The following is a 57,671-nucleotide window of genomic DNA, read 5'->3' as shown; positions in this document are numbered from 1 at the left end:
GATTCGGGAAATCATTCACATAGCTGGAGCCGAGATTGGCCGAAATCGTCTGGTTGATATCGCCAAAGGCCACCCCGAAAGTCTGGGCCTTGTCCCGGTCGATATTGATCGCGACCTGCGCCGCGGCGGGCATCCCCTCGACCCGCAGGCCGGTGACGATGCCGCCCGCTTGCGCTTCATCCATAAGCTGCTGGGCGGCGGCGTTAAGCGCCTCTTGCCCGGCCCCGCCCCGGTCCTGAAGACGGAAGGTGAAGCCGCCAGAGGTGCCGAACCCCGGAATCGCCGGTGGCGATAGCGAATAGATCTGCGCGTCCTTGGTCTGAAACAGCGCCATATTGGCCGCATCCGCTATCTGACCGGCAGACTGGTCACGCTCGGCCCAGTCGGTAAAGGTGATGAAGGCAAGACCCGCATTCGGTCCCTGCCCCGAGAACGAGAAGCCGCGAATACCCACGACATTTTCGACCGCCGGATTCTGACCGTAATATTCCTCGATCGTGCGGATCGCAGCGTCGGTTCGCTGCGAACTGGCGGTTGGCGGCGTCTGGATATCCGCAATGACGAAGCCCTGATCTTCATTCGGCAGGAATGCCGTGGGCAGCGAAGTGAAGCCCAGACCCGTCAACGCCACGACGCCAAGATAGATCAGCATCACCAGCCCGGTGCGCCGCGTCAGAACCGATACGCCACGCCCATAACGCTGGGTCACGGCATCGAATTTGCGATTGAACCAGCCGAAAAAGCCCTTCTTCTCGTGATGCCCTTTGATCGGCTTAAGGAACGTCGCGCATAGGGCAGGCGTCAGCGTCAATGCAAGAAAGGCCGAGAACAGAATCGAAACCACCATCGTCAGGGCGAACTGACGATAGATGATCCCGGTAGAGCCCGGAAAGAATGCCATCGGGATAAAGACCGCCGCCAGAACCAGCGTAATGCCGACGATCGCGCCCGAAATCTCGCCCATCGCTTTTTGCGTGGCCTCTTTGGGCGGAAGCCCCTCACGCGCCATGATACGCTCGACATTTTCGATCACCACGATGGCGTCATCCACAAGAATGCCGATTGCCAGAACCATGGCGAACATGGTCAGCACATTGATCGAAAAACCGGCAACCAGCATCACCCCAAGCGTACCCGCCAGCGCAATCGGCACGACAATGGTCGGAATCACGGTGTAACGGAAGTTTTGCAGGAACAGGAACATCACGACGAAAACAAGGGCCACGGCCTCGACCAGCGTGTGGATGACTTTCTCGATGGATTTCTCGACAAAGGGCGCCGTATCGTAAGGGACCGCATATTCGATCCCCTCGGGGAAGAACTGCGACAGCTCTTCCATCGCGGTTTGCACCGAATGCGAGGTGGCCAATGCGTTACCCGTGCTGGAAAGCTGGATGCCGATCGCCGCCGTGGGCTGACCGTTCAGTCGTGACGCGAAATTATAGGTATCCGCGCCGATCTCGATCCGCGCGACATCACGCAGCCGTACCGTAGAGCCGTCGGTATTGGCGCGCAGCACGATATTTCCGAATTCCTCGGCCTCGGTCAGCTGTCCCTTGACCAGAACCGTCGCGGTCAGTTCCTGATTGACGGGGTTCGGATCGGCACCGATCTGACCGGCGGCCACCTGTGCGTTTTGCGCGCGGATGGCGGTCTGCACATCGGCGGGCGACATATTCAGACCAGTCAGCTTGTCGGGATCAAGCCAGATCCGCATCGCCTCTTGTGACGCGAAGACCTGTGCACGGCCCACACCGTCGATCCGGCGAATCTCGCCCACGACATTGCGGTTGATATAATCGCCAAGCGCGACCGCATCCATCGTTCCATCGGTCGAGGTCAGTGACACCATCATCAGGAACCCGGCCCCGGCTTCTTCGACGGTAACACCCTGATCCACGACCGTTTGCGGCAGGACAGGCTCGACCCTGCTTACCGCGTTCTGGATATCGACCTGCGCAGTCCCGACATCGGTTCCCGGCGCAAAGGTCGCAGTGATCGAAATCGCGCCGGAGACATCCGATGTCGATTCGAAATACTGGATGCCCTGAATGCCGTTAAGTTCCTCTTCGATGGGCTGAGCCACGGACTGATACATCTCGGTCGGCGTCGCGCCGGTATAGACCGTCGAGATCTGGATCTGCGGCGGCGCCACCTGCGGATATTGCGCTATCGGCATCTGCGGAAGCGCGATCAACCCGGCGATAACGATGAAGATTGCGATCACCCAGGCGAGAACCGGGCGAAGGATGAAGAACTGTGCCATCCGGTACTATTCCCTGGTCGGAGCCGAAGAGGCGGCGGCACGATCCGCGACCTCGATCGCTGGCTGTGCGCCCGTGGCGGCATCATCCGCCTTGGCGGATTGGGCAAGTTCCACCGGCTCGGGAACGACCTTGGCGTCGGGGTAAAGCTTCTGCGCGCCTTCCACCACGACCTTGTCGCCCGCAGTCAATCCGTTCTCGACCAGCCAGCGATTATCGAGGGTCTGGCCAAGCCGGATATCACGGCGTTCGACGGTGTCGGCATCCTTCAGCACATAGACATAGGATTGCCCCGACTGATCACGCTGCACGGCCATCTGCGGCACGGCCAATGCGTTTTCGCGCACGGCCTGTTCGATCCGGGCACGGACGTAAAGCCCCGGCAGCAGATCCCCGTCCGGGTTGGGAAATTCCGCCCGCAATGTGATCTGCCCCGTTGTGCTGTCAACATTCGCCTCGGAAAACAGCAACTTGCCCGGATGAGCGTATTCCGTGCCATCATCGAAGATCAACTGAACCTGCGCCTCTTCCGAGGTCTCCATCATCAAGGTCCCCGCATCGCGCGCGCGGCGCAGCGCGAACAGATCCGCAGATGACTGCGTCACATCCACATAAACGGGATCAAGCTGTTGAATCGTCGCCATGACGTCGGTTTCCGCATTCACCAGCGCGCCTTCTGTCACAAGGGCGCGGCCGACCACGCCATCGATCGGCGCGGTAACATCGGTATAGCCGAAATTCAGCTCCGCCTCCTGCAGCGAGGCCCGGGCGATTGCCACATCCGCCTCGGCCTGCGCCAGAACCGTCGTGGCATTGTCCAGTTCGACCCCGGCAGTCACACGACGTTCGCGCAATTGTTCGGTACGGCGAAGCTGATCCTCGGCGTTCTTGCGGCTGGCTTCCGCGCGGGCCAATGTCGCCTCGGCGCTGGCAACGCGAACGGCATAGGGCGCCGGGTCGATCTTATACAGGACATCGCCCGCTTTTACTGCGCTACCCTGCTCGAAAACCCGGCTCACGACGATACCGCCAATACGCGGGCGCACCTCGGCCGTGCGCGTCGCGGCAACCCGGCCGGGCAATTCATTGATGACGGGCAACGGCTCGGGTCGCAGGGTCAGGACGCTGACCTCGGGCGGAGGCAATTGCTGTGAGAGGACGGGGCCGGCAAGCAATACGAAGCCGGCCATCAGGCAGACAAACCTGCCAGGCGTTCGGGAGTAATGCAATGGTCTTACTTTCGGATCGGTCTTCGTGGAGGAAGATGATTATGTGGAGGAGGAAAAGACTATTTGTCGGCTGGCGCACCTTTGTCGCTGTCCGCGATGGCCATCAGGTCATCGAGAATTTCATTCCGGATCACATCATCGAAACGATGGAAGCCAAAATATTCCATGAAAGCCATCCCATGCAGTGTCAAAAGCGCCCGCAGCATCTTGCACGGCTCGGCCGCATCGGCTGCGACACGCTCTGCATCGCCGCGCAGTTCCTGACGCATGATCTCGTGGCATTCGGCGCTCTCGCCCATGCCCGCGCTGATCAGAAGCGCCATCGCGATATCTTCATCGGTCGGCGCGGTGCGGAATTCATCGATCAATGCGCGCAGCCAGGCATTGGGTTTACCCTCGTGCCGGGCATAAGCCTCTTCGAATTTGTCGCGATGCTGTTCAAGCTGATGGCGCGTGAAAGCGGCCAAAAGCCCAGCCTTGCTTTCACAATCATAGACGACACTGGACTTGCTGATGCCAGCCTCTTTTGCAACAGCATCAATGCTGAGACCGCTTACGCCATGACGACGCGCAACACATTCGACGGCCTGCATCAGGCATTCACGATCAATACTACGCTTGCGGCCCACGGTCTCTCCTTTTTCAACACGATCGTTCGTAAATAAATAGTTGCGGCACGTCAAGCCCATCCGCGGCCCTTTTGCTGGGTAAAAAAAATTACGCTTCTTCCGGGGCATTCCTTGACCTGCCCCGGAATTTTCATTCAGCGACAACTGGCGCCCGGTCAAACATTCATCCGAGGACTTCCAGAGGCCAATCTGACCTGCGGCCAGTGAGATTGCGGCGAAGCACTACATGGCCGGGCTTTTCGATCAACTCATGGGCGCAGATCGTGCCCCGAAACAAGGATGCCATGGGTATCCCTGAAAGAACCCACAAATATTTTGGATAACAGCTAACGTTAACAGTGCTGCTAACAAGTGACGCAGGGGAATGGCAGAGAATGTGATACATAGGGATGAAATTGATCCGCCAGATCGGTAAAACCAACAGATACATTGTGAATCACAACAGGGGAATACGATGAAAAAACTGCTTATATTCGCATCGGCGCTCGCCATGTCGACCGCCGTGGCAGAGGCAAAGACCTTTGTTTATTGCTCGGAAGCATCGCCCGAGGGATTTGACCCCGCGCCCTATACCGCAGGCAGCACCTTCGACGCGGGCGCGCATCCGGTCTATAACCGCCTGACGGAATTCGTGAAAGGCACGACCGAGGTAGAGCCATCACTGGCAGAAAGCTGGGATATATCAGAGGACGGCAAGGAATATACCTTTCATCTGCGTCAGGGCGTGAAATGGCATTCCAACGACAGCTTCACCCCCACGCGTGATTTCAACGCCGATGACGTGATCTTCTCGTTCGAGCGTCAGGCCAATGCTGATCACCCATGGCACCAGTATATTCCGGGGCTCACCTACGAATATTATTCATCGATGAGCATGTCCGAACTGATCGAGAAGATCGAGAAAGTGGACGATTACACGGTGAAATTCACACTTACCGAGCCGATGGCGCCATTCCTGGCGAATATCGCCATGCCTTTCGTCTCGATCGTGTCCAAGGAATATGCCGACTCGCTGGAGGAATCCGGCAATATGGCTGCGTTGAACAACGCGCCGATTGGAACCGGCCCGTTCCAGTTCGTCAATTATCAGCAAGATGCGGTGATCCGCTACAAGAAGAATCCCGATTACTGGGGCACTGCTCCGCTGATCGATGATCTGGTTTTCGCCATCACTCCCGACGCAGCAGTACGTTTACAGAAACTGAAGGCGGGCGAGTGCCATCTGATGTCTTATCCCGCCCCTGCGGATCTGGAGGCGATCAAGGCCGATCCAAATCTTCAGCTGGATGAGCAGGCCGGGCTGAATGTCGGCTATCTGGCCTATAACACGACGGTCGAGCCATTCGACAATCCCAAGGTCCGCAAAGCACTGAACATGGCGATCAACAAGGAAGCCATCATCGGTGCGGTGTTCCAGGGCGCGGCCGAACCTGCCAAGAACCCGCTGCCGCCCACCATGTGGTCCTATAACGACGCGATCGAGGATGATCCCTATGATCCCGAGGCCGCGAAGAAAATGCTGGAAGACGAGGGTGTCACCGATCTGAAGATGCAGATCTGGGCAATGCCGGTTCAGCGTCCCTATATGCCCAATGCCCGCCGCACGGCGGAACTGATGCAGGAAGATCTGTCCAAGGTCGGTGTGGATGTTGAAATCGTGTCCTATGAATGGGGCGAATATCTGTCCAAATCGATGGAATCCGGCCGGGAGGGTGCGGTTATTCTGGGTTGGACCGGAGATAATGGCGACCCTGACAACTTCCTGTCGGTGCTACTGTCCTGCGCGTCGGCCGATGAAGGTGGCGCAAACCGCGCATTCTGGTGCAATGAGGAATTCTCGGGCTTGCTGAGCGAGGCCACCCGGACCACCGATCAGGAAGAGCGGACCAAACTCTATGAAGAGGCCCAGGTGGTCTTCAAAGAGGAAGCCCCGTGGTTCACCATTGCGCACTCGACCACTTATGTGCCGATGGCGAAAGGTGTCACTGGTTTCGTCATCAGCCCGCTGGGCGATTACGTCTTCGACACCGTCGATATCGCCGAGTAATCGGGCGAAAGTCCCTCAACCGGAACCGAGCGCGCGGGGGCGTCAATCCCCGCGCGTTCTGCAAGGAAAAGGCGCATGGTTCGTTTCATTTTAACCAAGCTTCTCTATCTGATCCCGACGTTTCTGGGCATCACCATCATCGCTTTCGGGCTGGTGCGCATCCTGCCCGGGGACCCGGTGCTGCTGATGGCGGGCGAGCGCGGGGTATCCCCCGAACGGCATGCCCAACTGACGGCGATGCTGGGCTATGACAAGCCGCTGGTCATGCAGTATTTCAGCTTTCTCGGCCGGCTATTTCAAGGCGATTTCGGTAATTCGCTTTCCACTAACAAGCCCGTACTGAATGAATTTCTGACGCTGTTTCCGGCGACAGTGGAACTTGGCCTCTGCGCAATCTTTCTCGCCGTCATCATCGGGGTTCCGGTCGGCGTTCTTGCAGCCATCAAGCGCGGAAGCTGGTTCGACCAGATCTCGATGACCTCGGCGCTGGTCGGATTTTCGATGCCGATTTTCTGGTGGGGCCTGCTGCTGATCATCTTCTTCTCCGGCTATCTGGGCTGGACGCCGGTATCCGGCAGGATCAGCTATATGTTTTATTTTCCCAATGTGACGGGCTTCATGCTCATCGACTCTTTGCTGTCAGATCAGGAGGGGGCCTTCAAATCGGCGGTGCTTCATCTGATCCTGCCCGCTATCGTGCTGTCGACGATCCCGCTGGCGGTGATCGCGCGTCAAACCCGGTCCGCGATGCTGGAGGTGATGGGCGAAGATTATGTCCGCACCGCGCGGGCCAAGGGCATGCCGAGGCGCCGGGTGATCGGTGTCCACGCGCTGCGCAACGCGATGATCCCGGTTATCACGACCATCGGCTTGCAGATCGGCGTTCTGATGGCGGGCGCAATCCTGACCGAGACGATCTTCTCATGGCCGGGCATCGGCAAATGGATGGTCGATGCGATTTCAAGCCGCGACTATCCGGTCGTGCAATCGGGCCTGCTGCTGATCGCCATATTGGTGATGGTGGTCAATCTTCTGGTCGATCTGACTTATGGCCTCATTAATCCGAGGATACGCGTCAAATGAGCGATATTTCTGAAACGAACGTGCCCGTAAAGCTTTCAGACGCCGCAATTCGCCGCCGTATGATCGCCGAGTTCTGGTTCTATTTCCGACAGAACCGGGGAGCGGTCGCGGGCCTTGTGGTGTTTATCCTGCTGGTGCTGATCGCGATCTTTGCACCGCTTCTGGCACCGCACAGCCCGACAGCCCAGTATCGCGACCTGCTGCTGGTGCCGCCGATCTGGCAGGAAGGCGGGCGCGAAGGTTATATCCTTGGCACCGATGCCGTTGGCCGGGACATCCTGTCCCGCCTGATCTTTGGGGCGCAATATTCGCTGTTCATCGGCATCGTCGTCGTTTCGGTCGCATTGATCGGCGGAACCATTATCGGGCTGATTGCCGGCTTTTTCGGTGGCTGGATCGACAATTTCATCATGCGGGTGATGGATATCATCCTTGCCTTCCCGTCGCTGTTGCTGGCGCTTGTGCTGGTGGCGGTTCTGGGGCCGGGACTGACCAATGCGATGATCGCCATCGCCATTGTCTATCAGCCGCATTTTGCCCGCCTGACCCGCGCCGCCGTCATGTCCGAACAGAAGCGCGAATATGTCACCGCCGCGCGCGTCTCTGGCGCGGGGAACCTCAGGCTGATGTTCAGGACGATCCTGCCGAACTGCCTTGCGCCGCTGATCGTGCAGGCGACGCTGTCCTTTTCCTCGGCCGTGCTGGATTCCGCTGCACTCGGCTTTCTGGGCATGGGTGCAAGGCCGCCCGCGCCCGAATGGGGGACAATGCTGGCCGAGGCGCGGGAGTTCATCTCCAGCGCGTGGTGGGTGGTGACCTTCCCCGGCCTTGCCATCCTGATTTCGGTGCTGGCGATCAATCTTATGGGCGACGGGCTGCGCGACGCGCTTGACCCCAAGCTGAAGCGGAGCTGACGTCATGGCACAGTTGAACATCCGTAACCTCACGGTCAAATTCGCCACGGCGACGGGCAGCTTTACCGTGGTCGACGGCATCGATCTGCATGTTGATCCCGGCGAGGTTCTGGCCATCGTCGGCGAGTCCGGCTCGGGCAAATCGGTGTCGATGCTGGCGGTGATGGGGCTTTTGCCCGACACCGCCACCGTCACCGCCGATGAAATGACCTATGATGGCCGCGATCTGCTGCGCATGTCCCGGTCCGAGCGGCGCAAACTGATCGGGCGCGAGATCACGATGATCTTTCAGGAGCCCATTGCCTCGCTGAACCCGTCTTTCACAGCTGGATTCCAGATCGAAGAGGTCCTGCGCCTGAATATGGGCATGTCGCGCAAACAGGCCCGTGTCCGCGCATTGGAACTGTTCACCGCCGTAGGCATTCCGCAGCCAGAGGAAAAGCTGAAATCCTATCCGCATCAGATGTCGGGCGGTCAAAGCCAGCGGGTGATGATCGCGATGGCCATCGCCTCTAACCCGCGCCTGCTGATCGCGGATGAACCGACCACGGCGCTTGATGTGACGATCCAGAAGCAGATCCTCGATCTGCTGATGAAATTGCAGGAGGATTACGGCATGGCCCTGATCCTGATCACGCATGACATGGGCGTGGTCGCCGAAACCGCCGACCGTGTGGTGGTGCAGTACAAGGGCAGGAAAATGGAAGAGGCCGATGTGCTGAGCCTGTTTGAATCGCCGAAAAGCGCCTATACGCGCGCGCTTCTCTCGGCTTTGCCCGAGCATGCGACCGGGGAAAGATTGCCGACCGTGTCAGAGATTTTTCTGCGGGAGGATGCGGAATGAGTGATGCAAAAGATATCGCCGTCGTCGAGGGGCGCGCCCTTGTGCAGGATTACCAGATGCCCGGCAGCCTGTTCACCGGCAGCAAGCAGGTCCGTGCACTGAAGGGCGTCGATTTCAGGGTCGCGCAGGGCAAAACGCTGGCGATCGTCGGGGAAAGCGGCTCGGGTAAATCGACATTGGCGCGGATCATCGCACTGATCGACCCGCCCTCCGAAGGAGAATTGCTGATTGACGGCCAACCGGTCGATATTAGCCGCCACAGGCCGGGACCGGAAATGCGATCCAAGGTGCAAATGGTGTTCCAAAACCCTTATGGCAGTCTGAACCCGCGCCAGAAGATCGGCGACGTGCTGATGGAACCGCTGGTCATCAATACCAGGACTCCCGCAGCCGAGCGCCGTGACCGCGCCGAAGCGATGTTGCAGAAAGTCGGTCTGCAGCCCGAGCATTTCAACCGCTATCCGCATATGTTCTCGGGCGGTCAGCGGCAGAGGATCGCGATTGCCCGCGCGTTAATGCTGAATCCCCGGCTTCTGGTACTGGATGAGCCGGTCTCGGCGCTTGACCTGTCAGTGCAGGCGCAGGTGCTGAACCTGCTGGCCGATCTGCAGGATGAGTTTGACCTGACCTATATCTTCGTCAGTCATGATCTGTCGGTCGTGCGCTATATCGCCGACGACGTGATGGTGCTGTCGAAGGGCGAGGCGGTCGAACAGGGCAGCCGCGAAGCAGTGTTCGCCGATCCCCAACATCCCTACACGCAAGCATTGTTCGCCGCTACGCCTGTCACCGATCTTGACGCGATCCGCGCCCGTGTTCAGCGCCGTAAAGAAGCGCGAGAACGCCAGACGGTTTGAGACATTGGCGAGAGCGTTATTGTCAAGCGATGAATGCGGCTGGGCGGCACTTTGCCTGTACCGGGGGGCACCGCCTGCCCGGCGCGGCGTTGACATGTTTCCCCATATCGTCGCGGATGGACACGATACGAATACATTTGCCAGTTCTGGAATTCACAGCCAGACAGATAGATCGTTAACCTGATCCAGCAGATGCGGGGACCGGATCCCTAGCAATTCGGGCGCACCCACGGACACACACGGAAATAGTTTCCCTCGAATTTCTCAATTGTCGCCACATGCTCAAGCGTTTCCGCAAGCTCGTCCAGACCAAGAAGCAGGCGCCGTTTCACGCCAGGGTCTATATCAAAATGGATGGCGTCCAGCCCTTCGGCCCTGATCGATTGCGCGTCAAGATTAATAGTAATCGCGCAGCCCGGCCTGGCTTCAACATGGGCAATAAGCGCGCGATGATCCGTCTCGCTACAGATCACGGTCAGCAATCCGTTACGCTGTGCGTTACTGCGAAAGATATCCGCGAAGCTGCGGGCGATAACACATCGGATGCCGTGATCGACAAGTGCATACACCGCTGCCTCGCGCGAAGAGCCGCATCCGAAATTCGCCCCGGCGATAAGAACTTTCGGAGCGGTGCGTATCTGGTTCAGCGGAAAATCGGGGCTTTCGTTCCCATCCGCGTCAAACCGCATATCATACAGCAGCTGCCTGCCATAACCGTCTGCCCGACTTCGTTTCATGAAGCGTGCCGGGATCAGTTGATCGGTATCGATATTGTCGGCCGCCAATGCGATTCCGGGGCCGGTTTCAATGGTAAATGGGGTCATGTCCCGGTTTTCCCGCTGTCAGCAAATTCGGAAATATCCGCAAGCGGCAATTTTCGGATATCGGTCACGCGCCCGGTGACGGCGGCGGCAGCGACCATCGCCGGACTCATCAGATGGGTGCGCGCGCCGGGACCCTGCCTGCCACGAAAATTCCGGTTGGATGTCGATGCACAGCGTTCCCCGGGCGCAACGCGATCTCCGTTCATGCCGACACAGAGCGAGCAGCCGGAAGATCCCCATTCCGCGCCCGCGGCTCTGAACAAATCTGCGATGCCGGTCTTTTCGGCCTGCGCCGCGATGGCCTCGGAGCCCGGCGAAACCAAAAGCGGAACCCGGACTGTCCGGCCCTTCAGCACGGTCGCCGCCGCCAGAAGATCGGACCAGCGTCCATTGGTGCAGGAACCGATGAAACCGCGCTGGATTTCGATTCCCTCAACCGGTGAACCGGCGATAAGCCCCATATACTCAAGCGCCTCGGGCTGCCCCTTGGGCAAGTTACCTGTCACCGGGGCCACATGTTCGGGGCTTGTCCCCCAGGTCACCATGGGCGCCACTTCGGACGCATCCATAACCACCTCACGCGCATAGATCGCGCCGGGATCCGAGCGCAGTTGCCGCCAGCCGGCAAGCGCATCCTGCCAACAAGCACCTTGTGGGACCATCGGACGGCCTGCAAGCCATGCAAAGGTAACGTCGTCGGGGGGAACGATACCCGAGCGTGCGCCCATTTCAATTGTCATGTTGCACAGCGTCATCCGGCTTTCCATCGTCATGGCCGAAATCGCTGAACCGTCATATTCCACCGCATGACCGGTTGCGCCTCCGGTGCCGATGCGGCCAATGATATGTAATGCGAGATCCTTTGCAGTGGTTCCCGGGGGCAAGCTGCCCGATACCGTTATCCGCATCATCGGCGGAGGCTTTTGCCAAAGCGTCTGGGTTGCAAGCACATGAGCCACCTCGGACGCCCCGATCCCGAAGGCGAAAGCCCCGAATGCGCCATGAGTCGCGGTATGACTGTCGCCGCAGACGATAATCGTGCCGGGCAAGGTCAAGCCCTGCTCGGGTATTGCGACGTGAACGATCCCGCGTTTCCGGTCTCCGATGCCGAAGCTGCGGACACCGTGCCGCGCCGTGTTGACCGCAAGCCGGTCGATCATGGTCAGGGTATCCGCCGTCGCGCGGTCCGGATGACTTGGCGCATAATGATCCGCGACACCGAATGTCAGTTCGGGATGACGAACGGAGCGCCCTGCCGCGGCAATCTTGTCAAAAGCGTGATGCGAACCCTCATGCAGCAGATGGCGATCGACGAACAGCAGGTCTGATCCCTCGGAAGACAGGATCCGATGCGCGTCCCAGATTTTCTGCACAAGCGTACGAGGAGCGGTCATCGGGACAATGCCTCGTTGTGATGAGTCCGGCGCCTGCCGAGCTGCGAGATGATGATCGTGCCCGCAAGCAGCGCGATCAGAACCAGCGTGATTGGCCGGTCAAGCAGGAATGAGAGATGCCCACCGGAAATTTGCCAGCTGCGCACCAACTCGCCCTCGGCCATCGGTCCCACCAGCAGACCGACAACCACCGCCGTCACCGGATAACCATAACGGCGCATGACCCAGCCGAGTGCGCCGGCGCCGGCGACCGTCATCGGCCCGACGACAGATCCGGTGATCGCATAGGCGCCCATCATCGAGATCGCGATCACATAGGGGATCAGATAGCGCAGCGGCGCTTTTACGATCGAGCTGGCAAAGAAGACGAATGCGATCCCTATCACCAACAGCAGCATCGCCTGCACCATATTGCCAAGGATGATTGCATAGACCACGTCGGTACTTTCTGAAATAAAGCGCGGCCCGCCCGTCACGTTATGCATCGCAAAGGCACCGAGCAGAATGGCTGTACCCGCGCCGCCGGGCAGCCCAAGCGCCAGCAATGTGACCATGCCGCCACCTTCCGAGGACGAATTCGCCGCCTCCGAGGCGATCACCCCGTCGGGGTTTCCCTGTCCAAAGCTGCCCGGATCTTTCGAAGCGCGTTTGGCGGTGCCGTAAGAGGCAAGATTTGCAACGCTTGCGCCGACGCCGGGAATGATGCCGATCATCGTTCCCATCAGCGAACCTCTCAGGACGGCGGGCCAGCGGCGAAATGTATCACGTACGCCTGTCAATATCGGCCGCATCTTGAGTTTCCTCAGACTTTTATCGGCAACGATATAATCCTTACCCGCCATGTTGATCAGTTCGGATGCCGCAAAAAGCCCGATAAGCGCGGGTATCGCCGGGATCCCGTCCAGCAGATACATGCTGCCGAACGTCCCGCGCATCAGCCCGGTATCCGAATAGCCCACCGTCGAGATTGTGATTCCCAGAACGCCAGCGGCGAGGCCCTTGGCAAAGCTGGAATCATTGAGGACCGCGATCAGCAAGAGGCCCCATATCGCGACAACCAACATTTCGGTAGGCCCAAGCTTCAGAACCCACGATGCCGCAGGCCCGACAACAAGCAGAAGCACAACATAGCCAAAGAATGTTCCGATGACAGATGCGGCAAGGCCGACGCCAAGCGCCTCTCCGTGACGGCCCTGTTGCGACATCGGATAACCGTCGAAAGCGGTTGCGACTGCGCTTGATGTGCCGGGTATGTTCATCAGGATCGCCGGAATGGCGCCGCCAAAACCGCCGCCGGTAAAGATCGCCGACAGAAACAGGATCGCGGGCAGGAAATCCATATACAGGGTAGCAGGCAGGAATACCGCCATGGCGATCGAGATCGACAGCCCCGGAACCGCGCCAAAGGCCAGCCCGATCAGGATCCCCGGCGGCACGACCAGCCAAGCCATTGCATCATTGCCCAGCAATTGGAGGGCGCCGGAAAAAGCGGCAAAATCAAACATCCGACAAACCTTTCCGTTCAGAACAGCTGCAGCGGGACGCGCACTCTGAGCAACCCGTGAAACACCCAGACAATCAGTGCCGTACCGATCACCGCATTCAGCAGGACGAGCCAGAGCCGACGTTCTCCCTGAACCAGCAGCGCGAGACCAAGGAATATGGCTGTTCCGATATCAAACCCGGCAAATGGCAATGTGATCGCGTAGACGGCGATCAGAAGAAGCAAAATCACCGGTTTCGCCACGCTCTCCGGGATCCGGAGGCCAGGCCGCGCATCAGATCGCAGAAACTTGCGCCCATCCACGATTGCCGCCCAGACAAGCGCTGTTACACCGATGCCGACAGCAGGCAGGATCAGCAGCCAGTCGCCCGGATTCCGTGCGGCTCCAAGAATTGTCCAGGCATAGATAACAAGTGCGAGCGCCACCAATATGGCGAAGACCAGCGCACCGGGCCGCATAGCTTCAGTCGGCGCAGATACGCGTGTGTCGCCGGACGGACGCTGTGACATCGGGCATCTCCTTTGTCGATGTAAGCAGGGCTGGTGGATCAGTTGACGATATCCGAGTATTTGCTCAGCGCCTCGAAGGTCTTGTCGATCATCTCCTGACTGGCCTCGGGCCCGACCCAGTCACTGCCAAGCCCCGCAGCTTTCGCGGTTTCAGCGTATTCGGGGCTTTCGACCACCTGCTTATAGGCGGCAAGCAGTGTCTGATACCGTTCCGGATATTCTTCGGCGAACGCGGCGGGGGCCATGAGGCCGGTGATATTGCCGCCGATAACCGGCTGCGGCTCGGCTCCCAGTTCACCAAGGACGTCGTTCATCAAGGGCGCTCCGAGATTATCCGGATCCGCATCATTAACCACCGCGAGAACGCGCAGATTATCCATGACGCTTTGCGCAGCCTCTGCGGCGATAATCTCGAAATCGACCTGATTTCCGGCCAATGCCGAGCGCAGGGGCGATCCGCCGTCATAGGTCACGAAACGGACATTTTCTTGCGAAATGCCCAAAGCATCCATGATCATCAGCGTTTGCAGATGGCCACCATTCGCGTAGATGATCCCGGATGACACTTTGCCCGGCGTCTTCATCGCCTCGACCAGATCGGTCAAATTCTCATAAGGGCTTTCCTTGTTCACAGCGATGATGCCGTAATCGTTCCACTGCGCGTTGAGCAGGCGGAAATCTTCCCATTTCACGGGGGCGCCACCCATCAGGATCGCATTCGCCAAATATGGCGTGGCCTGCATCAGCAGAAGAGTATTGCCATCAGGTTCCGCGCGCGAGACATAGGTCGCACCAAGCCCGCCGGCGCCGCCAGGACGGTTTTCCACCACCACAGGCTGCCCAAGGATCTTGCCCAGCGGTTCGGCGAGGCTTCGCGCCATCCGGTCCGCACTGCCGCCTGCATCGAAGGGCACGACGATGGTCACGGGGCCGTCCGGCCAATCTGCGGCGAAGGCTTCGCTTGCAAAGCCACCCAGCCCTACCGAAAAGCCAGCGGCAAGCGTCACGGCGGCAAGAAACCTGCGTCTCGGGATTCCGGTCGAACTGTTCATCTCTTCCCCTTAATCTGTATGGCCGGTCCGATTTCGCCGGCAGATTACGGCTGCAAGACGAACATGGTCTTATTGTCATGTCAATAGAACATTTAACTTTCATCCTTCCGCGCCGCAAGCTATCACTTAGGCAAGCAGGTTCACGGAGCGGGCGAAATGGCAGCATATGATGACGAGCAGCTTCCAACGGAAGCTTCGGTCTGGCCCAAGCACCATCAGGTCTATCTGGTGTTACGTCAGCAAATATCCGACGGGTCCTGGTCGGCGGACGAGCAAATGCCGGGCGAGTTGCAATTGGCCAAACAGTTTGGCGTTTCGAGGATCACGATTCGCAAAGCCATGGACCGGCTCAGGGCCGAAGGTAGCGTTCAGCGAGCGCGTGGACGGGGGACCTTTGCCCGCATGAATACCGGTTCGTCGCCGGTCAGTGCCTCACTTTCGGGGAATTTTGAGAATTTGATGGCGCTGGGGCTGGAAACCACCGTTTCGGTTATTGACCTGAGATTTGTTCCCGCGCCCAAAGACGTCGCCGCCGCCATGGGCGTGGAAGCCGGTGTGCGGATGCACAGAGCCGTGCGCCTGCGCCACCTGAACGACCGCCCGTTCAGTCATCTGACGACCTGGCTTCCCGATGATATCGGCGAAGGGATCGGTCGCGACGAAATGGAGCGCACCTCGCTTTTGCGGCTGATCGAAGCCACGGGCCATAAGGTACATAGCGCGCGCCAGACGATCTCGGCCTGTCTCGCGGTGCCGGAAGTCGCAAAGCTGCTGCAAATCGAGCCAGGTGAGCCGCTGCTTGCAATTCGCAGGACAGTTTACGATCCAGCAGGCCGCGCCGTAGAGCGAATCCACGGACTCTACCGCCCCGACACCTATGAGCATGAAATGAACTTCGACCGCAGCGCGGACGAAGCGACCAAGGTATGGAATACCTGAATCAGGAGGATCGCATCCATGACCGGATTGAAACAGCTTCTCGGCTCGAAAAAGGGAATTCTGGCACCGGGCGTCTATGATGCATTCGGCGCCCTGCTGGCCGAGCAGGCAGGTTTCGAATGTCTCTATTTGTCCGGCGCATCAATTGCCTATACGCGCCTTGGCCGTCCCGACGTGGGCCTTGTCACAGCATCTGAGGTTGCCGATACGATCACATTGATTCGCGACCGGGTGACGTTGCCGATTATCGTCGATGGGGATACCGGTTTCGGAAATGCCGTGAACGTCCAGCGCACTGTCCGGCTGTTCGAACGGGCCGGAACGTCAGGCTTGCAGCTTGAAGATCAGGGATTTCCCAAGCGGTGTGGACATTTGAAGGGCAAGACCCTGGTACCGAAAGAGGAAATGGCCGGCAAAGTCAAAGCGGCTTGCGACGCCCGGACATCGGATGACTTGCAGATCATCGCGCGCACCGATGCGATTGCGGTGGAGGGTCTTGAGGCAGCACTTGATCGGGGTGAGGCCTACCTGGAAGCCGGGGCCGATGTGCTGTTTATCGAGGCCCCGCGTTCGCTGTTGGAAATGGAGCAGATCACTAAACGTTTTGCATCACGCGTTCCCCTTCTTGCCAATATGGTTGAAGGCGGAAATACGCCAATCAGCACCGCAGATGCGCTTCATGAAAAGGGGTTCCGGCTGGTTATCTTTCCCGGAGGTCTTGCCCGAGCCGTACAGCGCCAAATGCAGGATTATTTCGCAAGTCTTATGGCCCACAGGTCAAACGCACCGTTCGTCGAGCGAATGGTTAACTTCGATGATCTGAACAATGTCATCGGTTTGCCGGAACTTTTGCAGGAAGCTACTCGGTACGAACCTGCCACGATACAGAACCGCGGAGGAAATCGACGATAAAAAAATGGCCGTATTCTAGTGGGTTACTTCTAAGTATGATCGTTAAGCTGTAAAATTAGGCTCAACAACGTGATCCGTGGTATCTGTGCCGCGTTTGGCTATGGCCCTGATCCCGGGCAAAGAAAGGCGTTTCTCAAGAGGATCATGCAAGCGGCACCATAGCTGCCCCTGAAATTCGGACACTGACATAGGCTATAATTTTTAGCCTGCTGGTCTTCGACGAAAAGGAGATCAGAAAATTGAAGCGCAAGCAGCACGTGCCGGAGTGTGAACCAGCGCGCAAAATTGCTCCCAGTATATCTTGATCCCGCTATGCGCCAATACTGATGCCCCTCCCCTTCAGAGATGAGCGGGCCTGCATCGTTTCGTTACTTTGGGTAACCCGCGAATGTTGATGATATCCTGATCCACAAAATGATGCCACCAGCATCAACTGGCCGGACATTTATTGAATTTAGCCTTGCAAATTCGCAATTGCAGGGCTGATTGCCGCGCTCGTTTCCGGAGCGGTTGAGCCATCGTTTTTGACAGCTCCGCGCTCTGAATATCTACGGGCCATCAGCAAGCGGATGATCTGCTTCGATTTCGCCAGCTTCTGCCGCCGACACGCTGCGGGCAGCTGAGGGTTGACATTCGAGACCGACGCGGCCGTCATGAGCGCATATGAACCGTGCAAGGGAGCTGATATATGGATGGACTAGAAGCTTTTCTGGGCCAGATCGGCAGTATCGTCTGGGGGCCGTATCTGTTGATTCCCCTATTGCTGGGGACCGGGCTTTACCTGACATGGACATTGGGTGGCATCCAGTTCAGCCGCCTTTGGCCTGCGCTTCGCCTTGGTCTGATCAAGCGCAGCGATGATACCCAAGACGGCGATATTTCACAGTTTCAGGCCCTGACCACCGCAATGGCCGCGACGGTGGGCACCGGCAATATCGTCGGAGTCGCGACCGCAATCAGCGCTGGCGGTCCGGGTGCCTTATTCTGGATGTGGGTCACGGCGCTGTTGGGTATGGCGTCGAAATATTCCGAAGCCTTCCTGGGTGTCCGTTTTCGCACGACGGATTCGGCGGGCGAGAAGAATGGCGGGCCTCAGTATTATCTGGAACGAGGCATTCCAGGGGGGTTCGGCAAATTCCTCGCCATCAGCTTTGCGATCTTTGCGGTCTGTGCCTGCTTTGGCATCGGCAATATGACCCAGGGCAACTCGATCGCATCAAACTTGACGAACAGCTTCAGCATCCCAAATTGGGTCACCGGCCTGGTACTGGCGGTCCTGACCCTGGTCGTGCTGATCGGCGGTATCAAATCCATCGGGCGCGTCACCGCCGGTCTGGTCCCGGTGATGATCCTGTTCTACGTGCTGGGCGCGATCTATATCCTGCTGGCGAATATCGGGTCGGTTCCCTCCGCTCTCGGTCAGATCTTCAGCGAGGCCTTCACCGGCAGCGCGGCGGTTGGCGGCTTTATCGGTTCGACGATCATGATCGCCGTCCAATTCGGAGTTGCTCGCGGGATCTTCTCGAACGAATCCGGCATGGGTTCGGCAGCCATTGCCGCGGCCTCCGCCCAGACCACTCATCCCGTGCGTCAGGGGCTGGTGTCGATGACGCAGACCTTCATTGATACAATCATCGTGGTCAGCTGTACCGGTCTGGTCATCATCACCACCGGCGTCTGGCATCAGACCGACCCGGGAACGGGAGAGCAGATTTCAGCCGCGATCATGACGGGAGAGGCCTTCAGCCACGGCTTGCCGGGTCAATGGGGGCACTGGATCGTGACCATCGGGCTGGCGCTGTTCGCCTATTCCACCATCCTCGGCTGGGCTTACTACGGCGAACGCAATCTCGAACGTCTGATCGGTCGCGGTGGCGTCATGCCTTTCCGTGTGCTGTTTTCGCTGATTGTCTATATCGGCTGCACGGTTCAGCTTGGCGTGGTCTGGAACTTTTCGGATGTGATGAATGGGTTGATGGCCATTCCGAACCTGATCGGCCTGCTGCTGCTGTCCGGCTTGATCGCGCGCGAAACCCGGTTCTATCTGAAGCATGACCCGGGGCTGGAAGCCAGCCGCACCGAAATCGAGGCGTTCATGCAAGGGCAGCAGGGCTGGGAAGAGTGGAAACGCAGCGAGCGGGGAGAAGTATAGGCAAGAATGCCAAAGGCTCGTCTCGCCCGGGTCGTTGGAAAGGGACATGACCGTGGTCATAGGCTGGAGCTGATCATGTGCGCAATGCCAAGAGGTCATGTCCCAGCTTGTGCATCGAATGACCCGGACCCTATTCGCATGCGGGAAAGTCCCGGTGCCGGGAAAGCCGCCATGCAGCCAAAGCGGGTCCGGCGCACATGGAGGACAGTCAGTATCTGCGGGTCTATATCCGGAATTTGCGCAGCAAACTGGGCGATGATGCGGCGAATCCGCGATGGATATTCACCGAGCCCGGCATCGGATACAGGCTGGCGGATAAGTAATCGTCATCTCAGCTACTGACGGTGTCCGGGACGCTTGAGCACGATCATGGCCATGCCCCTGCTCATCGCTCCCTTTCACCTCTTCTCCACCGACGAAGTCGCCTTGGCCGACCTTTCCCACGCGGCTAATCCGATAATCTTCCCGTTCATCTCTAGAAAGTTGGCATGGGCGTTCCATCCAGATGGCGAAAACGGTGAAAATGCGGGGGTAGATCACGCCGCGAGATTCTCTTGGTTTCTGGAACAATTTTCCCAATCGGAGTCCGAATATGCGCAATGAAGTACTTTCGGCACAGTTCATTCGTGGCCGCTGCCAGGCCAACATTGCCTTCAAGCTGGGCCATTGATCGTTTGTTGGATCGTCGTGCCGCGATAAATGCTTGGCTTGTGTTCACGTTCCCAGGCAATCTCATTTGCAAGAAATCCGGAAAGGCGAGCGCCCCGCCACTTACCAGATCTTTACGAGGGAAGGCTGCATAAAGCCCAACCTCTTCAAGATTTTTTCCGGCATGAGCTCGACCAGATTTCCCGCCTCAAAATCGGCTTTCGCATGAAATTCGCGCAGATTGGCGACCCCGACTCCTGAGATGCAAGCCTGGAGATCAAAGGAGTTGTTCGCAGCGCACAACCTTAAAGTCCGCGATGCGGGACGAAGCTGCCGTTCGGTCATCGCCTCCAATTCAAATCCAGCGTATTTCTTGGCCATGAGGTCCGGTCCATGCCACCGGCTGCCCGTCAACGGCCAACAAGAACATTTCCTCGTGAACCGGCCCGGCGGCCTCCGCAAACCGGGGGAAAGTGCGCGGGCCTTCGTTGCAAAGCCAGATCACCCTTGCGTCGTCGATCATCCCGGCGGCAAACGCATCGCGGTCGCTCTGGTCTACGACATAACTCAAGACAGCGGTATGAAACACTACAACAGTCGCATCGCCCGGCGCCTCGGCGATCAGCGCATGCAAATCCTGTCTGAGATCCCCGGCCACGACGCGGGGACGCTCGGTCCGGACAATTTCGATGGCTTTGCGCAAACGCGCCAGTCGCTCGTGATGTTCGGGCCAGACAAGGGTTTCAAGCCATGCGACATCCTCGTCATTCGATACATCCAGCGGATTCAGGTCAAGTCCCGCCCGCCAGATAATTTCGGGGTGCTGGAGCGGAAGCGGCGTATTTTCCGAGGCATTGCATTGAAACACGGGCACAGCTAAGGCAGATCGGGTGGGCGGAGCCAGTCTCTGACGTCCCCAGTCATAGCCGTAGAAATCCGGCAGAAGACACAGGCCCGCAGATGCACCGACCTCAATCAGGGCCAACGGCCCCTCGATCCGAGCCAGCGACGGCAAAAGTGCCGCGCAACGTCCGGGTTCATTCGTCTGGGTTGTTCGCGTCAGCATGACTTCGGCTATCGCCTCCGCATGCTCTTCAATGGCATGGTCAAATTCACTAACCGACGCGGGTGTTCCAGCGATCAGGCGCAGAGCGGCGAAAAGAAGGTTCGGCTGCTGCCGGTCCCCGGGAAGGCGGCTGAGAAAAGTCAGAGCGTCAGGCGATCCCGCGACATGCTGGGCCATAGTCTCGTACAGCACCGAACGCCCTGCGGCCTCAGATCGTGCAAAGCGTTGATAGCGTTCGGCTATGGCTTCCATGGCTCAGTCCCAGCTTTCTTACCCATCAGAGTCTGGCAGCATCACAGGTTTGGAACAAGGTCCGCTATGGGCTCTTCGCATCGCTCCCGGAAAACCGTTGAATGACGTTATTGGATCGGGCACCATCGACGGGGATACGGGAAGGCCTATCCACTAGGGGAGGCTATTCAGATGGGCCTGGTGCAAGCGCAAGCGATTATGTCTCTGGATGGCTATGTGGCCAGACAGGACAACACCATCGGCCGGTTGTTCGATTGGCTCCAGAATGGCGAAGTTGCCCTGCCGACCCCGGCCGGAGATTTCGACGTCCATCTCAGCCCGCCGAGTGCAGAATATTGGCAACAGTGGATCTCTTCGGTGGGGGTATTGGTCTGTGGCCGTACGCTGTTCGACGTCACCAAAGGCTGGCACGGCCGGCACAGTCTGGATGTCCCCGTCGTCGTGGTTACACACCACATCCCTTCGGACTGGATCGCTGCTCACCCCGACGCGCCCTTCTTCTTCGTGACGGACGGAGTGCAAGCCGCGATCGCACGCGCTCAGGAAATCGCCGGCGACCGCATCGTGTCCGTCACCGGGGGGACCATCGCCCGGCAGTGCCTGGATCTGGGGCTGCTGGACGAAGTGGCCGTCAATTTGGTGCCGGTAGTTATGGGGGACGGCAATCGCCCCTTCTTTGGTCAACTCTCTACAAACGACGTCCTGCTCGGCAACCCGAGAGTATGCGTCCAGGGCGACCGCGTAACCCATCTGGTTTTCCCAGTACAACAATGATCTCGTGAAAAGAACTGCACCTGGAAACGAGAACGAGGCAGTATTCCTGTGCAGTGTTTGAGCATTCGGTGCGGCGGTGACTGCACCAGATCGTCCATATGTTCGAATGACGGATAAGGGTTTTGAACGGATTTGCGGCAGTGCGGCAGCCATCCGCGTCACATGCAATGGCGGCGCAGAAAAATGACCCAAACCGGATCTTCACCATACCGTGCCATGCGGCGGCGCAGCTTCACTGAACCGGTCATGCATGCCGGTCGTAGCGAAACCGGCCATCAAATTGGTCCAATGTGACCATCGCGGCCATGCATATCCGTGATGAAATTGACATCTGCAGCATCCCGATCAATATAGCCCGCATGATTGAGAAGGACATCCATATTGTCGCCCGGTCGACCGGTATCCCCTTGGCGGGATGCCGGGATGACGATCACGTGAGCTGAACACGCCGATTGCCAATCTCGGCCTCGCCCTTGCGGACGAGGCTATTTGGCGTGGAATCGTGCCTTGTCCTCCCCTTTTCCTCTGGAGATGAAGATGGCACAGAATATCTACGACAACCCCGATTTCTTCGCTGGCTACAGCCAGCTTCCCCGACAGGTGCATGGGTTGGATGCGGCACCGGAATGGCCCGCCATCCGTGCGTTGCTGCCGGATGTGACTGGCAAACGCATAGCCGATCTGGGCTGCGGCTTCGGCTGGGCTTCACGCTGGTTCCGTGAACAGGGCGCGGCCTCAATCCTGGGGATTGACCTGTCGCGGAACATGATCGAGCGCGCGCGCGCCGACACCACCGATGCCGCCATCGAATACCGCATCGCCGATCTGGATATGCTGGAATTGCCGAAGGCTTCATTCGACCTGGTCTACAGCGCGCTGACCTTTCACTATGTCCGGGATTTCGTACGATTGAGCCGCATGATCCACACGGCGCTAACCGCCGGCGGCAATCTGGTGTTCACCATCGAACATCCGATTTTCATGGCCGCCACGCACCCGCACTGGATACAGGACGAGGACGGGCGCAGGACATGGCCTGTCAACGGCTATTCGCTGGAGGGCGAACGCCGCACCGACTGGTTCGCAAAGGGGGTGCTGAAGCATCACCGGACGCTGGCCACGACCCTCAACAGGCTGATCAGCGCGGGTTTCACACTGCGACAGATCAAAGAGTTCGCGCCGACGCCTGAGCAGATCGAGGCTATGCCAGAGCTTGCCGAAGAGATGGAACGTCCGATGATGTTACTGGTTTCAGCGCACAAAAACTGATCGCACCGCCGCCCCGTCTTGTTATCCGGGCGGCGGATTTTCGAATGACTTGAAGGGGCCCTGCCCGGTCAGTGCTTCCCGTGATCGTCTCGCATTCGCGAGGTTCGGCAGGACAGGCCGGGATGAATTGTTTCTTCGTTATAGGGTTCATCCCTTGAGTATTTTATTCTCTGGTAAACCCGTGGCGATTCAATCTGGTATGTCAAACCCGTTGAAACGCCACATTGTTGTGGCGCGCCGCTCCAAACACCAAGCGACCTTGGACGACTAATCGATCGCCAAGCGCGGTGTTGCCGAGCCAGACAATGGGGAAATTTTATTTGCCAATCTCTAGCCGTCCGACCAACCCAAAGCCCTGGAAAGCCGTGCAGCGGAAGAGGTCGTCAGACGGATGATATGCGTCAGTTCGGATTCGTGGATTCGGAAAGCTGGCGCGACCACATGCATCGAGGCCACTACTGAGCTATCGAGCGCGAAAACCGGAGCCGAGCAGGAAATCTGTTGGTCACCAACCTCGCCACGGCTGACGCAATATCCCTGACGGCGGATTTTTGTCAGCTCTTCAAGGATGGCCCCGCGTGTGCGGGGTGTGTTTGCGGTCAGCGGCGCGGGGACGAGCGGAACGCATTTATCGATAAAATCCTGCGGCTGGAACGCCAGCAGGCATTTGGGCGATCCGGCATAAAGAGGCCGCCGCCGTCCGACATTGGCATGCACCCGCAAATCGCGAGAGGGTTCCGCCTTGGCGACACATAGCGCCTCTGTTCCGTCAATCGTGCGCAGTTGGACGGTTTCATTCACACGCTGGCAAAGCTCTTCCAGGATCGGGGTCGCCAGGCGAATCATATCCATCTGCGAACTGGCGGTAATTCCAAGCACCAGCATCGCATCGCCAAGGCCATAAGTGCTCTCTCTCGTGCGCTTGATGATTTGGCGCTGTTCCATTGTATGCAACAATCTATAGGCACGAGATTTGGTAAGCCCGGTCTTCCTGGCCAATTCCGTTACCCCGGTATTCGGTTTCCGCGCAACCGCCATAAGAAGATCTAATGCTTTATCTACTGAATCTACAGTATAAAATTTTTCCACAACGAAACCTTTTGGGATTTTTATATCGTTATAATGCATGTTTCATTCAGTAAAACAATGATAAAAAGAATTTGACAAATCATTTGGCCGCCCTGTCTTTTGAGTGCGTTGGAACCCCCCGCGACCCAATCAATATCAACCAGCCAAAGGCCGGTTCACACCGACAAGGGAGCAAGACATTGATCAATTTCATGACCCGGCGCAGCTTTCACGCCTCGATACTGGCATTGATGGCTGCCACCGCCACGCCAGCCTTTGCGCAGGAAGCAAAGCTTTCCATTGGCATGGCCGCGCCGATCACGTCGCTCGACCCTCATGAAGATTCAAATTCGCCCAACAATGCCACCAGCCGCCATATCTGGGACAGTCTGATCGACCGTGGCGGAATGGCCGAGAATAAGCCGCAACTCGCGAGCGAATGGGAAGTAATCGACGATACGCATTGGCGCTTCAAGCTGCGTGAGGGCGTGACTTTCCATGATGGCTCTGCCTTCGATGCCGAAGATGTCGTGGCCTCGCTGATCCGCGCCCGTGACAAGGACAGTCAGGCCTTCGCGGCCTATACGCGCAACATCGCGAATGTGACCGCCGAAGATGAACACACGGTGGTGGTGGAAACGACCGTGCCTGATCCGCTGATCCTGAATTCGCTAAGCCGGATCCGCATCATCAGCTCGGAATTCGCGGATGCTCCGGTCGCGGAATTCGAAAACGGTCCCGCCGCAGTCGGAACCGGTCCGTTCAAGCTGGTATCCTATAATCCCGGTGACCGGGTAGAGCTGGAACGCAACGACGATTATTTCGCTGGTCCGGCCGATTGGAGCCATGTGACCCTGCGCTTCGTCCCCGACGAGGGCGGGCGGCTGGCATCGTTTCTGGCTGGCGATCTGGATCTGATCGAAAACCTTCCCGCCGAAGGTGTCCAGCAAGTCGAAAACAACAGCAAACTCAAGATCACTCGTGGCCAGTCGACGCGCCTTGTCTATCTTGGCATGGATGTGTCCCGCGATGAGTCGCCCTTCGTCACCGCCAAGGATGGTTCCCCGCTCGACAGCAATCCGTTCAAGGATGAACGGGTGCGCAAAGCGCTGCTGATGGCCATGGACCGCGAAGCGATCGTCGACCGGATCATGCAGCAAAACGGCACCGTGGCGCATCAATATGTTGCCGAGGGTTTCTTTGGCCATTCGGACGACGTCGAGGAAGTAGGCTATGATCCGGAAGCCGCCAAGGCGTTGTTGGCTGAAGCAGGCTATCCCGACGGCTTTGCAGTAACCATTCACGGGCCTTCGGGGCGTTATGTGAACGACAGCGAAGTGGTACAGGCTGCCGGTCAGATGCTGACCAGGATCGGCATCGACACCAAGGTGGAAGTCATGCCCTGGTCGGTGTATTCGGGCAAATATTCCGAGGGTGCATATTCGGTGTTTCTGGGCGCCTGGGGCGTGAACACGGGTGAGGTCTCGAACCCGGCGTTGGCCATCGTTGCCGGGCGTGATGCAGAGAGGGGTACCGGGCGCTATAACGGCGGCGGAATCGACGTTCCAGAGATCAACGAATTGTTGGACAAGGCAACCGTGACATTGGACGAAGATGCCCGCGAACCATTACTGCAACAGATCTCGGCTTTGACTTTCAACGATGTCTGGCTGCTGCCTATGCATTACGAAAACGTGGTCATGGGCGCGAAACAGAATATCGAGTTCACGCCGCGCGGGGACAAGTACACGCTCGCCTACGAAGTGCACGGCACCACCGAATAAAAGAACGCCGCGAGGAAGGCCGATCGTCTTCCCCGCACATCCCGCCAGGAATCCTCGGCTACCGGGCCGAGGCCGGCCTTGAATACCCTTCCCATAGGAGAGCCCATGCAGGAGCTTGGAACCAAAGAAGGCGCATTGCGCGCCCGTGCCATCTATGATTACGGTGAGACTGCCGTCTTCGCCTCAACCGCCGATCCCCGGTTTCACATGATGCTCTATGTTCCGCCGGCCGCGGCGGAAGGGCGGAAGGTGGATTTGCTGGTGGCGGTACATGGCACCGGCCGCACCTCTGCCTTCGAGTTCCGCGATGGCTTTGCCGAATTCGGTCTTTACAATGACTGCGCCATCCTCTGCCCGATCTTCCCCGTGAATGTCCGCGGAGACGGCGCACGTTCGGGCTATAAGTATATCGGAGAGGGCGACATCCGCTATGATCAGGTCCTGTTGTCGATGGTCGATGAGATGGCCGCGAAATACCGACAGGACTGGTCGAAATTCGCGATATTCGGTTATTCGGGCGGCGGGCAGTTCTCGCATCGCTTCGCCATTCTGCATCCTGAAAGGCTGTGGGCCGCATCGGTTGGAGCTCCAGGTTCGGTTACGCTGCTTGACCCGGACCGGGATTGGTGGGTCGGTGTGCGCGATCTTGCCGATCGCTTTGGAAAACCCATCGATCCCGACGCATTAGCCCAGGTTCCCGTGCATATGGTGGTTGGCGAAGCCGATCTGGAAACATGGGAAATCACGCATAAACCCGGGTCGCAATATTACATGGAGGGTGCGAATGGCGCCGGCACAACCCGGCCAGAGCGTCTGCGCAGCCTGAAGGCCTCTTTCGAGGCGGCGGGCGTAAGGGTCATTCTGGATGAAGTGGCTGGCGTATCGCATGACCGAATGAAATGCATTGGCCATGTGAAAACGTTCCTGACCCGTACGCTGAAGGAAATGCGCTCATGATCCGCAATGCCACGATCGTTGCTCCACAGCCCGAAGCGGTAGAGGCCGGAGCGGAGATTCTGGAACGGGGTGGCAATGCCATCGACGCGGCGCTGGCATGCGCTTTCGTTCAAGGCGTTGTGGATCCGCAGATGTCCGGCATCGGCGGCTTCGGCTCGATGCAGGTATACATGCCGGCGCGGGGCATCCATGAGTTCCTCGAATTCTATGCATTGGCCCCCGCCGCCGCGACGCCCGATATGTGGCTCGACAAGCTGCTGGGGCAGAGCCGCGACGGCTTCGGCTTTATTCTCGAGGATAATAGTTCAGAGATCGGCTATCTTGCCTGCTGCACGCCAGGTTCGCTGAAGGGATATGAACGGGCGCTGCGCGATTACGGCACATGGGATTGGGCCGAACTGATCGCTCCGGCCATCAAATATGCCGAAGAGGGCTTTATGATCCGCCCCCATATGCACTGGTACTGGACCAAGGACCAGACTGGTGACGGGCAGGTGAACACGCTGGACAAGCTGCGGTATTCGAACACCGGAAAGCGCGTCTACTTCCACGAAGACGGGCGGTTGCGCGGTGTCGGGGAACTGCTGCGCAACCCGGATCTGGGGCGGACATTGCGGCGTGTGGCGGAAAGCGGATCCTCCGATATCTTCTATCACGGCGAGATCGCCGAACAGATTGCCCGGGATTTCGCGGCGCATGGCGGTTTGATCGGGCTTGAAGATCTGGCGCAATATGACATCACCAAGGCCGCACCGGTCTGGGGCAGCTATCGCGGACGCCGCATTGCATCCAGCCCCCCGCCGGGTTCCGGCTTTCCGATGATCGAGCTGCTGCATATTCTCGAGAATTTCGATCTGGCGAATATGAAGCATGGTTCGGTCGAATATGTGCGGACGCTTTTCGAAGCCATGAAGCACATGACAATCGACAAAGACGCGCATATGGGCGACCCTGCCTATGTCGAAGTGCCGGTCGATGAACTGCTGTCGAAAGAGCATGCGACCGATCTGGCTGACCGGATCAAGCGCGGTGAACGCGCCTCGGTCGAGCGGCTGGACATGTCGCAGCGCGATACCACCCATATCTCGGTGGTCGACAAAGACGGCAATGCCGTCGCCCTGACCCATTCGCTTGGCAGCCCGTCCGGTGCCATCACTGACGGGCTTGGCTTTATGTATAACGGCCTGATGAGCCGGTTCGATCCGCGCCCCGGCAAGGCGGCATCGATCGCGCCGCGCAAGCGCAGGGCCAGTTCCGCCGCGCCGACGATCGTCTTCGACGATGAAACCCCCGAGATCGTGATCGGGGCGCCGGGTGGAAGCTATATCGCCCCCACGGTGGCGCAGGGGATCATCAATATGATAGATTTCGACATGAATATTCATGCCGCCGTGTCTGCGCCGCGACTGGTGGGGGTTTCGAACAGTATCGATATCTGCAACCGCATCCGCCGCTCGGTGGCTAATGAATTGCGCAGCGACGGATATCAGGTGGTACGTTCGCCGCAGACCTATGCCTTTGCCGCGTTGCACGGTATTCGGATTACGGACGGGATTTCCTCTGGCGCGGCGGATCCGCAACGCGACGGTATGGCAATCAGCGTCGACTGAGCCAGCAGAAAGCAGCGAGCCATGACAACCTCCCTTATCAGACGCCTGATCCAAGCCGGTTTCGTCATCTTCGCGATGACACTGATCGTGTTCCTTGGCGTGAATGTGATCGGCAACCCGGTCGATATTCTGATCAATCCGGATCTCAATCAGGCGGAACGTCTGAAAGTGATCGAAAGCCTTGGTCTGGATCGGCCAATATGGCAGCAATACCTGAGCTTTCTGCACGGATTGACGCAGGGGGATTTTGGCGACAGCTTCGTCTATTCCAGGCCGGCGCTGGACGTCATTCTCGAGCGGCTGCCCGCGACGCTGGAATTGGCGCTTTGCGCCATGCTGATCGCCATCGTCATCGGGCTGCCCTTGGGCCTATATGCGGGTCTTCATCCGAACCGGCTGTCGTCGCGGGTGATCATGACCGGCTCGATCCTTGGGTTTTCGCTGCCAACCTTTTGGGTGGGCCTGATGTTCATCCTGCTGTTTGCGGTACAGCTTGGCTGGCTGCCATCGAACGGCCGGGGCGAAACCGCGGAACTGTTCGGGGCGCGGTGGTCGTTTCTGACCACCGACGGGCTTTTGCATCTGTTTCTGCCGGCGCTCAACCTCGCGCTGTTCAAGACCTCGCTGATACTGCGCCTTACCCGGGCCGGGGTGCAGGAAGTGGTGAGCCAGGAATACGTGAAATTCGCGCGGGCGAAGGGTCTGCGGGAAAACCGCATCATTCTGGTGCATATCCTGAAGAATCTGATGATACCGGTGGTCACCATCATCGGGCTGGAATTCGGCTCGCTGATCGCCTTCTCGGTGGTGACGGAAAGCATTTTCGGATGGCCCGGCATGGGGAAACTGATCATCGACAGCATCAACCTGCTCGACCGGCCCGTGATCGTCGCCTATCTGATGATGATGGTCGTGCTGTTCGTGTCGCTGAACTTCATTATCGATCTGTGTTACACATTGCTGGATCCGCGTGTCCGGCTTGATGGCAAGGGGTGACGCGACATGGATCCCAAACTCGCCACCGTTGCAGAGACCATCACCGCCCCGCCGCCCCGGCGGATCTGGCCCGCGATACGGCGCTTCTTCGCGGCCCCGGCGGCTCTGATCGGCGCCATCGGCCTGATCGTGGTGCTGGGCGCAGCCATCTTCGCGCCCTTGTTATCGCCGCAGGATCCCTATGATCTGATGCAGCTCGACATCATGGACAGCCGGCTGCCACCGGGTTCGGAAAGCTTCGCCGGAGTGCCCTATCTTCTGGGAACCGACGGGCAGGGACGCGATATCCTGTCGGGTATCATGTACGGGCTGCGCACCTCGCTGATCGTGGGTATCGCTTCGGCTTTCGCGGCGGCCTTGATCGGCACCACCTTGGGATTGATGGCGGCCTATCTGGGTGGACGCATCGAAAGCTTCCTGATGCGGCTGGTGGACCTGCAGCTATCGTTTCCGACGATCCTGATGGCATTGATGGTTCTTGCCATCCTTGGAAACGGGGTCACCAATGTCGTGCTGGCGATCATCATTGCGGAATGGGCAACATATGCCCGCACCGCACGCGGGACGGCGCTGGTCGAGCGGGAAAAAGAATATATCGAGGCCGCGCGCTGTCTGCGCATCCCCGGCTATCGGGTGCTGCTGCGCCATCTGCTGCCCAACTGCCTTGCCCCGATCATCGTGATCGCCACGATGCAGGTCGCCCGCGCCATCGGGCTGGAGGCGACACTGTCCTTTCTGGGGCTTGGCGCTTCAGTCACCCAGCCTTCGCTGGGGATGCTTATCGCAAATGGCTATCAGTACCTGCTGTCCGGACTCTACTGGATCAGCTTTTTTCCGGGCATTGCTTTGCTGATCACCATTGTGTCCATCAATCTCGTGGGCGACCGGCTCCGCGACGTGCTTAACCCAAGGAACGCAAGATGACTGCGCTACTGGAAGTTCGCGACCTCATCACCGAATTTCCCGGCGAGAATAACGCGGGATTGCGGGCGGTCGACGAGGTGTCGTTCCAACTCGCCCGGGGTGAGGTTCTGGGACTGGTCGGCGAGAGCGGATCAGGCAAGAGCGTGACGGGTTTTTCCATCATGGGGCTCGTCGACTGGCCGGGACGGATCGCTGGCGGACAGATTCTGTTTGATGGCAAGGATCTGGCCGGCGCGGATGAAGAAACTCGCCGTTCGCTGCGCGGCCGCAGGATCGCGATGGTGTTTCAGGATCCGATGATGACCCTGAATCCGGTCTTGCGGATCGGCACCCAGATCACCGAGGCATTGCACGCCCACACGCATATCTCGGGGACTGAAGCTCGCGCACGGGCCCGTGACGCGCTGGGACTGGTGGGCATTCCCAGTCCGGAAGAGCGGCTGGATGCCTATCCGCATGAATTTTCCGGCGGGATGAGACAGCGCGTCGCGATTGCCATCGCCCTGCTTCACCAGCCGGATCTGATCATTGCAGACGAACCGACAACCGCGCTGGACGTCACGATTCAGGCCCAGATCATATCCGAGTTCCAGAAGCTGACCGAACAGCAAGGCACTGCGGTTATCTGGATCACGCATGATCTGGCTATTGTCTCGGGGCTGGCCGACAGAATTGCCGTGATGTATGGCGGGCGCATCGTCGAATCCGGCGGCATTCAAGAGGTGCTGGAAGCCCCACGGCACCCTTATACGCGCGGTCTGATCCGCTCGGTTCCCTCGGAAAACAGCCGGGGCAGCCGACTCGCGCAGATCCCGGGCGTGACGCCAAGTCTGGCGCGGATGCCATCAGGATGCGCCTTCCGCACCCGCTGCAACCGCTCGACAGAGGCATGCGCAACGCGACCGGGGCAGTTTGGTGACGCGCTGGCCTATCACCGTTGCTTTCACCCCTATGAGGAGGCTCTGGCGTGAGCACCGCAGTCACATCCCCCGCCGCCACACCGCCATTACTGGAACTGCGCAAGGTCTCGCGGCGCTTCGGCGCACGTCCCGATCTGGCAGCGCGCATCGCGATTGGCATCGGCGCCGCCAAACCGTTGCCCGTAGTGCATGCGCTTGACGAGATCGACCTGACCATCCGGGAGGGCGAGGTGCTTGGCCTTGTGGGCGAGTCGGGCTGTGGCAAATCGACCCTTGGACGGATCGCGGCAGGTATCCTGACGCCTTCGCAGGGACAGGTGTTCTGGAAGGGCGAAGACCGCGCCAATTTACGCGGACGCAGAAAGCGCGACGCTGATCTGGAAGCGCAGATGATTTTCCAGAACCCGATGGCGGCGCTCAATCCTCGGATGTCCGTCGAGGCGCTGGTGGCCGAGGCCCCGAAAGTGCATGGGCTGATAAAAGGGAACAGCGGCAGCTATGTCGACGAATATCTGCGCAAGGCCGGTTTCGATGCAGGTATGAAGAACCGCCTGCCGCATCAGTTTTCGGGAGGGCAGCGGGCGCGGGTCAATATTGCCCGCGCGCTTGCTGTGCAGCCCGACTTCTTGGTTTGCGACGAAAGCGTCGCGGCCTTGGATGTTTCGATTCAGGCGCAGATCCTCAATCTGTTCATGGACTTGCGGGAACAGCTCGATCTGACCTATCTTTTCGTCAGCCACGATCTGGGCGTGGTCGAACATGTTTCGGACCGTGTGGCGATCATGTATCTGGGCAGGATCATCGAAGAGGCGCCAGTCGACGAGGTTTTTGCACGGCCCAATCATCCATATACGCAACAATTGCTGGCCGAAGTGCCGCGTATTCGGCCCGGAAAGCGACGTTTCGCCGCAATGAAGGGCGAATTGCCCAGCCCACTGAACCCGCCGAAGGGGTGCCATTTTCACCCGCGCTGCCCCCTTGCCCATGATCGCTGCCGCCTTGAAGCGCCGAAAATGCGCGAGATTGCGCCCGGGCATCGCTCTGCCTGCCATCTGAATGATAAACAAGCGGCATGAGGATGCGGGATTGAAGTCGGGTTTCCTGTTCGCTCTGGCTCTGGGCACCGTTGGTGGCGCACTCTTTACCTGGATCGGAATGCCGCTGTCATGGATGTTGGGGGCAATGACAGCGACTGCATTTGCCTCCATCCTGAATATGCCCGTGAAAGGATCGAGACTCGCTCGCCCGCCCATGTCGGCAGTGATCGGCACGATGCTTGGCTCGCAATTCGGCCCCCACACACTGGATGGCGTGGTGATGTGGTGGCCTGCGATCGTTGCGTTGGCCTGCTATCTGCTGGTGGCGGCGATATTATGCAATATTTACTTGCGCCGGACGATCCATCTCGACCCGCCCACAGCCTTTTTCTCGGCGATGCCTGGCGGTCTGATAGATATGGTGCTGCTCGGGGTCGAGAAAGGAGGCGACGAGCGCACGATTGCGTTGATGCATTCGTCACGCATATTCCTTGTCGTGCTTAGCCTGCCGCCGCTGATGACATTCATAACCGGTGCCGAGCCCGGCGCACGTGTTACCGAATGGCGCCCGCTGTCTGACATGGCGCTAATGGATGTGGTCTGGTTTCTGGTAGTTTTGGGCGCGGGAATCGGACTGGGTCGGCTGCTACGGCTGCCCGCACCCTATCTGATCGGACCGATGCTGGTGAGTGGTGTTCTGCACTGGAGCGGCATCTCGGGCTTCTTGGTTCCGAGTACCGTGATCGCCGTGGCGCAGGTCGTGTTGGGCACGACTGTGGGGTGCCGCTTTGCCGGTACATCCAGTCGGCGCATTCTGCGTATCCTTTTAACGTCTGCCGGATCCACGGCGATCATGCTGTCGGTTGCGGTCGTTTTCGCAATTGCGCTTCAATTCATTGTGGATATTCCGGTAGAGGGTATCCTGTTGGCATTCGCGCCCGGCGGTCTGGCCGAGATGAGTCTGGTAGCCCTGTCACTGAACGTCGAGGTCGCCTTCGTTGTCGTCAGCCATATCAGCAGGATCGGAATGGTGATCCTTGCCGCCGGACTGGTCTCACGCAAAGGCTTTCGGTAAAATGGCGTCTATGCGTGAGCAGGATTCATAAATCCGCTGGTCTCTATGTGTCACGCTGCTCAGGCAATGAGAGCGCCATGAGCGATTATTGGCTAGTTGACCACGGTGCAGATGGAGCACCAGGAATGGATGAAACCGGGTCGACGGAACGCAGAGATCAGGCAACCAAAATTTGGGCTGTTCATTCCGATCATCGTAACAGCGATCAATCAAGACCGTGATCGCCTGGGGATCTTGCGGGCTCCCGAAATGTTCCCACCAACCGCCAGGGGTATAACTCAGCAATTCCCCAAACATAATCGAACACACGAGACACCCGCGCAGAACCTATCAGATTCATTCAGACGCCTGCCTGGCGGAAAGGCGAGCCAGATGCGCCTCCCAGACAGCGGGGTTCACAAGAGATGCGGGCCGCTCGCCTTGCAGGATGCGCAGCATGGCCTCGGCAGATTGCATGCTCATCCGCAAAGCGCTTTCATCGGTGCCGCCCGCGATATGCGGTGTCAGGAACAGATTCCGGGTCTCGAAAAACACGTGATCGCGGGTGAGCGGTTCCGGCTCGAACACGTCGATCGCCGCTGCCGCAGGCCGCCCCTGCGCCAGACCATCCCGCAAGGCGGTTTCGTCGATCAGATCGCCGCGTGCTGCGTTAATCAGAATGGCCCGCTCTCGCATCGTGGCCAGCAGTTCCTTGCCAATCATCCCCCGCGTTTCGGGTGTCGATGGCAAATGAAGCGTGATCACATCGGCCCGGGCGAACAAATCTGTCAGCGAAACCGATGTAAATCCCTCCTGATTCTGTGGCGAAGTCACGTCGTAGCCCAGAACATTCATTCCGAAAGCCGCCCGCATCGCCTGTGCCACGCCGCGTCCGATACGCCCGCATCCCACGACGCCCAGTGTCTTTCCCGCAAGTTCGAAACCGCTATAGCCCGCGCGTGATGACCAGCCGTCACGGCGGAAGCGCTGTTCAAGCCCGGACAGGTCCCGGGCAAGCAGCAATGCCGTGCCGACGACATATTCGACCACAGCCTGCTTGTTGGCCTCTAGCAGGTTGGCGACGGGAATATTCCTTTCCGTCGCCGCCTCTACCGGAACGAAATCCAGCCCGACGCCGTGACGCACGCAGGACAGAAGCCGGGGTGCCGCGGCAAAGATATCATCCGGCAGCTTGGTTCGGACGATGATGCCGTCAGCCTCGGCGATCCAGCGTTTCAGCGTATCGGGGTCGCCGTCAGGAACCGGGTCATAATCATGCGACTGGCGCAGCAATGCCTCGGCGTCGGGATGCAGCGGGTTCGTGGCGATGATGCGAAAACGGCTCATGCTATTTCTCCTGCCGCGCAACGCTGAGGCGGGTTATCAGGCTGGAGGTGTCCCAGCCACCGCCGCCCGCCGCGTCGACATCGCCATAGAACTGATCCACCAATGCGGTGACCGGCAATTTCGCTCCGTTTCTTCTGGCTTCGGCCAGGCATATGCCCAGATCCTTGCGCATCAGCCGGACGGCAAAGCCGAAATCGAACTCGCCCCGGTTCATGGTGGCGCCCCGGTTGTTCATCTGCCAGGAACCTGCGGCACCTTGCGACACGACATCCAGCATCGCCTCGACATCGAGACCGGCGGACTGGCTGAAATGGATGCCTTCCGAAAGGGCCTGAACCAGTCCTGCAATGCAGATCTGGTTCGCCATCTTGGTCAGTTGCCCGGCACCCGATGGCCCCATCAGGCGGCAAGCGCGGGCGAAGGCTGCAATGGCGCCTTCGACACGGGCATAATCCTTGGCATCGCCGCCGCACATGACGGTCAGCGTGCCGTCGCGCGCGCCGGCCTCGCCGCCGGAAACCGGCGCATCGACAAAGCCGATATTCCGGGCGCGCGCATCTGCATGCAGGCGGCGTGCCACATCGGCAGAAGCTGTCGTGTGATCCACAAACAACGCGCCCGGGGCCATTGCCTGAAATGCCCCCTCACTGCCTGTTGTGACTCCCAGAAGGTCGGCATCATTGCCCACACAGGCCATCACGATATCCTGCCCTTTCGCCAGATCACGGGGCGTCGCGGCCAGTTTGCCGCCATTCGCTTTCGTCCACGCCTCTGCCTTGGCGATGGTGCGGTTGTAGACGGTCACCTCATGCCCGGCGGTCGCCAGATGCCGCGCCATATGGCCTCCCATGACGCCCAGACCAATGAAACCGATTTTCATCATCATATTCCTTTCCGTGAGAACGTTGTTGGTGATCTCAGCGCCCGGCACGACGGGTGGGATCAAGGCGCGCGCGCAAGGATTCCCCCAATCCGTTATAGGCCAGCGCTGTCAGAAGGATCGCGATTCCGGGCACATACATCTGCTCGGGCGCGATCTCCATATAGGTGTAGCCGCGTGCAAGCATCTGTCCCCAGCTTGGCCATGGCGGCTGCACGCCAAGACCCAGAAAGGACAGGCTCGCTTCTGCCAGCAGGGCACCGGCCAGCATGACCGTGACCTGCACGATGACCGGCTGAATTGCATTCGGCACGACATGGCGCAGAATAATGCGATGCACTGGCATGCCAAAGCTGCGCGCGGCATCGACGTAAAGCTGGTTTTTGACCACGATGGTCTGGATACGGATCAACCGGGCGATATTCGGCGCAAAGACGATCCCCACGGCGATCATTGCGTTGGTCAGCCCGATCCCCAGAGCACCGGTCACCGCGACGGCCAGAACGATGCCGGGAAAGGAAAGCAGGGTATCGATGACGCGACTGATGACGATATCGACCCAGCCGCCCATATAGCCTGCCATCATTCCGAAAGGCAGACCTATGGCAAGACCAACGCCCACGGCAGTAAAGCTGGCGATCAGACTCATCGGGGTGCCGTAGATGACGCGCGAAAAGACGTCGCGCCCCAGATCATCGGTGCCAAGCAAATATGTGGCGTCGGCTGGCGCAAGATAGTCCGGCGTCTGGGCGATGGGCGAATGCGTCGCGATCAACGGTGCCGCAACCGATACGATAACAAGCAGCAGCAGATAGCCCAGCGACAAGGCTGCGCGCAAATCGCTGCGCAGCCAGTTCAGAAACGAGATGAACCGGCCAGGCGTGGCGATAGCCTTGGTTGTGGTGTCCATGATGTCAGCCCTTCTTTACGCGCGGATCAAGCAGGCTGTAGAACAGATCGATGATCAGGTTCATGACAATCACGATCAGAACCAGAACAAAGACAGCGCCCTGAACCACGGGAAAATCCTTGTTGATGGCCGCATTCACGATCATCGAACCGGTGCCAGAAATGGCAAAAACTGCCTCGGTCGCGACGGTCGCCCCAAGCATGTGATTGAACACGAGACCTATCACGGTAAGCAGGGTCAGTGCGGCATTGCGCAGTCCGTGCTTCCACAGGATCAGATAATTCGGCAAGCCCTTGGCGCGAAGCGTACGCACATATTGCGATTGCAGGACCTCGATCAGTGACGATCTCAGTTGTCGCGCAATCTCGGCAATGCCTCCGGTCGCAAGCGTGGCGGCGGGAAGCGCGGCATGATGCAGCGCGCCCCAGAAATCCTCGGAGATCGGGCGCGCGCCCGTTGTGGGAAACCAGCCGAAACCAAGCGCGAATATGCTGACAAGGATCATGCCAAGCCAGAAATTCGGCACGGCAACCCCAAGCGAGGCAATGCCGGTCACCAGACGGTCCAGCATCGTATCGGCACGGGTCGCGGCCAGCACGCCCAGCGGCACACCCACGATCACGGCAATACAAAGGGCCAGAACGGCAATTGTCAGCGTAGAGGGCAGACGCCGCAATACCTCATCCATCACCGGCAATCCCGACAAAAGCGAATTCGACAGATCGCCCTGAGCGGCATTCCACAACCAGATCCCATATTGCTCCCACAGGGGGCGGTCCAGACCCAGGGAATGGCGAATGGCTTCGATATTCTCGGCCGTGGCGTATTCTCCGGCGATGGTTGCGGCAGGATCCCCGGGAACAAGCTGGATCAGGCTGAAGATGGTCAGTGTCGCCATCGCGACGACAGGCAGAAACTGAACCATTCGCCACAGCAGAAAGCGAAGAAACTGGTTTTGCATCACGAAACGCCCTCATACGCGGCTGTTTTTTCTCGGAATGTTTCGGCGTGGTGGCATGCGGTCAGGTGGCCCGGCGCGAGTTCACGCAAACCGGGTGCCTGCGCGGCGCAAAGTTCGGTTGCATGGCGACAGCGGGTCCGGAAGCGGCAGCCCGAGGGGGGATCCATCGGGCTGGGCAATTCCCCCTTCAGAAGAATGCGGCGATCCGGGCGCATGGCTGTGGGCAAGGCCACCGGTTCGGCCGACAACAGTGCCTCGGTATAGGGATGCAGATAATGTTCGGCCAACCGGTCCGCCGGGGCGATCTCGATGATCTGACCCAGATACATGACGGCAACCGTGTCGCTGATATGCTCGACCACCCCGATATTATGGGTGATGAACAGATAGGTCAGTCCGAATTCCTGTTGCAAATCTGCCAGAAGATTCAGGATTTCCGCCTGTATCGATACATCCAGCGCCGCCACCGCCTCGTCACAGACGATCAGCGATGGTTGCAGCGTTAGCACTCTGGCGATGCAGGCGCGTTGTTTCTGCCCGCCGGAAAGCTGATGAGGATAAAGCCCGGCAAAGGCGGGGCCGAGTCCGACCTTGCCCATCATCTCCAATGCGCGCGCATTTCGCTCGGCAAGGCTTGACTTGCCTTCCACATCGAGCGGTTCACGCACCGACCGAAGAATGGTCATGCGGGGATCAAGCGCCGCCGCCGGATCCTGAAAGATGATCTGATATTGCTGCCGATGCCGTCGCATCGCCGCCCGAGGCAGGGTATGGAGATCCTGCCCGGAATGCAGCACCGTCCCTTTGGTCGGACGTTCAAGGCAGACGATCGCGCGTCCCAGCGTGGATTTCCCCGACCCCGATTCTCCGATGAGTCCAAAGGTTTCCCCGCGGCGCACCGAGATCGAGACATTGTCGACCGCTGTCAGCGTCTTGCGCCGTCCGACGGGAAAACGAACCGTGACATTTTCAGCCTGGATGATCGGATGTTCCTGCTTGTTCATGACAGCACTCCCGGCAATGACAACTCCTCGCTTCGCCAGCACCGCGCAAAGCCGCCATCGCGCAGGGGCTGCAACTGTTGTCTGGCCGAGCACTGTTGCTGCGCATGCGGACAGCGTCCCTCGAACCGGCAGCCATTCGGAAATTCCGCGGGGCGCGGCACCCTGCCCGGTATCGAGGGCAGCCGGCCCTTTCGCGGTGTGAAAGACGGAAGCGACCGTAACAGCCCGGACGTATAGGGATGGCGCGGGCGGCACAGGACGTCATCCGCAGCCCTGCTTTCGACGACCTCTCCGGCATACATCGTCACGATACGGCTGCAAGTTTGCGAGACGAGGCCAAGGTCGTGGCTGATAAACAGCATCGCCATGCCGGATCGCGCCGATAATTCGCCCAGAACATCCATGATCTGCGCCTGAACCGTCACATCCAGCGCGGTTGTCGGCTCGTCGGCGATCAGCAGGGCGGGTTCGCAACTGATTGTCATCGCGATCATGGCGCGTTGCCGCATTCCGCCCGAAAGTTCGTGCGGATAGGCATCGTGCCGCGTGGCCGGATCGGGAATGCCCACCTGCGCCAGCGCTTCTATGGCCCGCTCGCGCGCTTCGCTGCGCCCGATGCGGAAATGGGTTCGCAAGGTCTCGCCGATCTGCGCGCCGATGGTGAAAACCGGATCCAGCGCGGTCATCGGCTCCTGAAAGATCATGCCGATCCGGCGTCCTCGCCGTTTGCGCCATTGTCGTTCCGACAGTTCCAGCAGATTTTCTCCATCCAGCAGGATTTGCCCGTCGAACCGGCTGGTGCGGAAGGGAAGCAGGCCCATCAAGGCCAATCCTGTCACCGTCTTGCCGCAGCCACTTTCACCCACCAGCCCGACGGACTCGCCGGCAGCCACTGTCAGCGAGACATCCCGCACCACGGGAACCAAGCTGCCGGGGCCGGAAAATGTTATTCCCAATCCGCGCACATCAAGAAGTGGCTGGGGCGGTTTCGCCATCGGGTCGGAGGTTCTTGTCGTCATGGTCTCACCGGTCCACGGGATGCCGCGCCACGGCTTTTTCATCGACATCCGTTCCCCAGCCCGGGCGTGACGGCACCAGCAGATGTCCGTCCTCGATAACCGGCTGATGGGTCACGAATTCGCCCTTCCAGGGCACGTCATCGATATCCATTTCCATGATGCGGAAATTTGGAATCATCGCGGCGAAATGGGCGCTGATATGATCCGCCAGATGGCCGTAGAAATTATGCGGGGCCACGCTGACGTCATGCGCATCCGCCAGAGAGGCGATCTTCAGTCCTTCCAGAACGCCGTTCCACAGCACATCGACAATGGCGACATCCATTGCATAATTTTCAAGGAACGGCCGGAAGCTGCGGCGCCCGTAAAGAGATTCTCCCGTCGCGATGGGGAAACCGGCCTCGCGGCGCATCAGGGCGACCGCTGCCGGATCATAGCAATCCAGTTCCAGCCAGGCCAATCCATGCGTTCTTACCGCCCGGATCAGTTGCAGGTAACCTTCGGAGCGGAAATTGAAATTGGCGTCCAGCATGATCTGGACCTCGGGGCCGGCACCTTCGCGCAGCGCGGTCAGTTGCCGGTCAAGATTCAGCAGGATTTCAGGCTGGGGGTTCAGTTCGGGATATCCCGGGGTAGAGCCGAAGCCCGCCCGATAATTCGCCAATGTCCCGTTATCCATCATCATCACATTGGTCTTCAATGCGCGAAACCCGTGACGCACAACCTCTGCCCCGGCCTCCTGCAACTGGTCGATCGTCGTGATGGCCGGAATGCCAAGGCTGTCGGCGTAGCGCACCCGATAAGTTGCGCAATGCGACCAGTAGACGGGCAGCCGATCCCGCAAGGCGCCACCGAACAAGGCATGAACAGGTACGCCAAGATCCTTGCCCTTGATGTCCAGCAGGGCGTTCACGATAGCCGCCACCGCATGCTGGTTCATGCCGCTCCAGGCGGGAATGACCGAGGTATTCAGGACTGCCGTAACCCACTCGATCCGGCGCGGATCCAGCCCGGTCACCAGTTCACCAAGACGCAAGATGGTGGCAGACAGGCCGCGCGTGCCGACATCTTCACTGAACTCGGACCAGCCCACGATCCCACAGGCGGTTTCGACTTTCAGAAAGGACGTCACCCGCCATCCGGACGCGGCGTGCAGGACCTCAAGGCGGGCAATCTTCATGGATCAATTCTCTGAAAAAAGGGAAAGGGATGCCTCCCGGTCCGGAAGTCCCGGACCGGAATGAGCAGAAGGGCCCTGAGGCCAAGGTTTCGGCGGAGGGTGCTACCCTTCCTGCGGTCTGAGGAAAAGCCGGTTGAATTTCGGCTTCCCGAGAAGATTCGGCTCATACCCCCCGACATTCGCGCGGTGAACTTCGATACCGGGCACGAATGCCACTTCGCAGGACAGCGCATGTTCAAGCGCGGCGCGTTCTGCGCGAGCGAAGGCGGGTTGACGTTCTTCCTGAGTGACACCTTCCTGCGCGGCGGCAATCGCTTCTGCCAAATCCTGCGGAGGTGGTACTTTGCCGGGATTATTCGCGCCTTGCTCGCCATAGACAAACAGGAAACCCTGAGCGGGATCCGGTCTGCCTGTCCAGTTCACCATGATGGCGTCACCTTCGCCCCGGACCATGAAGCGCTGGAACATGTCGGCATTCGACCCGGTTGTCAGCACGCATCGGATACCGACCTGCCGCAACTGTTCCATGATTATTTCGGCACGTTGCTGCGATGATTGGTCGGCATTGCTGTAATATTGCAGCTCCAACCCATCGGAATAACCCGCCTCTGCCAGAAGCGCGCGCGCCTTATCCTGATCGAATGGGTAAAACTCATTCAGGGACTCGTCATGCGCCCAATAATCCGGGGGCAACAGGGTTTGCGCAGGGGTGCCAAGGCCCAGCATCGCAGCCTGATTGAAGGCCTTGCGATCGACGGCATAATTGATGGCCTGACGCACCCGGACATCGTTCAGGGGCGCTTTTCCGTAATTGAAAACGATATGGTAATTCGCGACCGTGGGCGAACTGCGCACCACGACCTCTTCGCCCGCGCGATCGGCCACCAGCTTTTGCTGCGGGTTCAGACGATAGACGAAATCGGCTTCGCCCGCGATCACCGAGCGGAGGCCGGTATTCAGATCGGTGATGACGCGGAAGATGATACCGTCCAGATGAGGGATCTCCTCGTCCCAATAGTCGTCATAGCGCGCCAGTTCGATCCGGTCACCATCGTTCCATTGTGTGAAACTGAACGGTCCCGTGCCAACCGGGGTGCGGTCGAAATTGCGATCCGGCTCATCAAAAGCAGTGGGAGAAGCCATCATGCCCGACCGGTCAGCCAGGATCAGCGGCAGCGCCGTATCGGGGTGTTTCGTGTTGATCGCCACCTGATAAGGTCCGACGACATCGACCGAATCCACGGATGCCAGATCGCCCTTGGCGGTCGAGCGCGGGTGAGTCAGTGCGCGATCCAGATTGGCCTTTACCGCGTCGGCATTGAACTCGGTTCCATCATGGAACGTGACGCCTTCGCGAAGTGTCATCACCAGCCGGGTCGGGGTTTCGAACTCCCATGCGGTCGACAGGCCGGGAACGGGCTGAAGTGTCGCCGGTTCGAAATCGACCAAAGTATCATAGATGGAGTAGAGGATCATGTGATCCGATCCAGCGCCACTTGTTATCGGGTCGAGACTGGACGGGTTGAAGGGTGCGGAGACACGCAGGATCCCACCCTTGACGGCGGCTTCACCGGCAGATGCCCGCCGCGCGAACATGCCGGGGAGCAGTGATAATGTCGTGCCGGCTGCTATCAATTGCAGCAACTGCCTGCGGCGAATTCCCAAGGTGTCAGAAATCGCGGCCGCGTCGTCGTCGATAGGTACCATTGTTATTCCTCCACTTGCTCTTCCGATGACGCCACATTCGCCGCCCACGATGCACTGAACGTCATGATTCAATATTATATATAATATCAAATACTATGCAAGCCCCTTCCCCAAGATGCGTTATGCATTGTATCTTAGGGCATATTTCTTTTTCATGGGGACAGCATTGGTCACAGTTAATCCTATCTCTGAAACGATTTCCGAACGGCTTATCCATGCTATCCGGCGTGATATCGTAAACGGCAAGCTGGCTCCCGGGTCGCGGTTGCGTGTGGATGATCTCAGTAAACGCTATGGCACCAGCCACATCCCCGTGCGTGAGGCGCTGTTGCAACTTGCGGGAGAGAGGTTGGTGATTCTGGAGCCGCATAAGGGCGCAATACTGCGAACCGTTACCCCCAAATTCGTGGCAGATATCCATGATGCCCGCGCCGCTATCGAGGGGCTGCTTGTTCGCCGCGCCACCGAAAGGATCACGGCGCAGCAGTCTGACGTACTGGAAGATCTTTGCGCCCGGTATGAAGCTGCCGCGGCAACCGGTGTGGATGACCGGATGTCGGCGGCAAACAAGGCGTTCCACAGCTTTATCGCCGAAGTGGCAGATAACCCCGAAGCTTCATACATCCTTGATCAGGGATGGGATTTGGTGATCAGCCTGCGCTACCGCTTTGGCTTGAGTGAGGATCGTATCGCAGAGATTATCTGCCAGCATCGAGCCATCGTCGAAGCTATCCGGTCACGCGATCCTGACCGGGCGATAAAAGCAGTACAGCTGCATTGTGATTCTGCCCGAGACGATCTTTTGTCTCGCATGCAACTGCATGATTGAGCGGTTGTTTCTATATACGTCTTATGTGCCGTGATCGGGCTATAGCGCGACAGTTCACCTGAGAACGCCGCGACAGCTAAGATGAGAATTGCGAGACGCCCAGCAACGTCGTCCGCCTTCGCGGTTCAAATGATGGTAGGCGGCCGTTTGCTGCGACGAATTTCGATGAAGATGTTGTCGAAGGATCGGCCCTTTCCATCCGCCGCGATGCGCCAGGCAAGAACCTTCCGGGTGTGCCAGTCCATGATGGCGACCAGATAGAGGAACCCGCGCGGCATTGGCAAATAAGTGATGTCGGCGCACCAGACCTGATTGGGCCGCTCCACGCGCAGCGCAGAGCATTACATCGCGATCACGGGTACCTCGTCGCGCACCATCACAACGCGGGACCTGCAGGACCTCGTGGAAATGGGTCCACTGATCAGGACCGGGACGGGACGACAGACTCGCTATTCTTTGCGGTTCTAATCAGGATTGAAAGTTCGTTCCCAAAGCGTTTGAGGGACGAAAATGCAGCGGCTGTTGCAGAGGCCGGACTGAGTTTTAACTAAAGCCGAGGGTAAAGCCGCAAACCATTGCGCAACTCGCCTTTAAATTCCAGCCTGCCCTGCAGCCAATTACAAGGCATGAATGAGAAGGAGGAAGATCGTCTTGCAGATCCCAATGATATGCTATTCGGCGGCGTTCTGAATCGGTGCGAGGAATGCACCTGCCCTAGTCGCCCCCTTAACGAGAAGCGGAACCGCGCCGTACTGTATAATTGGTGGAGCCAAGGGGAGTCGAACCCCTGACCTCTTGAATGCCATTCAAGCGCTCTACCAACTGAGCTATGGCCCCACCGGAGGTCTCGCAAAGAGTTTTCCACGCTTTGCGTGGGGGGTCGTATAGGGTCCAGGACGGAGGGGTGCAAGCGGAAAATTCATGAAACCGGTGTAATTCCGAACCTTCGGATATACTGGTGATCCAAAGCTTCGATCACAAGGATTTCGTCTGGCAAATCAGCCGCGATGCCGGTTTGCCAATAGGCCGGACCGAACATTCTTGCCAGTTATCACCATGACACCCCGCCCCACCATACGGCAGGGCGGGCTGTTCAAATCGGGAATCGTCCTGTTGACGATCAGCCGGCTTTCATATCCGGGGCGGGCACGGTTACCGATTCCCGGCGGGTACGGAGTTCTTCGGCCACAAGGAAGGCAAGCTCAAGCGACTGGCTGGCATTCAGGCGCGGATCGCAAGCGGTGTGATAGCGGCTGGACAGATCCTCATCCGTGACCGCGCGCACGCCACCGGTGCATTCCGTCACGTCGCTGCCGGTCATCTCGAAATGGACGCCGCCGGGAACCGTGCCTTCGGCACCATGCACCTCGAAGAACTCGCGCACCTCGCGCAGCACCGAATCGAAGGGCCGGGTCTTGAAGCCCGAGGCCGACTTGATCGTGTTGCCATGCATCGGATCACAGTGCCAAACGACTTTGGCGCCCTCTTGCTGCACTGTCCGGATCAGGCGTGGCAGATTGTCTCCCACATTGCCCGCGCCAAACCGCGCGATCAGCGTCAGCCTGCCCGCCTCGTTCTCCGGGTTCAGCGCCGCCAGCAGCCGCTTGAGATCATCCTCGGTGATGGACGGACCGCATTTCAGGCCGATCGGGTTATCCACGCCGCGGCAGAATTCGACATGCGCGCCGTCGGGCTGCCGGGTGCGGTCACCGATCCAGATCATATGCCCCGATCCGGCAACCGTCAGCCCGGTCGTCGAATCGACCCGCGTCAAAGCCTCTTCATATTCCAGAAGCAGGGCTTCGTGGCTGGTGTAGAAATCTACCTTGCTCAACTGATGCGCGGTCTCCGAATTTACGCCCGCTGCCTGCATGAAAGCCATGGCGTCACGAATCCGGTCGGCGATATCCCTGTATTTCGCAGCTTCCGGCCCACCGACGAAATCGGCGATCCATGACTGGACGCGGTGCATATCCGCGTAACCGCCGGTCGAATAAGCCCGAAGCAGGTTCAGCGACGAAGCCGCCTGAGTATAGGCCGACAGCATCCGCTGCGGATCGGGACTGCGCGCTTCAGGGGTGAAATCGAAGCCGTTGATGATATCGCCGCGATAGCTGGGCAGTTCCACGCCTTCCAGGGTTTCCGTGGGCGCGCTGCGCGGCTTGGCGAATTGCCCGGCCATGCGGCCGACCTTGACCACGGGGAACTGCGCGCCCCAGGTCAGGACAACCGCCATCTGCAGCATCACCTTCAAGGTGTCGCGGATATTGTCGGCACTGAATTCGGCAAAGCTTTCGGCACAATCGCCACCTTGCAACAGGAAGGCTCGGCCCTCGGCCACTTCGGCAAGCTCGGCCCGCAAGCGCTGAGCCTCGCCCGCGAAAACCAGCGGCGGATAACGGCGCAATTGCGTCTCTACCGCGCCAAGTGCCCCGGCATCGGTATATTCCGGCATCTGCACGCGCGGATAGGCGCGCCAGCCGGCCTTGTCCCAATTCCGGGCGGCGGCGGGTTTGCGGTTCTCCTGCGTCATGGCAAATGCTCCTTATGCGATATCTGGCCGATATAATCCGTTACTCCCGCGGGTGAAAGAGCGCATTGCAGCGCAAATTTGATCGAACCGGACGGAAATGGTCATTTCGGATCTTGCGTAAGTTTGAATTCCCTGTTGTGACTTGGCGGCTACATCTGCGCAGAGACAGCTCATGCCATCCGAAAAACCGCGCCGTTTCTCTTTTCTGCTTCTTGATCGTTTCACGATGCTGCCCTTTGCGGCCGCGATAGAACCGCTGCGGCTTGCCAACCGTTCCTCGGGAAAGGAACTGTATCGCTGGAGGCTGGTCGGCCCGGCAGGGGATTGGGCGAGTTGCTCCAATAGCGCACAGGTCAGACTGGACGAAGGGCTGGACCACGATCCGCCCACCGACCGCGACGAGGTCGTGATCGTCTGCGGCGGAACCGACATCTCGCGCGAGGCGACAAAGCCGGTGCTGAACTGGCTGCGCCGCAAGGCGCGCGGAGGCGCAACCGTTGGCGCGGTTTGCACCGGGGCGTGGGTCCTTGCGGAAGCAGGGCTGCTTGACGGACGAAAGGCCACGATTCACTGGGAGAACCATGATGGCTTCGTCGAAGCCTTCCCGGAGGTTCAACTGTTTCGGTCGGTTTTCGTGCAGGATGGCAACCGGCTGACCGCCGCAGGAGGCACTTCCTCGATCGATCTGATGCTACACCTGATTTCTGCGTCGCATGGCGACGAACTTGCGGCCGAGGTCGCCGATCAGATGCTGCATACCGGCATCCGCACGGATCAGGACCGGCAACGTCTTTCGATTCCGACCCGTATCGGGGTCCGCCACCCCAAGCTGGCGGCTGTGATCGCCCGGATGGAGGCCAATGTCGAAGACCCGATCAGCCCCGCCCGGCTCGCCGCCGATGCCGGCATGTCGACCCGGCAGCTTGAACGGCTGTTCCGCCGCTATCTGCATCGCAGTCCAAAGCGCTATTACATGGAAACCCGGCTTGCACGGGCGCGCAACCTGCTGATGCAGACAGAGATGTCGATCATCGAGATCGCCTTGGCGTCGGGATTTTCCAGCCCGTCGCATTTCTCGAAATGTTACCGGGCGCAATATGGCAGCACTCCCTATCGGGAACGTGGAACCGCTACGGCGAATCTGCGCGGCGCCTCGTCTTCGGTAATCGACCCGTCCTCGGCATTTGTCCCGCCTTCGGCGTTTGAAACATGAACCGGGGATCCCCATCTGTGGCAAGACGCAGTGCAGCCTTGCATCTGCGGCATGACCTGCGCCGTTGATCTGCCCACAATTTGCGATTAGTTAGAAGAAAATCCACCGAAAGGTCCAAGATGACCGAGATGACCCCTCCGCCGCGCCTGCGCCACCCGGAAAAAGCGCATCGTGCCGATCAGTCGCAACCCAGAAAACCCGATTGGATTCGGGTCAAGGCACCGACATCCGAGGGTTACAAGAAGACCCGCGACATCCTGCGCGAAAATCGCCTGTCAACGGTCTGCGAGGAAGCCGGCTGCCCGAATGTCGGCGAATGCTGGTCGCAGGGGCACGCGACCATGATGATCATGGGTGAGATCTGCACACGCGGCTGTTCTTTCTGCAATGTCATCACCGGCAAGCCCGATACGCTTGACGTGTTCGAACCGGGGCGGGTTGCCCATGCGGTTCAGAAGCTTGGCCTGAACCATGTCGTGATCACCAGCGTGGACCGCGACGATCTGGATGATGGCGGTGCCGAACATTTCGCACAGACGATCCGCGCCATCCGTCACCGCTCGCCCGGTTCAACGATCGAGGTGCTGACGCCGGATTTCCTGAAATCCAAACCCGGTGCGCTGGAAACCGTGGTCGAGGCGCGTCCGGATGTCTTCAACCACAATCTGGAAACCGTTCCCGGACTGTACCCGTCGGTCCGGCCGGGCGCGCGCTATTTCCATTCGCTGCGGCTGCTGCAACGGGTCAAAGAGCTTGATCCGACCATGTTCACCAAATCCGGGATCATGGTGGGGCTGGGCGAGGATCGTCAGGGCGTTCTTCAGGTCATGGACGACATGCGCGCTGCGGATGTCGATTTCATGACCATCGGGCAATATTTGCAGCCTACGCCCAAGCATCACCGGCTGGATCGCTTCGTCACGCCCGAAGAGTTCGCGGGCTACGAAAAATCAGCCTATGGCAAGGGTTTCCTCATGGTTTCGGCGACCCCGCTGACGCGCTCTTCCTACCATGCGGGCGATGATTTCGCGCGCCTGCAGGCCGCACGGCTGGCCAAACTGGGCCGCGCCTGAGCCGTCTGCCCCGGAAACCGGGATCCGGCCATTGACCGCCGCCATCGGGCCGGTTATCTAGCCCTCCGGCAGCCTGCCCAATGCGCATATAACAACATGCGCCACGGCCCGGCTTGTCAGGAGCAAGGCCCTGACCGGGGCGGATATCTCTGTGCGGGTGTGGCGAAATTGGTAGACGCACCAGATTTAGGTTCTGGCGCCGCAAGGCGTGGGGGTTCAAGTCCCTCCACCCGCACCATTCTGATTTAATTAATCCCTTCTCATCTTGGCACATCTTCCTTGCGCTGCCGGCAGAGGTTTCGCACATGGCGATGCCGGCATATCCTGGCCCGTTCCGCAATCTGCGACCTGCCAATCCCGCATATCATCCCCTCGCCTCAAAATGGCAGGGAAGAAGACATAAGGCTCGATATGCGTCCTGCAAAACTTGCCTCATGGACGCCTCCCTGCCATTCTGCGGCGATGAGATAACGGGAGGAAAGAAAATGCCGCAATCAGTGATGTTTATTGCAGCCTTGCTACCGGTGTTGACGGTGTTCGTGCTGCTGGTGGTGATGCGTAAATCCGCCAAGCTGGCAATGCTGACGGCTTTTGTGGTGACAGTGGTACTGGCGCTGGCGATCTGGGGGACACCTGTCGCACGGATCGCCGGAGCCAGCGTGAACGGGCTGGTGACAGCAATCACGCTGCTCTACATCGTCTTCGGAGCGATTCTGCTGCTCTATACGGTACAGGAATCGGGCGCAATCCGGACAATCCGGCGCGGCTTCACGGATATCTCTCCCGATCGCCGGATACAGGCCATCATCATCGCCTGGATGTTCGGCTCGATGATCGAAGGCGCGTCGGGTTTCGGCACGCCCGCGGCGGTGGCCGCGCCCCTGTTGCTGGCAATCGGCTTTCCTGCCATGGCGGCGGTGATGGTGTCGCTGATCATCCAGTCAACGCCTGTATCCTTTGGAGCGGTCGGGACACCGATGCTGGTTGGGGTAAATACCGGCCTGTCGAACAGCGAAGAGGTTGCCGCAGCCATCGCGCCGCAGACTCTGGATCAATATATTCCGGTCGTTGGCGCCAATGTTGCGATGGTTCACGCATTGATCGGCTTCCTGATTCCGCTGTTGATGGTGGGAATGCTGACGCGGTTTTTCGGCGCTGGCCGCAGCTTTGCCGAGGGTTTCCGGGCATGGAAATTCGCGCTGTTCGCAGGTGTCGCCTTCACCCTGCCCTACTGGTTGGTGGCAAGGTTCCTTGGGCCCGAATTCCCGTCTCTGGTGGGTGGTCTGATCGGCCTGATGATCGTCATTCCGGCAGCCCGGGCGGGGCTGTTCATGCCCTCTGACCATTTCGAATTTCCGCCCCGCGACAAATGGGGCAGCGACTGGCAGGGCAGCGTCGAGCCCGAGCAGATCGATCAAGAGATGGCCGCAGAGGGTGCGCCGCGCAAGGATATCTCGTTGATGACGGCCTGGATGCCCTATGTGATCGTGGTGCTTCTGCTGGTGCTGACCCGCACTGTCGTGCCACTGAAGGATTGGCTTACCGGTCCCTCTGCCACCGTCGCCTTCAACGATGTGTTCGGATCGGGCATCAATTCCTCTGCCCAGTTCCTTTATTCGCCGGGCACGATTCTGATCCTTGCGTCGCTGATCTCGGTTGCGCTGTTTCGCATGCGCGGCTCGGATTACACACGGGCCTGGGCGATTTCGGGCAGGACGATGATGTCGGCGGCACCGGCGCTGCTCCTGGCGGTGCCGATGGTGCAGGTTTTCATCAATTCGGGATCGGACGGGCTTGCATCGATGCCGATCACGCTTGCCGAAGGCATGGCGGCCGCCACGGGCAACGCATGGCCCATTTTCGCACCGCTGATCGGTGCGTTGGGAGCATTCATCGCCGGCTCGAACACGGTTTCGAACATGATGTTCTCGTTGTTCCAGTTCTCGACGGCACAGGGAATCGGTCTCGATCTTCTGGGCGTGACGGTGGTGGTCACATTGCAAGCAGTTGGCGGCGCGGCGGGTAACATGATCTGTGTGCATAATGTCGTCGCCGCCTCGGCCACGGTAGGGCTGACCGACCGCGAGGGCGACCTGATCCGCAAGACTCTGATCACCATGGTCTATTACGTCGTGCAGGCCGGTCTGATCGGCATGGGGCTGATCTATGGCGGATTATGGTGGGGCGCTGCGGTGGTATGGGCCGTGGTCGTGATTGCGGGCCTTGGCACCAACCGGGCCGCGCCCGGAACAGGTCAACCCTGAATCAAGCCGGTCGAGCCCAATTCATGCGGAGTCGAAAACACCGCCATGATTGGGCAATCAAAACACCCGGAGTCGTCATTGGTGGTTGTCCTGTGGCGACTCATTCGCGTAACGTATTGTTTATCATTGGGACCAAAAGGTGATGAAAATGGGTATCAGAACGTTTTTTGCGGCTTTGACGGTCGCCACGGCGGTTTGCGGCGGGGCTGTCGCACAGGACATGGCATTCTTCCGCATCGGTACCGGCGGCACGGCGGGCACCTATTACCCGATCGGTGGCTTGATCGCGAACGCGATTTCCAGCCCGCCCGGATCGCGCGCCTGTGACGATGGCGGCTCCTGCGGTGTGCCGGGTCTGGTGGCAACGGCGGTGGCCTCGAACGGATCGGTCGGCAATGTGAACGCCATCAATGGCGGTGCGATGGAGGCAGGGTTCAGCCAGTCCGACGTAGCCTATTGGGCGCAAACCGGCACCGGCCTGTGGGAAGACCAGCCCCCGGTCGAGAAACTGCGGCTGATCGCGAATCTCTATCCTGAAAGCATCCATCTGGTTGCCAGCGCCAATTCCGGGATCGAAACGGTCGCCGATCTGGCGGGCAAGCGGGTTTCGCTGGACGAGCCCGGCTCGGGCACGCTGGTGGATGCCAAGATCATCCTTGAAGCCTTTGGCCTTTCGGAAGATGACGTTTCGGCCGAATATCTCAAGCCCGATCAGGCAGCGGACCGGATGCGCGACGGCGCAATGGACGCCTTCTTCTTTGTCGGCGGCTATCCGGCAGGGGCCATCGCCGAACTGGCAAGTCAGCACGATGTCAAGCTGATCCCGATCACCGGCCCCGAGGTGGACAAACTTCTCGAGACCTATAATTTCTTCGGTACCGATAACTTCCCCGCCGGCACGTATGACGGGCAGGATGCCGATGTCGCAACGATCGCGGTTGGTGCGCAACTCGTCACCAGCGCGGATCAGCCTGAAGAGTTGATCTACGGTATCACTCAAGCGCTTTATAATGACAGCACGCAGGAGCTTTTCGCGGCCGGTCACGCCAAGGGCAAGGAAATCACGCTGGACAGCGCAACAATCGGTGCGGGTATTCCGTTTCATCCGGGGGCCGAGCGTTTCTATAAAGAAGCCGGCAAGCTTCAGTAACTATTATCCTAACCAGTTTCAGGGACGCAGGCTGCAATGGCTCGCGTCCCTTTCCATCTCATACATTGCGGGAACCACGACATGACCGAAGCTGCACGTCAGTTATCCGAAGCTGAACTACGCGCACTGGAAGAAGAATATGATCCCGAGTCGCGGTTTCGCACGATCCTGCCACCGATCGCCATTCTGACCGGCGTCATTCTGTTTCTGCTGTCGGTCTATCACTTCTATACGGCCGGTTTCGGCATACCGCGTGCAACGACGCATCGTGGTCTGCATATGGGCGCGTCGCTTTTCGTCCTCTTCCTCAGTTTCGCCGCCTTCGACAAGACCCGGCACAAGACCGACGGCTTCGCCGTTCTGGGCATCCCCGTCACCGACTGGATCCTGGCTATCGCGGGGGCCGTCAGCGCCTTTTACGTACCATGGATTTATGACCAGTTGGCCTTTCGCGTCGGCAACCCGCTGACCATCGACATCGTCATGGGCACAATATTGCTGCTGACCCTGATGGAGGCCGTGCGCCGGTCGATGGGCTGGCCGCTGCCCGTGATCGCCGCGCTGTTCATTGCCTATGCCTATTACGGCAAATCGATGCCGGGCATCCTTGTACACCCCGGTGCGGACTGGACGAATATCATCAACCACCTGTATCTGACCTCGCAGGGGATCTATGGCACCGCGCTTGGCGTCATCGCGACCTATGTGTTCCACTTCGTTCTGTTCGGGGTGATGGCCCAGAAAATCGGGCTGGGGCAATTGTTCATCGACCTTGCAACCGCATTGACCGGGCGTTTCGCCGGCGGACCGGCGAAGGTGTCGGTGATTTCCTCTGCGATGCTGGGCACGATCTCGGGCTCGTCGATCGCCAATACCGTCACCACCGGCGCCTTGACCATTCCCGCGATGATCAAGATCGGCTTCAAACGCCACTTCGCCGCCGCTGTCGAGGCCGCGTCATCCACGGGTGGCCAGATCACCCCGCCGGTAATGGGCGCCGTGGCCTTCCTGATGGTCGAATATCTGGGTATCCCGCTGCGCACGATCCTGATCGCTGCGCTCGTCCCCGCCTTCATGCATTTCTTCGGCGTGCTGGTGCAGGTGCATCTCGAGGCCAAGCGCCTTGGCATCCGCGGCCTTACGAAAGAGGAATTGCCGAAAGCCGGCAAGGTCCTGCGCGAGGGCTGGTTGTCGGTCGCCCCGCTGCTCCTGCTAATCTGGATGCTGATGTCGGGCCGCACGCCCTTCCTGTCGGCTTTCTCGGCGATTTCCGCCTGTATGGTGGTCTACCTGATCCAGAGCATCATGTCCTCGGGCGTGCTGGGCGGCATCAAGGAAACCGCAGCCGGCATCTACGAGGGTTTCGTGGCAGGTGCCCGGCAATCGCTGTCGGTGACAGCGGCGGCGGCACTGGTCGGCGTGGTGATCGGCATCGTCACTCTGACGGGCGTTGGTTTCAAGATTGCCTTCATGGTGACGACGGTTGCGGCGAATTGGGCGACCGGTCTCCACGCCTTCCTGGGCTTTCTACCGGTCGAGTTGCTCACCGTGGAAACGCTGACCTTGCTGTTCACCCTGCTGATGACGGCGGTGGTTTGCATTCTGATGGGCTGCGGCGTACCCACAACGGCGAACTACATCATCATGGTCGCCGTAGCTGCGCCGGTATTGGGCATGATGAATGTAGAACCGCTTGTCGCGCATTTCTTCGTCTTCTACTTCGGAGTGCTGGCGGACGTGACGCCGCCCGTGGCGCTGGCCGCCTATGCCGGCGCGGGGATCGCGGGGGCCAATGGCTTCAAGGCGGGCAATACTGCCTTCAGGCTTTCGATGGGCAAGGCACTGGTACCATTCGTCTTCGTCTTCTCTCCCTCGCTGCTGATCGTGACGCAAGCCTTCACGCTGCCGGATTTCCTGCTGGCCTTCACGGGCGCAGTGCTGGGTATCGTGGCGCTATCGGCTGCGATCACCAATTGGCTGATGGGACCGCTGTGGACGATCGAGCGCATCGTATTGCCGATCGCAGCCCTGTTGCTGATCGCGCCAGAGCCGATCTCGACCGCCCTTGGTTTCGTCATCCTGGCGGCAGTGACAACCCGGCAATATCTGGCAACGCACAAGGCCCCGGCGGCTCCGGCGTCCTGATCCGGCAAGAATATCATCACGCAGCTGGCGCAAACCCTTCGGGCGCTGGCTGCGGCCTTTCCTGCGCAATCCAGTCCTGACGCTGCAAACCCCGAAAGGGCGATAAAGCAGAAATCACGCATCCGGGCGCGTTCTGCCATTACCCATCGCTCAGCCCCGCCCGTGAGGTTCGGACCAGTCGATCCGCGGATTCGTCGGGATGATCCGATAGGGATTTATCGTGTCGTGACTGTAATGATAATGTCGCACGATATGGTCGAAATTCACCGTCCCGGCGATACCGGGGATCTGATAAAGTTCGCGCGTCCAGCCCCAAAGATTCGGATATTCGCGCAGCCACGCCCGATTGCACTTGAAATGCGTGTGATACACCGGATCAAAACGAACCATCGTGGTGAAAAGACGCCAATCCGCCTCGGTCAGCCGGCCGCCGGTGAGATAGCGGTGATCGGCCAAAATACCCTCCAGCCAGTCAAGACTGTCGAATAGCGGGCCGATCGCTTCGTCATAGGCTTCCTGACTGGTGGCAAAGCCCGCCCTGTAGACGCCATTATTGACGGTATCGTAGATGCGTTCGTTCAAAGCATCGATCAGGGAATGCAGATCGGCGGGACGGTAATCGTCGGAATTTCCCGTCAGATCGTCGAAGGCTGAATTGAACATGCGAATGATCTCGGCGCTTTCATTGCTGACGATCGTGTCCCGCTGGCGATCCCACAGGATCGGCACCGTCACACGCCCCGACGCCTTTGGATCCGCCCGCAGATAGATATCCCGCAGGAAATGCGTCCCGAAAAGCTCGTCGCCGGTTGCGCCGGGGAAATCCGTGCGGAATTCCCAGCCTTCCGACAACATGTCGGGATGAACGGCAGAGACCCCGATATGCGGTGACAGCCCTTTCAGTTCACGAAAGATCAGCGTTCGATGCGCCCAGGGACAGGCATAGCTGACATAAAGATGATACCGCCCGCTTTCCGCCGCGAACCCGCCCTCTCCGGATGGGCCCGCGGCGCCGTCCGGCGTGATCCAGTTGCGCCACGAGGTCGTGCTTCGCTGAAACCTGCCGCCGGTGCTTTTGGTGTCATACCAGACGTCATGCCATTCGCCATCGACAAGCTGTCCCATTGAGTGCCTCTGTTTCTCGCGGGGGCGCACCCCCGGTCATGTCATGCAGCAGCTTCGCGCGCAGTCTTGGTCGCAGCCGCCCACCATGCCAGCTCATCCAGCATCCCGGTCAGCGACGGTTGCAATATCTCGTCCACCTCGCTCATGTCGCCATTCTGTCCCAGCGGGCTGACTTTCATGAACTCGCCCGCGCCAAGATGAACAGCATTCCGCAGCGGCACCATCTGCAATTCGACCGCAATGTTGCGCAGATGCTCGATGGCACGTGCCGCACCGACGCCGCCATAGCCCATTGCCGCCGCCGGCTTGCGATTCCATTCCTTATATGCCTGATCAAGCGCATTCTTGAGCGCGGCGGTGATCGAATGGTTATATTCAGCAGTCAGAAAAATATATCCGTCGAACTCACCGACCTTGTTCTGCCACGCAACCGCACGCGCATCCTGTGACGGCATCCACAGATTCGAGGCGGCCTCGTTGAAGAAAGGCAGGTCATAATCCCGCAAATCGACCAGCTCGAATTCCATGTCGTCGCGTTTCTGTGCGTTTTCAAGCAACCATGCGGCGGGCTTGTCGGCAAAACGCGTCTGACGGGTCGATCCGATGATGATCGCAATTTTCGGTTTGCTCATATCCGTGATCCTCTCATTTGCTTCATGGGTCGTTATGGGGAAGGATGGCGGAACAGTCCCTGACCTGCCTCCGATACGCAAACGATAATCGCACCAGGCCGTTCGGGCCAGCCATAGGATGCCGAATGCAGCGTTCGTTCCGGCCGAACGACGACGGTTATTCCTGGATCAGTCCCAATCCGCGCAGATAAATGATCGCCCCGCTCTCCAGCATCTCTGCCGGCTCAACCGGAGCCCGCCTACCCGGCTTGCCACGGGAAAAGAGTTCGACGACACCATGACTCATGGCCCAGATATGATTGGCGACCATTCTGGCCGGAGGGCGGCGATCCGGGGGCAAACGGCTGGCAAGCGCCTCGGCGGCATGCAGCAGGACACCCTGCGCCTTCTGAGATGCCTTGGACAAGTCGGGATTCCCGGCGATTGAAATGCCCGATTCGAACATGGCCATATAATATCCCGGCCGGTCCCGCGCGAAATCCAGATAAGCCTGTCCGATGCGCAGAAACGCCGTCAGGATCCGCGGCCTGCCATCGTCGAAAGCCGTTTCCAGCCGGTCCGCGAATTCCAGAAATCCAAGCCGCGCGACCTCTTCGATCAAATCCTCGCGGCCCTTGAAATGCCGGTAAGGCGCAGCCGGAGAGACCCCCGCCCGGCGCGCAGCCTCGGCCATGGTGAAGGCTTGTGGCCCCAATTCCTGAATCAGCGCGGCTGTCGCTTCGACCAGAGCGTGGCGGAGATTGCCGTGGTGATAGTTCCTGCGATCGGCCAATGCATCGCGCCCTACATGCCTTCGCCGAAATAATCGGCAACCAGTTCCTGCAGCGCGTCCGCCAATGCCGTCGCATCGGGGCCGGTGGTCGTCACGACGATCGAACTGCCGCGCGGCGCGGTCAGCATCAGCAGACCCATGATCGAATCTCCCGCAACGCTCATTCCGTCTTTTTCGACGGTTGCCTGCGCGTCAAAGCGTTCGACCACATCCACGAATTTCGCACTTGCGCGGGCATGAAGCCCCTTGACGTTGACAATAGGCAATTCACGGGTAATGGAACCGGTCATCGGGCATGCGTTCCCGTATCCAGAACCGCCTCGGCCGGGACATTGTAGGAGTTGATATATTTCCGACCCGCCTCTTTGGCTCCGGCAACCGCATCGGGCACGGTGAGATGCCGGGTCTTGGCAAGCTTCACCAGCATCGGAAGATTCGCGCCATACAGGATCGTGCGGTTCCGCACCGCGCAAGCCGGCACGGACAGGTTCGAGGGAGAGCCCCCGAACAGATCGGTCACGACGACCACGCCATCGCCATGGTCGACGGCATTGGCTGCAGCCTGAATCTCGGCGGTTTTGGCGGCTCGGTCATGATCGTCCTCGATCGCGACGGCGGCAATACCGCTTTGTGGACCTACGACATGCTCGACTGCGGACAGGTATTCCCGTGCAAGCCCACCATGTGCGACGATGACAATTCCAATCAACGCTTCTCACCAGTACTAATGCCATGCATCACGGCGCCCCGCCTTGCTCATCGGCTTTCGAACCCGCTGTCCCAAGGGGCGGGTTGTCGCCACTGACCAAGGCCGCCTTCATGCGGCGTTCAAGTTCCCTGTGCCTTATTGACACCGGCCAACCCGCATCTGCAAGCGCAACGGCCATTTTTTCCACCAAAGTAACCGAACGGTGTTGCCCTCCGGTACACCCGAAGCCGATTGCGAGATGCGTTTTGCCCTCTTCGACATGCGCAGGAAGCAAAAACAGAATCAGATCACGTATCCGCGAAAAAAATTCTTCATAGCGCGAATCAGCACAAACAAAGTCCTGAACTTCGGTCTGGGTTCCATTCTTTTCGCGCAAATCCCTGTCCCAATGCGGATTGGCGAGAAATCGGCAATCGAACATCAGATCAAGACCCCGTGGCACACCACGCTTGTATGAGAAGGAATGAAGCGACACGCTCAGCCGTTTTTCGGGCCGGACGTCATACCAGCGCGAAAGCTCGGCTTTCAGTTCATGGGGGGACAATTCGGTGGTATCGACCAGCACATCGGCACGCCCCTGAATCGGCGCCAGAAGATCAATCTCGGCCAATACGCCCATCATCGGCGATCCGTCAGGTGCCAGCGGATGCCTTCGCCGTGTCTCATTATAGCGGCGCACCAGCGTATCGGGCGCGCAGTCCAGAT

51 protein-coding genes, 2 tRNA genes and 2 pseudogenes (2 of these 55 running past the window's edge) are annotated in these 57,671 nt (G+C 59.2%); 27 read left to right on the top strand and 28 right to left on the bottom strand.

The annotated features are described in order from the left end of the window. The 3 genes from Q0601_RS04845 to Q0601_RS04835 all read right to left on the bottom strand — a co-directional run. On the bottom strand, positions 1-2,266 hold the 5' portion of the coding sequence (locus tag Q0601_RS04845) for an efflux RND transporter permease subunit (protein ID WP_305287704.1). The gene continues 851 nt to the left of window position 1, outside the view; the window shows 2,266 of its 3,117 coding nt (coding positions 1-2,266); the start codon lies at positions 2,264-2,266; its stop codon lies beyond the left edge, outside the window. A gap of 6 nt (positions 2,267-2,272) precedes the next feature. Then, on the bottom strand, positions 2,273-3,454 hold the full coding sequence (locus Q0601_RS04840; protein ID WP_305287702.1) for an efflux RND transporter periplasmic adaptor subunit: 1,182 nt from the start codon (positions 3,452-3,454) through the stop codon (positions 2,273-2,275). A gap of 98 nt (positions 3,455-3,552) precedes the next feature. Further along, positions 3,553-4,281: a TetR/AcrR family transcriptional regulator gene (locus Q0601_RS04835; RefSeq protein WP_305287700.1), complete on the bottom strand. Its 729-nt coding sequence runs from the start codon at positions 4,279-4,281 to the stop codon at positions 3,553-3,555. Between the two features lie 295 nt (positions 4,282-4,576). Here Q0601_RS04835 and Q0601_RS04830 point away from each other — a divergent pair, with 295 nt between their 5' ends. From Q0601_RS04830 to Q0601_RS04810, 5 genes are all read left to right on the top strand, one after another. Beyond that, positions 4,577-6,169, top strand: a complete 1,593-nt coding sequence (locus Q0601_RS04830) for an ABC transporter substrate-binding protein (protein WP_305287698.1) — start codon at positions 4,577-4,579, stop codon at positions 6,167-6,169. Positions 6,170-6,244: 75 nt separating this feature from the next. Continuing rightward, positions 6,245-7,252, top strand: coding sequence for an ABC transporter permease subunit (locus Q0601_RS04825; RefSeq protein WP_305287696.1), 1,008 nt, complete (start codon positions 6,245-6,247; stop codon positions 7,250-7,252). Between the two features lie 59 nt (positions 7,253-7,311). Beyond that, the gene (locus Q0601_RS04820; protein ID WP_305287890.1) at positions 7,312-8,166 is read left to right on the top strand and encodes an ABC transporter permease subunit; all 855 of its coding nucleotides are present in this window, start codon (positions 7,312-7,314) and stop codon (positions 8,164-8,166) included. A 4-nt stretch (positions 8,167-8,170) separates the two neighbouring features. Further along, positions 8,171-9,010 (top strand): ABC transporter ATP-binding protein, encoded by an 840-nt coding sequence (locus Q0601_RS04815; protein WP_305287694.1) that lies wholly within the window; start codon positions 8,171-8,173, stop codon positions 9,008-9,010. Then, positions 9,007-9,867 carry an ATP-binding cassette domain-containing protein gene (locus Q0601_RS04810; protein ID WP_305287692.1) on the top strand — a complete coding sequence of 287 codons (861 nt, stop codon included), beginning with the start codon at positions 9,007-9,009 and terminating at the stop codon, positions 9,865-9,867. Before Q0601_RS04815 ends, Q0601_RS04810 begins: the two co-directional genes overlap by 4 nt. A 209-nt stretch (positions 9,868-10,076) precedes the next feature. Here Q0601_RS04810 and leuD read toward each other — a convergent pair whose 3' ends face one another. Genes leuD through Q0601_RS04785 form a run of 5 tightly spaced genes read right to left on the bottom strand, consistent with a single transcriptional unit; the run spans position 10,077 to position 15,151 of the window. After that, positions 10,077-10,691, bottom strand: coding sequence for a 3-isopropylmalate dehydratase small subunit (gene leuD, locus Q0601_RS04805; protein ID WP_305287690.1), 615 nt, complete (start codon positions 10,689-10,691; stop codon positions 10,077-10,079). Continuing rightward, positions 10,688-12,085, bottom strand: coding sequence for a 3-isopropylmalate dehydratase large subunit (gene leuC, locus Q0601_RS04800; RefSeq protein ID WP_305287689.1), 1,398 nt, complete (start codon positions 12,083-12,085; stop codon positions 10,688-10,690). The genes leuD and leuC overlap by 4 nt, the downstream gene beginning before the upstream one ends. Then, positions 12,082-13,590, bottom strand: coding sequence for a tripartite tricarboxylate transporter permease (locus Q0601_RS04795; protein WP_305287688.1), 1,509 nt, complete (start codon positions 13,588-13,590; stop codon positions 12,082-12,084). Before Q0601_RS04795 ends, leuC begins: the two co-directional genes overlap by 4 nt. A 17-nt stretch (positions 13,591-13,607) precedes the next feature. Then, the gene (locus tag Q0601_RS04790) at positions 13,608-14,099 is read right to left on the bottom strand and encodes a tripartite tricarboxylate transporter TctB family protein (protein WP_305287686.1); all 492 of its coding nucleotides are present in this window, start codon (positions 14,097-14,099) and stop codon (positions 13,608-13,610) included. A 38-nt stretch (positions 14,100-14,137) separates the two neighbouring features. Further along, positions 14,138-15,151: a Bug family tripartite tricarboxylate transporter substrate binding protein gene (locus Q0601_RS04785; protein ID WP_305287685.1), complete on the bottom strand. Its 1,014-nt coding sequence runs from the start codon at positions 15,149-15,151 to the stop codon at positions 14,138-14,140. Between the two features lie 156 nt (positions 15,152-15,307). Between Q0601_RS04785 and Q0601_RS04780 the strand changes: the two genes are divergently transcribed. The 5 genes and pseudogenes from Q0601_RS04780 to Q0601_RS04760 all read left to right on the top strand — a co-directional run bounded on the left by Q0601_RS04780 (position 15,308) and on the right by Q0601_RS04760 (position 19,757). Then, positions 15,308-16,090, top strand: a complete 783-nt coding sequence (locus Q0601_RS04780) for a GntR family transcriptional regulator (RefSeq protein WP_305287683.1) — start codon at positions 15,308-15,310, stop codon at positions 16,088-16,090. Between the two features lie 18 nt (positions 16,091-16,108). Next, the gene (locus Q0601_RS04775; protein WP_305287681.1) at positions 16,109-17,002 is read left to right on the top strand and encodes an isocitrate lyase/PEP mutase family protein; all 894 of its coding nucleotides are present in this window, start codon (positions 16,109-16,111) and stop codon (positions 17,000-17,002) included. A gap of 688 nt (positions 17,003-17,690) precedes the next feature. Beyond that, positions 17,691-19,154, top strand: a complete 1,464-nt coding sequence (locus tag Q0601_RS04770) for an alanine/glycine:cation symporter family protein (RefSeq protein ID WP_305287679.1) — start codon at positions 17,691-17,693, stop codon at positions 19,152-19,154. A 185-nt stretch (positions 19,155-19,339) separates the two neighbouring features. Beyond that, positions 19,340-19,477 (top strand): annotated as a pseudogene (locus Q0601_RS04765) (winged helix-turn-helix domain-containing protein); the annotation flags it as partial. Positions 19,478-19,523: 46 nt separating this feature from the next. Then, positions 19,524-19,757 (top strand): hypothetical protein, encoded by a 234-nt coding sequence (locus tag Q0601_RS04760; RefSeq protein WP_305287677.1) that lies wholly within the window; start codon positions 19,524-19,526, stop codon positions 19,755-19,757. A 168-nt stretch (positions 19,758-19,925) separates the two neighbouring features. Here the strand turns inward: Q0601_RS04760 and Q0601_RS04755 are convergent, their stop codons facing one another. Further along, the gene (locus Q0601_RS04755) at positions 19,926-20,183 is read right to left on the bottom strand and encodes a hypothetical protein (protein ID WP_305287675.1); all 258 of its coding nucleotides are present in this window, start codon (positions 20,181-20,183) and stop codon (positions 19,926-19,928) included. Continuing rightward, positions 20,158-21,120 carry a DUF2332 domain-containing protein gene (locus Q0601_RS04750; RefSeq protein ID WP_305287673.1) on the bottom strand — a complete coding sequence of 321 codons (963 nt, stop codon included), beginning with the start codon at positions 21,118-21,120 and terminating at the stop codon, positions 20,158-20,160. The genes Q0601_RS04755 and Q0601_RS04750 overlap by 26 nt, the downstream gene beginning before the upstream one ends. A gap of 171 nt (positions 21,121-21,291) precedes the next feature. Here Q0601_RS04750 and Q0601_RS04745 point away from each other — a divergent pair, with 171 nt between their 5' ends. Both Q0601_RS04745 and Q0601_RS04740 read left to right on the top strand, forming a co-directional pair. Continuing rightward, positions 21,292-21,894, top strand: a complete 603-nt coding sequence (locus Q0601_RS04745) for a dihydrofolate reductase family protein (RefSeq protein ID WP_305287671.1) — start codon at positions 21,292-21,294, stop codon at positions 21,892-21,894. Between the two features lie 537 nt (positions 21,895-22,431). After that, positions 22,432-23,163, top strand: coding sequence for a class I SAM-dependent methyltransferase (locus tag Q0601_RS04740; RefSeq protein ID WP_305287669.1), 732 nt, complete (start codon positions 22,432-22,434; stop codon positions 23,161-23,163). Positions 23,164-23,493: 330 nt separating this feature from the next. Here the strand turns inward: Q0601_RS04740 and Q0601_RS04735 are convergent, their stop codons facing one another. After that, a complete protein-coding gene (locus Q0601_RS04735; RefSeq protein ID WP_305287667.1) occupies positions 23,494-24,291 on the bottom strand; it encodes an IclR family transcriptional regulator in 798 nt (265 codons plus the stop codon). Between the two features lie 140 nt (positions 24,292-24,431). Between Q0601_RS04735 and Q0601_RS04730 the strand changes: the two genes are divergently transcribed. The 8 genes from Q0601_RS04730 to Q0601_RS04695 all read left to right on the top strand — a co-directional run bounded on the left by Q0601_RS04730 (position 24,432) and on the right by Q0601_RS04695 (position 33,534). Further along, complete coding sequence (locus Q0601_RS04730) at positions 24,432-26,015, top strand: ABC transporter substrate-binding protein (protein ID WP_305287664.1); 1,584 nt, start codon at positions 24,432-24,434, stop codon at positions 26,013-26,015. 105 nt (positions 26,016-26,120) lie between these two features. Next, positions 26,121-26,972 (top strand): alpha/beta hydrolase family protein, encoded by an 852-nt coding sequence (locus Q0601_RS04725; protein WP_305287662.1) that lies wholly within the window; start codon positions 26,121-26,123, stop codon positions 26,970-26,972. Next, entirely contained in the window at positions 26,969-28,582 is a 1,614-nt protein-coding gene (gene ggt / locus Q0601_RS04720) for a gamma-glutamyltransferase (protein WP_305287660.1), read from the top strand. The genes Q0601_RS04725 and ggt overlap by 4 nt, the downstream gene beginning before the upstream one ends. A 21-nt stretch (positions 28,583-28,603) precedes the next feature. After that, complete coding sequence (locus Q0601_RS04715; protein WP_305287658.1) at positions 28,604-29,578, top strand: ABC transporter permease; 975 nt, start codon at positions 28,604-28,606, stop codon at positions 29,576-29,578. 6 nt (positions 29,579-29,584) lie between these two features. Beyond that, positions 29,585-30,502 (top strand): ABC transporter permease, encoded by a 918-nt coding sequence (locus Q0601_RS04710; RefSeq protein WP_305287656.1) that lies wholly within the window; start codon positions 29,585-29,587, stop codon positions 30,500-30,502. After that, positions 30,499-31,473 carry an ABC transporter ATP-binding protein gene (locus Q0601_RS04705; RefSeq protein WP_305287654.1) on the top strand — a complete coding sequence of 325 codons (975 nt, stop codon included), beginning with the start codon at positions 30,499-30,501 and terminating at the stop codon, positions 31,471-31,473. The genes Q0601_RS04710 and Q0601_RS04705 overlap by 4 nt, the downstream gene beginning before the upstream one ends. Continuing rightward, positions 31,470-32,498 (top strand): ABC transporter ATP-binding protein, encoded by a 1,029-nt coding sequence (locus Q0601_RS04700; protein WP_305287652.1) that lies wholly within the window; start codon positions 31,470-31,472, stop codon positions 32,496-32,498. The genes Q0601_RS04705 and Q0601_RS04700 overlap by 4 nt, the downstream gene beginning before the upstream one ends. 10 nt (positions 32,499-32,508) lie before the next feature. After that, on the top strand, positions 32,509-33,534 hold the full coding sequence (locus Q0601_RS04695; protein WP_305287650.1) for an AbrB family transcriptional regulator: 1,026 nt from the start codon (positions 32,509-32,511) through the stop codon (positions 33,532-33,534). A gap of 336 nt (positions 33,535-33,870) precedes the next feature. Here Q0601_RS04695 and Q0601_RS04690 read toward each other — a convergent pair whose 3' ends face one another. The 8 genes from Q0601_RS04690 to Q0601_RS04655 form a co-directional block, all read right to left on the bottom strand. After that, entirely contained in the window at positions 33,871-34,860 is a 990-nt protein-coding gene (locus tag Q0601_RS04690; RefSeq protein ID WP_305287648.1) for a hydroxyacid dehydrogenase, read from the bottom strand. Position 34,861: 1 nt separating this feature from the next. Beyond that, positions 34,862-35,743 (bottom strand): NAD(P)-dependent oxidoreductase, encoded by an 882-nt coding sequence (locus Q0601_RS04685; RefSeq protein ID WP_305287888.1) that lies wholly within the window; start codon positions 35,741-35,743, stop codon positions 34,862-34,864. A gap of 34 nt (positions 35,744-35,777) precedes the next feature. Next, positions 35,778-36,650, bottom strand: a complete 873-nt coding sequence (locus tag Q0601_RS04680; RefSeq protein WP_305287646.1) for an ABC transporter permease — start codon at positions 36,648-36,650, stop codon at positions 35,778-35,780. A 4-nt stretch (positions 36,651-36,654) separates the two neighbouring features. Further along, the gene (locus tag Q0601_RS04675; RefSeq protein WP_305287644.1) at positions 36,655-37,611 is read right to left on the bottom strand and encodes an ABC transporter permease; all 957 of its coding nucleotides are present in this window, start codon (positions 37,609-37,611) and stop codon (positions 36,655-36,657) included. Then, on the bottom strand, positions 37,611-38,615 hold the full coding sequence (locus tag Q0601_RS04670; RefSeq protein WP_305287642.1) for an ABC transporter ATP-binding protein: 1,005 nt from the start codon (positions 38,613-38,615) through the stop codon (positions 37,611-37,613). The genes Q0601_RS04675 and Q0601_RS04670 overlap by 1 nt, the downstream gene beginning before the upstream one ends. Next, positions 38,612-39,682 carry an ABC transporter ATP-binding protein gene (locus Q0601_RS04665; protein ID WP_305287640.1) on the bottom strand — a complete coding sequence of 357 codons (1,071 nt, stop codon included), beginning with the start codon at positions 39,680-39,682 and terminating at the stop codon, positions 38,612-38,614. The genes Q0601_RS04670 and Q0601_RS04665 overlap by 4 nt, the downstream gene beginning before the upstream one ends. Further along, the gene (locus Q0601_RS04660; RefSeq protein WP_305287638.1) at positions 39,639-40,814 is read right to left on the bottom strand and encodes a mandelate racemase/muconate lactonizing enzyme family protein; all 1,176 of its coding nucleotides are present in this window, start codon (positions 40,812-40,814) and stop codon (positions 39,639-39,641) included. The genes Q0601_RS04665 and Q0601_RS04660 overlap by 44 nt, the downstream gene beginning before the upstream one ends. Positions 40,815-40,916: 102 nt before the next feature. Next, a complete protein-coding gene (locus tag Q0601_RS04655; RefSeq protein WP_305287636.1) occupies positions 40,917-42,521 on the bottom strand; it encodes an ABC transporter substrate-binding protein in 1,605 nt (534 codons plus the stop codon). A 115-nt stretch (positions 42,522-42,636) separates the two neighbouring features. Here Q0601_RS04655 and Q0601_RS04650 point away from each other — a divergent pair, with 115 nt between their 5' ends. After that, entirely contained in the window at positions 42,637-43,350 is a 714-nt protein-coding gene (locus Q0601_RS04650; protein ID WP_305287634.1) for a GntR family transcriptional regulator, read from the top strand. 203 nt (positions 43,351-43,553) lie between these two features. Here the strand turns inward: Q0601_RS04650 and Q0601_RS04645 are convergent. The 3 genes and pseudogenes from Q0601_RS04645 to Q0601_RS04635 form a co-directional block, all read right to left on the bottom strand. Continuing rightward, a pseudogene (locus Q0601_RS04645) lies at positions 43,554-43,682 on the bottom strand (DDE-type integrase/transposase/recombinase); the annotation flags it as partial. A gap of 429 nt (positions 43,683-44,111) precedes the next feature. After that, positions 44,112-44,187: transfer RNA gene (locus Q0601_RS04640), tRNA-Ala, on the bottom strand. Positions 44,188-44,470: 283 nt separating this feature from the next. Beyond that, positions 44,471-45,883 carry a class II 3-deoxy-7-phosphoheptulonate synthase gene (locus Q0601_RS04635; RefSeq protein ID WP_305287632.1) on the bottom strand — a complete coding sequence of 471 codons (1,413 nt, stop codon included), beginning with the start codon at positions 45,881-45,883 and terminating at the stop codon, positions 44,471-44,473. Between the two features lie 172 nt (positions 45,884-46,055). On the opposite strand from Q0601_RS04635, the gene Q0601_RS04630 reads away from it, so the two are divergent. The 6 genes from Q0601_RS04630 to Q0601_RS04605 all read left to right on the top strand — a co-directional run bounded on the left by Q0601_RS04630 (position 46,056) and on the right by Q0601_RS04605 (position 53,728). Continuing rightward, positions 46,056-47,096, top strand: coding sequence for a GlxA family transcriptional regulator (locus tag Q0601_RS04630; RefSeq protein WP_305287630.1), 1,041 nt, complete (start codon positions 46,056-46,058; stop codon positions 47,094-47,096). 119 nt (positions 47,097-47,215) lie between these two features. After that, positions 47,216-48,169: a lipoyl synthase gene (gene lipA, locus Q0601_RS04625; protein ID WP_305287628.1), complete on the top strand. Its 954-nt coding sequence runs from the start codon at positions 47,216-47,218 to the stop codon at positions 48,167-48,169. 153 nt (positions 48,170-48,322) lie between these two features. Next, a tRNA-Leu gene (locus tag Q0601_RS04620) sits at positions 48,323-48,407 on the top strand. Between the two features lie 247 nt (positions 48,408-48,654). Then, positions 48,655-50,433: an L-lactate permease gene (locus tag Q0601_RS04615; protein WP_305287626.1), complete on the top strand. Its 1,779-nt coding sequence runs from the start codon at positions 48,655-48,657 to the stop codon at positions 50,431-50,433. A gap of 148 nt (positions 50,434-50,581) precedes the next feature. Then, positions 50,582-51,583, top strand: coding sequence for a TAXI family TRAP transporter solute-binding subunit (locus Q0601_RS04610; RefSeq protein WP_305287623.1), 1,002 nt, complete (start codon positions 50,582-50,584; stop codon positions 51,581-51,583). 81 nt (positions 51,584-51,664) lie between these two features. Next, positions 51,665-53,728: a TRAP transporter permease gene (locus Q0601_RS04605; protein WP_305287621.1), complete on the top strand. Its 2,064-nt coding sequence runs from the start codon at positions 51,665-51,667 to the stop codon at positions 53,726-53,728. A gap of 150 nt (positions 53,729-53,878) precedes the next feature. On the opposite strand, the gene Q0601_RS04600 is transcribed toward Q0601_RS04605, so the two are convergent. From Q0601_RS04600 to rapZ, 6 genes are all read right to left on the bottom strand, one after another. Then, complete coding sequence (locus Q0601_RS04600) at positions 53,879-54,853, bottom strand: glutathione S-transferase family protein (protein WP_305287619.1); 975 nt, start codon at positions 54,851-54,853, stop codon at positions 53,879-53,881. Positions 54,854-54,894: 41 nt separating this feature from the next. Continuing rightward, positions 54,895-55,485, bottom strand: a complete 591-nt coding sequence (locus Q0601_RS04595) for an NADPH-dependent FMN reductase (RefSeq protein ID WP_305287617.1) — start codon at positions 55,483-55,485, stop codon at positions 54,895-54,897. A gap of 157 nt (positions 55,486-55,642) precedes the next feature. After that, positions 55,643-56,257 carry a TetR/AcrR family transcriptional regulator gene (locus tag Q0601_RS04590; protein WP_305287615.1) on the bottom strand — a complete coding sequence of 205 codons (615 nt, stop codon included), beginning with the start codon at positions 56,255-56,257 and terminating at the stop codon, positions 55,643-55,645. Positions 56,258-56,268: 11 nt separating this feature from the next. Then, positions 56,269-56,547 carry an HPr family phosphocarrier protein gene (locus tag Q0601_RS04585; RefSeq protein WP_305287613.1) on the bottom strand — a complete coding sequence of 93 codons (279 nt, stop codon included), beginning with the start codon at positions 56,545-56,547 and terminating at the stop codon, positions 56,269-56,271. Next, on the bottom strand, positions 56,544-56,966 hold the full coding sequence (locus tag Q0601_RS04580) for a PTS sugar transporter subunit IIA (RefSeq protein WP_119747062.1): 423 nt from the start codon (positions 56,964-56,966) through the stop codon (positions 56,544-56,546). The genes Q0601_RS04585 and Q0601_RS04580 overlap by 4 nt, the downstream gene beginning before the upstream one ends. Before the next feature lie 28 nt (positions 56,967-56,994). Continuing rightward, positions 56,995-57,671, bottom strand: partial view of an RNase adapter RapZ gene (rapZ, locus tag Q0601_RS04575; RefSeq protein WP_305287884.1) — the 3' portion only. 298 nt of this gene lie beyond the right edge of the window; the window shows 677 of its 975 coding nt (coding positions 299-975); its start codon lies off the right edge, out of view; it ends in the stop codon at positions 56,995-56,997.

This window comes from Paracoccus wurundjeri (assembly GCF_030678915.1).
Classification (GTDB): Bacteria; Pseudomonadota; Alphaproteobacteria; order Rhodobacterales; family Rhodobacteraceae; genus Paracoccus; species Paracoccus onubensis_A.
This window is presented reverse-complemented; position numbering and strand designations above follow the sequence as displayed.

Excerpts from the sequence above, each read along its gene's own strand:
- Q0601_RS04815 (WP_305287694.1), top strand. The coding sequence starts at position 8,171 with ATGGCACAGTTGAACATCCGTAACCTCACGGTCAAATTCGCCACGGCG.
- Q0601_RS04665 (WP_305287640.1), bottom strand. The coding sequence starts at position 39,682 with ATGTCGATGAAAAAGCCGTGGCGCGGCATCCCGTGGACCGGTGAGACC.
- ggt (WP_305287660.1), top strand. The coding sequence starts at position 26,969 with ATGATCCGCAATGCCACGATCGTTGCTCCACAGCCCGAAGCGGTAGAG.
- Q0601_RS04770 (WP_305287679.1), top strand. The coding sequence starts at position 17,691 with ATGGATGGACTAGAAGCTTTTCTGGGCCAGATCGGCAGTATCGTCTGG.
- Q0601_RS04630 (WP_305287630.1), top strand. The coding sequence starts at position 46,056 with ATGCCATCCGAAAAACCGCGCCGTTTCTCTTTTCTGCTTCTTGATCGT.
- Q0601_RS04735 (WP_305287667.1), bottom strand. The coding sequence starts at position 24,291 with ATGCATTATAACGATATAAAAATCCCAAAAGGTTTCGTTGTGGAAAAA.
- Q0601_RS04710 (WP_305287656.1), top strand. The coding sequence starts at position 29,585 with ATGGATCCCAAACTCGCCACCGTTGCAGAGACCATCACCGCCCCGCCG.
- Q0601_RS04635 (WP_305287632.1), bottom strand. The coding sequence starts at position 45,883 with ATGACGCAGGAGAACCGCAAACCCGCCGCCGCCCGGAATTGGGACAAG.
- Q0601_RS04690 (WP_305287648.1), bottom strand. The coding sequence starts at position 34,860 with ATGAGCCGTTTTCGCATCATCGCCACGAACCCGCTGCATCCCGACGCC.
- Q0601_RS04830 (WP_305287698.1), top strand. The coding sequence starts at position 4,577 with ATGAAAAAACTGCTTATATTCGCATCGGCGCTCGCCATGTCGACCGCC.
- Q0601_RS04585 (WP_305287613.1), bottom strand. The coding sequence starts at position 56,547 with ATGACCGGTTCCATTACCCGTGAATTGCCTATTGTCAACGTCAAGGGG.
- Q0601_RS04655 (WP_305287636.1), bottom strand. The coding sequence starts at position 42,521 with ATGGTACCTATCGACGACGACGCGGCCGCGATTTCTGACACCTTGGGA.
- Q0601_RS04740 (WP_305287669.1), top strand. The coding sequence starts at position 22,432 with ATGGCACAGAATATCTACGACAACCCCGATTTCTTCGCTGGCTACAGC.
- leuD (WP_305287690.1), bottom strand. The coding sequence starts at position 10,691 with ATGACCCCATTTACCATTGAAACCGGCCCCGGAATCGCATTGGCGGCC.
- Q0601_RS04670 (WP_305287642.1), bottom strand. The coding sequence starts at position 38,615 with ATGAACAAGCAGGAACATCCGATCATCCAGGCTGAAAATGTCACGGTT.
- Q0601_RS04745 (WP_305287671.1), top strand. The coding sequence starts at position 21,292 with ATGGGCCTGGTGCAAGCGCAAGCGATTATGTCTCTGGATGGCTATGTG.
- Q0601_RS04725 (WP_305287662.1), top strand. The coding sequence starts at position 26,121 with ATGCAGGAGCTTGGAACCAAAGAAGGCGCATTGCGCGCCCGTGCCATC.
- Q0601_RS04810 (WP_305287692.1), top strand. The coding sequence starts at position 9,007 with ATGAGTGATGCAAAAGATATCGCCGTCGTCGAGGGGCGCGCCCTTGTG.
- Q0601_RS04675 (WP_305287644.1), bottom strand. The coding sequence starts at position 37,611 with ATGCAAAACCAGTTTCTTCGCTTTCTGCTGTGGCGAATGGTTCAGTTT.
- Q0601_RS04715 (WP_305287658.1), top strand. The coding sequence starts at position 28,604 with ATGACAACCTCCCTTATCAGACGCCTGATCCAAGCCGGTTTCGTCATC.
- Q0601_RS04785 (WP_305287685.1), bottom strand. The coding sequence starts at position 15,151 with ATGAACAGTTCGACCGGAATCCCGAGACGCAGGTTTCTTGCCGCCGTG.
- Q0601_RS04790 (WP_305287686.1), bottom strand. The coding sequence starts at position 14,099 with ATGTCACAGCGTCCGTCCGGCGACACACGCGTATCTGCGCCGACTGAA.
- Q0601_RS04705 (WP_305287654.1), top strand. The coding sequence starts at position 30,499 with ATGACTGCGCTACTGGAAGTTCGCGACCTCATCACCGAATTTCCCGGC.
- Q0601_RS04680 (WP_305287646.1), bottom strand. The coding sequence starts at position 36,650 with ATGGACACCACAACCAAGGCTATCGCCACGCCTGGCCGGTTCATCTCG.
- Q0601_RS04595 (WP_305287617.1), bottom strand. The coding sequence starts at position 55,485 with ATGAGCAAACCGAAAATTGCGATCATCATCGGATCGACCCGTCAGACG.
- Q0601_RS04760 (WP_305287677.1), top strand. The coding sequence starts at position 19,524 with ATGGCCATGCCCCTGCTCATCGCTCCCTTTCACCTCTTCTCCACCGAC.
- Q0601_RS04840 (WP_305287702.1), bottom strand. The coding sequence starts at position 3,454 with ATGGCCGGCTTCGTATTGCTTGCCGGCCCCGTCCTCTCACAGCAATTG.
- leuC (WP_305287689.1), bottom strand. The coding sequence starts at position 12,085 with ATGACCGCTCCTCGTACGCTTGTGCAGAAAATCTGGGACGCGCATCGG.
- Q0601_RS04780 (WP_305287683.1), top strand. The coding sequence starts at position 15,308 with ATGGCAGCATATGATGACGAGCAGCTTCCAACGGAAGCTTCGGTCTGG.
- Q0601_RS04755 (WP_305287675.1), bottom strand. The coding sequence starts at position 20,183 with ATGGCCAAGAAATACGCTGGATTTGAATTGGAGGCGATGACCGAACGG.
- Q0601_RS04615 (WP_305287626.1), top strand. The coding sequence starts at position 48,655 with ATGCCGCAATCAGTGATGTTTATTGCAGCCTTGCTACCGGTGTTGACG.
- Q0601_RS04600 (WP_305287619.1), bottom strand. The coding sequence starts at position 54,853 with ATGGGACAGCTTGTCGATGGCGAATGGCATGACGTCTGGTATGACACC.
- Q0601_RS04685 (WP_305287888.1), bottom strand. The coding sequence starts at position 35,743 with ATGATGAAAATCGGTTTCATTGGTCTGGGCGTCATGGGAGGCCATATG.
- Q0601_RS04795 (WP_305287688.1), bottom strand. The coding sequence starts at position 13,590 with ATGTTTGATTTTGCCGCTTTTTCCGGCGCCCTCCAATTGCTGGGCAAT.
- Q0601_RS04650 (WP_305287634.1), top strand. The coding sequence starts at position 42,637 with ATGCGTTATGCATTGTATCTTAGGGCATATTTCTTTTTCATGGGGACA.
- Q0601_RS04605 (WP_305287621.1), top strand. The coding sequence starts at position 51,665 with ATGACCGAAGCTGCACGTCAGTTATCCGAAGCTGAACTACGCGCACTG.
- Q0601_RS04610 (WP_305287623.1), top strand. The coding sequence starts at position 50,582 with ATGGGTATCAGAACGTTTTTTGCGGCTTTGACGGTCGCCACGGCGGTT.
- Q0601_RS04775 (WP_305287681.1), top strand. The coding sequence starts at position 16,109 with ATGACCGGATTGAAACAGCTTCTCGGCTCGAAAAAGGGAATTCTGGCA.
- Q0601_RS04825 (WP_305287696.1), top strand. The coding sequence starts at position 6,245 with ATGGTTCGTTTCATTTTAACCAAGCTTCTCTATCTGATCCCGACGTTT.
- Q0601_RS04750 (WP_305287673.1), bottom strand. The coding sequence starts at position 21,120 with ATGGAAGCCATAGCCGAACGCTATCAACGCTTTGCACGATCTGAGGCC.
- Q0601_RS04820 (WP_305287890.1), top strand. The coding sequence starts at position 7,312 with ATGATCGCCGAGTTCTGGTTCTATTTCCGACAGAACCGGGGAGCGGTC.
- Q0601_RS04660 (WP_305287638.1), bottom strand. The coding sequence starts at position 40,814 with ATGAAGATTGCCCGCCTTGAGGTCCTGCACGCCGCGTCCGGATGGCGG.
- lipA (WP_305287628.1), top strand. The coding sequence starts at position 47,216 with ATGACCGAGATGACCCCTCCGCCGCGCCTGCGCCACCCGGAAAAAGCG.